The organism is Gammaproteobacteria bacterium (assembly GCA_016712635.1).
Lineage (GTDB): Bacteria > Pseudomonadota > Gammaproteobacteria > SZUA-140 > SZUA-140 > JADJWH01.
Genome location: JADJQS010000006.1, coordinates 1 through 55,615, shown reverse-complemented (window position 1 = coordinate 55,615; position 55,615 = coordinate 1). Strand labels below are relative to the sequence as shown.

Annotated in this window: 62 protein-coding genes and 1 pseudogene (1 of these 63 cut by a window edge); 21 read left to right on the top strand and 42 right to left on the bottom strand. The window is 63.3% G+C overall.

Annotated elements, in window-relative coordinates; translation table 11 throughout:
- Positions 1–451 carry the 5' portion of a cyclic beta 1-2 glucan synthetase gene (locus IPK65_07220; GenBank protein MBK8162925.1) on the bottom strand. It extends 8,399 nt beyond the left edge of the window, so the window shows 451 of its 8,850 coding nt (coding positions 1–451); its start codon is at positions 449–451; the stop codon falls past the left edge of the window.
- A gap of 1,056 nt (positions 452–1,507) precedes the next feature.
- On the opposite strand from IPK65_07220, the gene IPK65_07215 reads away from it, so the two are divergent.
- The 7 genes from IPK65_07215 (at position 1,508) to IPK65_07185 (ending at position 7,859) form a co-directional block, all read left to right on the top strand.
- Positions 1,508–3,211: a response regulator gene (locus IPK65_07215; GenBank protein MBK8162924.1), complete on the top strand. Its 1,704-nt coding sequence runs from the start codon at positions 1,508–1,510 to the stop codon at positions 3,209–3,211.
- A 2-nt stretch (positions 3,212–3,213) separates the two neighbouring features.
- Complete coding sequence (locus tag IPK65_07210) at positions 3,214–4,038, top strand: response regulator (protein MBK8162923.1); 825 nt, start codon at positions 3,214–3,216, stop codon at positions 4,036–4,038.
- A 24-nt stretch (positions 4,039–4,062) separates the two neighbouring features.
- Positions 4,063–4,803: a Crp/Fnr family transcriptional regulator gene (locus IPK65_07205; protein ID MBK8162922.1), complete on the top strand. Its 741-nt coding sequence runs from the start codon at positions 4,063–4,065 to the stop codon at positions 4,801–4,803.
- Positions 4,804–5,459: 656 nt separating this feature from the next.
- Positions 5,460–5,795, top strand: coding sequence for a PilZ domain-containing protein (locus IPK65_07200; protein ID MBK8162921.1), 336 nt, complete (start codon positions 5,460–5,462; stop codon positions 5,793–5,795).
- Positions 5,796–6,000: 205 nt separating this feature from the next.
- Positions 6,001–6,354, top strand: a complete 354-nt coding sequence (locus IPK65_07195; protein MBK8162920.1) for a PA2779 family protein — start codon at positions 6,001–6,003, stop codon at positions 6,352–6,354.
- A gap of 111 nt (positions 6,355–6,465) precedes the next feature.
- Positions 6,466–6,876, top strand: coding sequence for a PA2779 family protein (locus tag IPK65_07190; GenBank protein MBK8162919.1), 411 nt, complete (start codon positions 6,466–6,468; stop codon positions 6,874–6,876).
- Between the two features lie 23 nt (positions 6,877–6,899).
- The gene (locus IPK65_07185) at positions 6,900–7,859 is read left to right on the top strand and encodes a PA2778 family cysteine peptidase (GenBank protein MBK8162918.1); all 960 of its coding nucleotides are present in this window, start codon (positions 6,900–6,902) and stop codon (positions 7,857–7,859) included.
- A 93-nt stretch (positions 7,860–7,952) separates the two neighbouring features.
- Here the strand turns inward: IPK65_07185 and IPK65_07180 are convergent, their stop codons facing one another.
- From IPK65_07180 to IPK65_07150, 7 genes are all read right to left on the bottom strand, one after another.
- A complete protein-coding gene (locus IPK65_07180) occupies positions 7,953–8,408 on the bottom strand; it encodes a hypothetical protein (GenBank protein ID MBK8162917.1) in 456 nt (151 codons plus the stop codon).
- The gene (locus IPK65_07175) at positions 8,398–8,607 is read right to left on the bottom strand and encodes a CsbD family protein (GenBank protein ID MBK8162916.1); all 210 of its coding nucleotides are present in this window, start codon (positions 8,605–8,607) and stop codon (positions 8,398–8,400) included. The genes IPK65_07180 and IPK65_07175 overlap by 11 nt, the downstream gene beginning before the upstream one ends.
- Before the next feature lie 1,123 nt (positions 8,608–9,730).
- A complete protein-coding gene (locus IPK65_07170) occupies positions 9,731–10,042 on the bottom strand; it encodes a DUF883 domain-containing protein (GenBank protein MBK8162915.1) in 312 nt (103 codons plus the stop codon).
- A gap of 291 nt (positions 10,043–10,333) precedes the next feature.
- Positions 10,334–10,774 (bottom strand): hypothetical protein, encoded by a 441-nt coding sequence (locus IPK65_07165; protein ID MBK8162914.1) that lies wholly within the window; start codon positions 10,772–10,774, stop codon positions 10,334–10,336.
- A 727-nt stretch (positions 10,775–11,501) separates the two neighbouring features.
- A complete protein-coding gene (locus IPK65_07160) occupies positions 11,502–12,266 on the bottom strand; it encodes a BON domain-containing protein (protein ID MBK8162913.1) in 765 nt (254 codons plus the stop codon).
- 113 nt (positions 12,267–12,379) lie between these two features.
- Positions 12,380–12,559, bottom strand: a complete 180-nt coding sequence (locus IPK65_07155) for a CsbD family protein (protein ID MBK8162912.1) — start codon at positions 12,557–12,559, stop codon at positions 12,380–12,382.
- 135 nt (positions 12,560–12,694) lie between these two features.
- Positions 12,695–12,931: a DUF2934 domain-containing protein gene (locus IPK65_07150; protein ID MBK8162911.1), complete on the bottom strand. Its 237-nt coding sequence runs from the start codon at positions 12,929–12,931 to the stop codon at positions 12,695–12,697.
- A gap of 648 nt (positions 12,932–13,579) precedes the next feature.
- On the opposite strand from IPK65_07150, the gene IPK65_07145 reads away from it, so the two are divergent.
- The 3 genes from IPK65_07145 to csrA all read left to right on the top strand — a co-directional run bounded on the left by IPK65_07145 (position 13,580) and on the right by csrA (position 14,649).
- A complete protein-coding gene (locus IPK65_07145; protein ID MBK8162910.1) occupies positions 13,580–13,816 on the top strand; it encodes a hypothetical protein in 237 nt (78 codons plus the stop codon).
- A 244-nt stretch (positions 13,817–14,060) separates the two neighbouring features.
- Entirely contained in the window at positions 14,061–14,324 is a 264-nt protein-coding gene (locus IPK65_07140; GenBank protein ID MBK8162909.1) for a hypothetical protein, read from the top strand.
- Between the two features lie 148 nt (positions 14,325–14,472).
- Positions 14,473–14,649, top strand: a complete 177-nt coding sequence (gene csrA / locus IPK65_07135; GenBank protein MBK8162908.1) for a carbon storage regulator CsrA — start codon at positions 14,473–14,475, stop codon at positions 14,647–14,649.
- 440 nt (positions 14,650–15,089) lie between these two features.
- Here csrA and IPK65_07130 read toward each other — a convergent pair whose 3' ends face one another.
- Positions 15,090–15,908, bottom strand: a complete 819-nt coding sequence (locus tag IPK65_07130) for an NYN domain-containing protein (protein ID MBK8162907.1) — start codon at positions 15,906–15,908, stop codon at positions 15,090–15,092.
- 362 nt (positions 15,909–16,270) lie between these two features.
- Between IPK65_07130 and IPK65_07125 the strand changes: the two genes are divergently transcribed.
- On the top strand, positions 16,271–17,620 hold the full coding sequence (locus IPK65_07125; protein ID MBK8162906.1) for a DEAD/DEAH box helicase: 1,350 nt from the start codon (positions 16,271–16,273) through the stop codon (positions 17,618–17,620).
- 150 nt (positions 17,621–17,770) lie between these two features.
- Here the strand turns inward: IPK65_07125 and IPK65_07120 are convergent, their stop codons facing one another.
- From IPK65_07120 to IPK65_07090, 7 genes are all read right to left on the bottom strand, one after another.
- Positions 17,771–19,366, bottom strand: coding sequence for an ABC-F family ATPase (locus IPK65_07120; GenBank protein MBK8162905.1), 1,596 nt, complete (start codon positions 19,364–19,366; stop codon positions 17,771–17,773).
- A 129-nt stretch (positions 19,367–19,495) separates the two neighbouring features.
- Entirely contained in the window at positions 19,496–19,699 is a 204-nt protein-coding gene (locus IPK65_07115) for a cold-shock protein (GenBank protein ID MBK8162904.1), read from the bottom strand.
- A gap of 293 nt (positions 19,700–19,992) precedes the next feature.
- On the bottom strand, positions 19,993–21,804 hold the full coding sequence (recQ, locus tag IPK65_07110; protein MBK8162903.1) for a DNA helicase RecQ: 1,812 nt from the start codon (positions 21,802–21,804) through the stop codon (positions 19,993–19,995).
- Between the two features lie 70 nt (positions 21,805–21,874).
- Positions 21,875–22,438 carry an elongation factor P-like protein YeiP gene (yeiP, locus tag IPK65_07105; protein MBK8162902.1) on the bottom strand — a complete coding sequence of 188 codons (564 nt, stop codon included), beginning with the start codon at positions 22,436–22,438 and terminating at the stop codon, positions 21,875–21,877.
- 181 nt (positions 22,439–22,619) lie between these two features.
- On the bottom strand, positions 22,620–23,009 hold the full coding sequence (locus IPK65_07100; GenBank protein MBK8162901.1) for a DUF3775 domain-containing protein: 390 nt from the start codon (positions 23,007–23,009) through the stop codon (positions 22,620–22,622).
- 122 nt (positions 23,010–23,131) lie between these two features.
- On the bottom strand, positions 23,132–24,610 hold the full coding sequence (locus tag IPK65_07095) for a DUF853 family protein (protein ID MBK8162900.1): 1,479 nt from the start codon (positions 24,608–24,610) through the stop codon (positions 23,132–23,134).
- An 11-nt stretch (positions 24,611–24,621) separates the two neighbouring features.
- Positions 24,622–24,936: a pyrimidine/purine nucleoside phosphorylase gene (locus IPK65_07090; protein ID MBK8162899.1), complete on the bottom strand. Its 315-nt coding sequence runs from the start codon at positions 24,934–24,936 to the stop codon at positions 24,622–24,624.
- Positions 24,937–25,081: 145 nt separating this feature from the next.
- On the opposite strand from IPK65_07090, the gene IPK65_07085 reads away from it, so the two are divergent.
- The gene (locus tag IPK65_07085) at positions 25,082–25,498 is read left to right on the top strand and encodes a hypothetical protein (protein ID MBK8162898.1); all 417 of its coding nucleotides are present in this window, start codon (positions 25,082–25,084) and stop codon (positions 25,496–25,498) included.
- Here the strand turns inward: IPK65_07085 and tmpT are convergent.
- The 3 genes and pseudogenes from tmpT to IPK65_07070 form a co-directional block, all read right to left on the bottom strand.
- Entirely contained in the window at positions 25,488–26,141 is a 654-nt protein-coding gene (gene tmpT, locus IPK65_07080; protein MBK8162897.1) for a thiopurine S-methyltransferase, read from the bottom strand. The two genes, IPK65_07085 and tmpT, sit on opposite strands and share 11 nt — an antisense overlap.
- A gap of 16 nt (positions 26,142–26,157) precedes the next feature.
- Positions 26,158–26,865, bottom strand: a complete 708-nt coding sequence (locus tag IPK65_07075; GenBank protein MBK8162896.1) for a disulfide bond formation protein DsbA — start codon at positions 26,863–26,865, stop codon at positions 26,158–26,160.
- A gap of 94 nt (positions 26,866–26,959) precedes the next feature.
- Positions 26,960–27,467, bottom strand: a pseudogene (locus tag IPK65_07070) (DUF1993 domain-containing protein).
- A 183-nt stretch (positions 27,468–27,650) separates the two neighbouring features.
- On the opposite strand from IPK65_07070, the gene IPK65_07065 reads away from it, so the two are divergent.
- Positions 27,651–27,971, top strand: a complete 321-nt coding sequence (locus tag IPK65_07065) for a hypothetical protein (GenBank protein MBK8162895.1) — start codon at positions 27,651–27,653, stop codon at positions 27,969–27,971.
- A gap of 98 nt (positions 27,972–28,069) precedes the next feature.
- Here IPK65_07065 and IPK65_07060 read toward each other — a convergent pair whose 3' ends face one another.
- Together IPK65_07060 and IPK65_07055 are read right to left on the bottom strand one after the other, a co-directional pair.
- Positions 28,070–28,369, bottom strand: coding sequence for a SemiSWEET transporter (locus tag IPK65_07060; protein MBK8162894.1), 300 nt, complete (start codon positions 28,367–28,369; stop codon positions 28,070–28,072).
- Positions 28,366–28,878 (bottom strand): DUF615 domain-containing protein, encoded by a 513-nt coding sequence (locus IPK65_07055; GenBank protein ID MBK8162893.1) that lies wholly within the window; start codon positions 28,876–28,878, stop codon positions 28,366–28,368. Before IPK65_07055 ends, IPK65_07060 begins: the two co-directional genes overlap by 4 nt.
- 78 nt (positions 28,879–28,956) lie before the next feature.
- Here IPK65_07055 and IPK65_07050 point away from each other — a divergent pair, with 78 nt between their 5' ends.
- A complete protein-coding gene (locus tag IPK65_07050) occupies positions 28,957–29,385 on the top strand; it encodes a DUF3592 domain-containing protein (GenBank protein MBK8162892.1) in 429 nt (142 codons plus the stop codon).
- A 22-nt stretch (positions 29,386–29,407) separates the two neighbouring features.
- Positions 29,408–30,874: a deoxyribodipyrimidine photo-lyase gene (locus tag IPK65_07045; GenBank protein ID MBK8162891.1), complete on the top strand. Its 1,467-nt coding sequence runs from the start codon at positions 29,408–29,410 to the stop codon at positions 30,872–30,874.
- Positions 30,875–31,258: 384 nt separating this feature from the next.
- Here IPK65_07045 and IPK65_07040 read toward each other — a convergent pair whose 3' ends face one another.
- Together IPK65_07040 and IPK65_07035 are read right to left on the bottom strand one after the other, a co-directional pair.
- Entirely contained in the window at positions 31,259–32,143 is an 885-nt protein-coding gene (locus IPK65_07040; GenBank protein ID MBK8162890.1) for a fumarylacetoacetate hydrolase family protein, read from the bottom strand.
- Between the two features lie 111 nt (positions 32,144–32,254).
- The gene (locus tag IPK65_07035) at positions 32,255–32,749 is read right to left on the bottom strand and encodes a peptidylprolyl isomerase (GenBank protein MBK8162889.1); all 495 of its coding nucleotides are present in this window, start codon (positions 32,747–32,749) and stop codon (positions 32,255–32,257) included.
- 214 nt (positions 32,750–32,963) lie between these two features.
- On the opposite strand from IPK65_07035, the gene IPK65_07030 reads away from it, so the two are divergent.
- On the top strand, positions 32,964–34,166 hold the full coding sequence (locus tag IPK65_07030; GenBank protein MBK8162888.1) for a methionine adenosyltransferase: 1,203 nt from the start codon (positions 32,964–32,966) through the stop codon (positions 34,164–34,166).
- Between the two features lie 381 nt (positions 34,167–34,547).
- Here IPK65_07030 and IPK65_07025 read toward each other — a convergent pair whose 3' ends face one another.
- The 5 genes from IPK65_07025 to IPK65_07005 form a co-directional block, all read right to left on the bottom strand.
- Positions 34,548–35,861: an ABC transporter permease gene (locus tag IPK65_07025; protein MBK8162887.1), complete on the bottom strand. Its 1,314-nt coding sequence runs from the start codon at positions 35,859–35,861 to the stop codon at positions 34,548–34,550.
- A 10-nt stretch (positions 35,862–35,871) separates the two neighbouring features.
- On the bottom strand, positions 35,872–37,032 hold the full coding sequence (locus tag IPK65_07020) for an FtsX-like permease family protein (GenBank protein ID MBK8162886.1): 1,161 nt from the start codon (positions 37,030–37,032) through the stop codon (positions 35,872–35,874).
- A gap of 10 nt (positions 37,033–37,042) precedes the next feature.
- Positions 37,043–37,732 (bottom strand): ABC transporter ATP-binding protein, encoded by a 690-nt coding sequence (locus IPK65_07015; GenBank protein MBK8162885.1) that lies wholly within the window; start codon positions 37,730–37,732, stop codon positions 37,043–37,045.
- A 30-nt stretch (positions 37,733–37,762) separates the two neighbouring features.
- Positions 37,763–38,980 (bottom strand): efflux RND transporter periplasmic adaptor subunit, encoded by a 1,218-nt coding sequence (locus tag IPK65_07010; GenBank protein ID MBK8162884.1) that lies wholly within the window; start codon positions 38,978–38,980, stop codon positions 37,763–37,765.
- A 706-nt stretch (positions 38,981–39,686) separates the two neighbouring features.
- Positions 39,687–40,973, bottom strand: coding sequence for a citrate synthase (locus IPK65_07005; GenBank protein MBK8162883.1), 1,287 nt, complete (start codon positions 40,971–40,973; stop codon positions 39,687–39,689).
- Between the two features lie 185 nt (positions 40,974–41,158).
- Between IPK65_07005 and IPK65_07000 the strand changes: the two genes are divergently transcribed.
- Positions 41,159–41,707, top strand: coding sequence for a hypothetical protein (locus IPK65_07000; protein MBK8162882.1), 549 nt, complete (start codon positions 41,159–41,161; stop codon positions 41,705–41,707).
- Positions 41,708–41,812: 105 nt separating this feature from the next.
- On the opposite strand, the gene IPK65_06995 is transcribed toward IPK65_07000, so the two are convergent.
- The 8 genes from IPK65_06995 to IPK65_06960 form a co-directional block, all read right to left on the bottom strand.
- Complete coding sequence (locus tag IPK65_06995; GenBank protein MBK8162881.1) at positions 41,813–42,286, bottom strand: LEA type 2 family protein; 474 nt, start codon at positions 42,284–42,286, stop codon at positions 41,813–41,815.
- A gap of 26 nt (positions 42,287–42,312) precedes the next feature.
- Positions 42,313–42,813 (bottom strand): c-type cytochrome, encoded by a 501-nt coding sequence (locus tag IPK65_06990; GenBank protein MBK8162880.1) that lies wholly within the window; start codon positions 42,811–42,813, stop codon positions 42,313–42,315.
- A gap of 138 nt (positions 42,814–42,951) precedes the next feature.
- A complete protein-coding gene (locus tag IPK65_06985; protein ID MBK8162879.1) occupies positions 42,952–43,995 on the bottom strand; it encodes an extracellular solute-binding protein in 1,044 nt (347 codons plus the stop codon).
- Positions 43,992–44,771 carry a spermidine/putrescine ABC transporter permease PotC gene (gene potC / locus IPK65_06980; protein ID MBK8162878.1) on the bottom strand — a complete coding sequence of 260 codons (780 nt, stop codon included), beginning with the start codon at positions 44,769–44,771 and terminating at the stop codon, positions 43,992–43,994. The genes IPK65_06985 and potC overlap by 4 nt, the downstream gene beginning before the upstream one ends.
- Positions 44,755–45,621 carry a spermidine/putrescine ABC transporter permease PotB gene (gene potB / locus IPK65_06975; GenBank protein ID MBK8162877.1) on the bottom strand — a complete coding sequence of 289 codons (867 nt, stop codon included), beginning with the start codon at positions 45,619–45,621 and terminating at the stop codon, positions 44,755–44,757. Before potB ends, potC begins: the two co-directional genes overlap by 17 nt.
- Positions 45,611–46,705 carry a spermidine/putrescine ABC transporter ATP-binding protein PotA gene (gene potA / locus IPK65_06970; protein MBK8162876.1) on the bottom strand — a complete coding sequence of 365 codons (1,095 nt, stop codon included), beginning with the start codon at positions 46,703–46,705 and terminating at the stop codon, positions 45,611–45,613. Before potA ends, potB begins: the two co-directional genes overlap by 11 nt.
- Positions 46,706–47,035: 330 nt before the next feature.
- Entirely contained in the window at positions 47,036–47,359 is a 324-nt protein-coding gene (locus IPK65_06965; GenBank protein ID MBK8162875.1) for a DUF4156 domain-containing protein, read from the bottom strand.
- 613 nt (positions 47,360–47,972) lie between these two features.
- A complete protein-coding gene (locus IPK65_06960; protein ID MBK8162874.1) occupies positions 47,973–48,353 on the bottom strand; it encodes a DUF3301 domain-containing protein in 381 nt (126 codons plus the stop codon).
- A gap of 199 nt (positions 48,354–48,552) precedes the next feature.
- On the opposite strand from IPK65_06960, the gene IPK65_06955 reads away from it, so the two are divergent.
- On the top strand, positions 48,553–49,044 hold the full coding sequence (locus IPK65_06955) for a YchJ family protein (GenBank protein MBK8162873.1): 492 nt from the start codon (positions 48,553–48,555) through the stop codon (positions 49,042–49,044).
- A 90-nt stretch (positions 49,045–49,134) separates the two neighbouring features.
- Here IPK65_06955 and IPK65_06950 read toward each other — a convergent pair whose 3' ends face one another.
- The 6 genes from IPK65_06950 to IPK65_06925 all read right to left on the bottom strand — a co-directional run bounded on the left by IPK65_06950 (position 49,135) and on the right by IPK65_06925 (position 53,140).
- Entirely contained in the window at positions 49,135–49,812 is a 678-nt protein-coding gene (locus tag IPK65_06950; GenBank protein MBK8162872.1) for a hypothetical protein, read from the bottom strand.
- Between the two features lie 84 nt (positions 49,813–49,896).
- Positions 49,897–50,514, bottom strand: coding sequence for a TPM domain-containing protein (locus tag IPK65_06945; GenBank protein ID MBK8162871.1), 618 nt, complete (start codon positions 50,512–50,514; stop codon positions 49,897–49,899).
- 1 nt (position 50,515) lies between these two features.
- A complete protein-coding gene (locus IPK65_06940) occupies positions 50,516–51,376 on the bottom strand; it encodes a TPM domain-containing protein (protein ID MBK8162870.1) in 861 nt (286 codons plus the stop codon).
- Between the two features lie 13 nt (positions 51,377–51,389).
- Positions 51,390–51,989, bottom strand: a complete 600-nt coding sequence (locus IPK65_06935; GenBank protein ID MBK8162869.1) for a LemA family protein — start codon at positions 51,987–51,989, stop codon at positions 51,390–51,392.
- A gap of 103 nt (positions 51,990–52,092) precedes the next feature.
- The gene (locus IPK65_06930) at positions 52,093–52,665 is read right to left on the bottom strand and encodes a DUF4126 domain-containing protein (GenBank protein ID MBK8162868.1); all 573 of its coding nucleotides are present in this window, start codon (positions 52,663–52,665) and stop codon (positions 52,093–52,095) included.
- 70 nt (positions 52,666–52,735) lie between these two features.
- Positions 52,736–53,140 carry a hypothetical protein gene (locus tag IPK65_06925; protein ID MBK8162867.1) on the bottom strand — a complete coding sequence of 135 codons (405 nt, stop codon included), beginning with the start codon at positions 53,138–53,140 and terminating at the stop codon, positions 52,736–52,738.
- Positions 53,141–53,309: 169 nt separating this feature from the next.
- On the opposite strand from IPK65_06925, the gene IPK65_06920 reads away from it, so the two are divergent.
- The 3 genes from IPK65_06920 to IPK65_06910 all read left to right on the top strand — a co-directional run bounded on the left by IPK65_06920 (position 53,310) and on the right by IPK65_06910 (position 55,398).
- Positions 53,310–54,341, top strand: coding sequence for a fructose-bisphosphate aldolase class I (locus IPK65_06920; GenBank protein ID MBK8162866.1), 1,032 nt, complete (start codon positions 53,310–53,312; stop codon positions 54,339–54,341).
- Positions 54,342–54,446: 105 nt separating this feature from the next.
- Positions 54,447–54,872 carry a hypothetical protein gene (locus tag IPK65_06915; GenBank protein MBK8162865.1) on the top strand — a complete coding sequence of 142 codons (426 nt, stop codon included), beginning with the start codon at positions 54,447–54,449 and terminating at the stop codon, positions 54,870–54,872.
- A gap of 49 nt (positions 54,873–54,921) precedes the next feature.
- Positions 54,922–55,398 carry a hypothetical protein gene (locus IPK65_06910; GenBank protein ID MBK8162864.1) on the top strand — a complete coding sequence of 159 codons (477 nt, stop codon included), beginning with the start codon at positions 54,922–54,924 and terminating at the stop codon, positions 55,396–55,398.
- Positions 55,399–55,615 lie beyond the last annotated feature (217 nt).

The window sequence follows — 55,615 nt, the reverse complement described above, 5'->3', positions numbered from 1 at the left end:
CCTCCAATGCAAGGTCATACACGCGCGGCAATCCTCGGGAGGGTCCTTGCGCAAGACGTGGTAATTCCCGGCTGTAATCTTTCGGCAGGTGCTGTCTGGCGGTGCGGATCTGCTCTTCGATCAGATAGTAGTTGTCGAGCAGCCACTCTCCCGCGGGGGCGATCCGGAGTTTTTCCTTGACCGCAGTTGTCAGCAGGCTGCGGGTTTCGATCAAAATCGTTTCGTTGTCATCCAGCCGCCTCAGCAGTCGATCTGGCGCGTCGGATTTGCTCAGGGTGTGTTCACCCGCCAGAACCTTGCCGCGCTGCTCCATCTGATCTGCACTGAACAACTCCGCGCGCAGCGGCGTCTGATCGTCATCCTCATTGTGGCTGAAGCGGTCGCTGCGCCAGCTTACGCCGTACGCGGCGGCAGTTCGAAGAAACGCCTTGAACAGGGTCTCGCGCCTCATCGTTTGCGTATGCTGACCACTAATCTCACTTTAACCTGAAGTTCGATCAGGTCATGAAACAGTGTGTGTCCAGGTTGTCCTTCACTCTCATGTCCGATGCTTCATGGCTGATTTTGAAGTAAATCTGCACTTGTCCTGTGAGTTTGTGATAATTACATTCACTTTCGCCATACCCTCGGGAGTAACTTTCTTCCATATCTTTCTGGTTTCACCTATCTGCGTTATCCATCTTGCTTTGATCGCAAGAGCGTCGGCAGTGGCAGTCGCCCGGAGCTGATTCCTGGTACGCGGCGAGTTGATTGCACGGAATGACGTGACCGGATTGGCCAGTGGCGGCTTCATACTGTTTTCGATATTCATTGCATATCCTGTCATGCGGCAAATGTCAGCATTGCCAGACACCTGTTCCCGCTGTGGTCAATCTGCGCGGACGATATTACCTCTGCCGGACAATCACGATTCTGATAATGGATGAGCATCATGCTCATAGTACGCGCATCTGTGTGGTACTGTTTTGCAGAACTGGCCGCGGCCGTGGAAGCGGCGCCTGCACCGATCTCAATGTATACGCTGGATTTTTCGCGCCATCTGTCTGACAGCGCACAGAGGGACGATCTCAAGTGGGAGAATTGGCCCTGCCCTGCTCTTTGCTGAACTGATAAACCTCATCTGCCAGTTCCGGCGTGTGTTATTTTGCGGCAAGCGCCACCCGATCGAACCCGGAGCTAAGACCAGTTTACTCACGCAATTCAAAGCAGGAATGCACATATAAAACTGCAAAAAGCTGCCTTATGTGTCCTGGCGTACAGACGCCCGCAGGAATGGGCGGGACAATTCTCTGTTACTTCTCCGGAAGATACGCAGGGTTTTTCATTGTGTGGGGCCGGAATCATATCTTTCCGGCGGTGACAAACAGAGCATCACTGTCCGGGGACGGCGGCAGGCAGCAACGTTCCCAATGCCTATATTTATTTGACCGGCTTCCCTGCTCTTATCCTGCAGCCGGGCTTCGCGATCTGTTTCAATTTTAATGTACGCTTTACACTGAGACCGGTCATGTCCAAAAAAGGAAATAATCCCGTTGTTCTCGACGATGGCTGCGAGTCGGGCGGCATTACCGAAGCGCGGCGCCAGGAAGCGTTGATTAAAACGGGGGCCCTGCAGACTGCGATCCTCACCAGCGCCAATTTCTCGATTATCGCCACCGATGAGAAAGGCATCATTCAATTATTCAATGTCGGCGCCGAGCGCCTGTTGGGCTACACGGCCGCCGAAGTCGTAAACAAGATCACACCCAGCGACATCCATGATCCGCATGAAGTGATGGCGCGCGCACAGGCACTGAGCCGCGAACTTGCAATCTCCATTACACCGGGTTTCGAGGCCCTGGCTTTCAAGGCGTCGCGCGAAATCGATGATATCTATGAATTGACCTACATCAGAAAGGATGGCAGCCGCTTTCCGGGAATCGTGTCGATCACGGCGCTGCGCGATGATTTAGGCACTATCATAGGATACCTGTTAATCGGCACCGATAACTCGGCACGCAAGCAGTTTGAACTGGAACTGCACAAGGCCATGGCTATTGCAGATAATGCCAACCTCGCGAAATCGACTTTCCTTTCCAATATGAGCCATGAGCTACGCACTCCACTCAGTGCAATCCTCGGATTCGCCCAGCTTATGGAGTTCAGTACACCGCCGCCTACGCTCTCCCAGAAGCGAAGCATCGATCAGATTCTCAAAGCGGGATGGTACTTGCTGGAGCTGATCAACGAAATCCTCGATCTCGCGCTGATCGAATCCGGAAAACTCTCGCTGTCGCTGGAACCGATATCGCTGGTCGATGTCGTGCGCGAATGCCAGGCCATGGTCGAACCGCAGGCGCAAAAACGCAACATCAGCATGTCTTTTCCCCGGTTTACAATCCCGTACTTTGTCAAAGCCGACCGGACGCGGGTAAAGCAGGTTCTCATCAACCTCCTTTCCAACGCCATCAAATACAACAAGGTGGGCGGAACAGTCGTCGTGGACTGCGTTGCGAGCTCCCCAGGACACATTCGCATTTGCGTCAAGGACACCGGCGAAGGATTGGCCGCGGATGAAGTGGCGCAGCTTTTTCAGCCGTTCAACCGGCTGGGAAAAGAGGCCGGTATCGAGGAAGGCACAGGCATCGGCCTGATGGTGAGCAAGCGGCTGGTCGAACTGATGGATGGAGTCATAGGCGTGGAAAGCACTGTCGGGACGGGCAGTGTGTTCTGGATCGAACTGAATCTGACGTCTGAATTACACCCTGCTGCCGGCGCAGGCGAACCCGCGGTATCCGCCCATGCGAAAACTCATGCCGACGGGCGGTTGCGCACCCTCCTCTACGTCGAGGACAACCCCGCCAATCTGATGCTGGTCGAGGATCTCATTGCACGCCGGCCCGATATCCGCTTATTGAGTGCGAAGGACGGAAACCGCGGCGTCGAGCTTGCGCGCTCCTCCCGGCCGGATGTCATCCTGATGGATATCAACCTGCCTGGCATCAGCGGTATCAAGGCGATGAGAATCCTGGCAGAAGATCCTTCAACAGCGCACATCCCGGTGATTGCGCTCAGCGCCAACGCCATACCGCGCGATATTGAGAAGGGTCTGCGGGCCGGTTTTTTCCGTTATCTCACCAAACCCATCAAGGTCAATGAATTCATGGATACGCTGGATATGGCGCTGTACGTATCGAAAACGGAAGCGGACAGCGCAAATAAAGAGAAATAAACATGCTTACCATTGCTGCCGACATTCTTAAAGCCAGGATCCTGATTGTTGACGATCAGGAGGTCAATATCATCCTGCTCGAGCAGTTGCTGGGCGAGGCGGGCTACACCTGCGTTTCCTCTACGGTCAACCCGCAGAAGGTCTGCGCACTGCATCGCAAGAACCACTATGACCTGATCCTGCTCGACCTGCAAATGCCCGGCATGGATGGATTCCAGGTGATGGAAGGTCTCAAGACCGACGATGCCGACAGCTACCTCCCGGTCGTCGTGCTCACCGCCCAACCGGGTCACAAGCTGCGCGCGTTGCAGACCGGTGCAAAGGATTTCATCAGCAAACCGTTTGATCTGGTCGAAGTCAGGACCCGCATCCACAACATGCTGGAAGTACGGCTGTTGCACAAACGACTCCAGAATTACAACGTGGTTCTGGAACAGACGGTGCTGGAACGGACCGCGGAACTGCGTGAAAGCGAAGCGCGTTATCGCAGCCTGACCGAGCTGGCCTCCGACTGGTATTGGGAACAGGACGAGGCCGGGAACTTCACCAAGGTTTCCGGTCCGGTCCTGGAAATGCTCGGCATCCGGGTCGACGCCTTTGTGGGCGAGAGCAGCGATGACGGAACTAAGGGCTGGAATGAGGCGGACCGCAAGATACTGCAGGCTCGCATTGCCGCGCGGGAGCCCTTCCTGGATTTCGTTTTAAGCCGCGTCAATGCTGACGGCTCGCAACAAAGTTTTCATGTGAGTGGGGAGCCGATGTTTAACCGGTCCTGCCGCTTCATCGGTTACCGCGGAATCGGCGTCGAGCTTACCGCCAAGAAATAGAATTCAAGATTTCGATAGTTCGCCATGTTATTGCCCCACAGCCCCAATCAGAACCGTCTTCTGGCCGCTATGCCGACTGCTGAATTCGAGCGGCTGGCACCCCGTCTGGAACTGGTCCCGATGCCGCTCGGTGAGATGCTCTACGAACCCGGCGGACAGTTGCAGCACGCCTATTTCCCCATCAGCGCCGTCGTGTCGCTGCACTATGTCATGGAGTCCGGCGCATCGTCCGAAACCGCGGGGGTTGGCAATGAAGGCGTAGTCGGAATCTCCCTGTTCATGGGAGGGAATACCACACCAAGCTCGGCCGTAGTGCAGATCGCGGGCCACGCTTACCGGCTTGAGCGCCATTTCCTGCAGAAGGAATTTGATCGCGCCGGTATAATGCAGCGCTTGTTGCTGCGTTACACTCAGGCGCTGATAACACAAGTGACCCAGACTGCGGCCTGCAATCGGCACCATTCGATAGAGCAGAGGTTATGCCGCTGGTTATTATTAACCCTCGACCGAGTCCCCTCGAGTGAGGTTATCATGACGCACGAATTGGTTGCCAGCATGCTCGGCGTACGCCGGGAAGGCATTACTGAGGCCGCCGGGAATTTGCAACGCGCCGGTATAATTCGCTACCGCCGCGGCCACATTGCAGTGCTTGAGCGGTCCGGGCTGGAATCCCATACGTGCGAGTGCTACGCGGTAGTCAGAAAGGAATTGCGTCGCCTGTTGCCCGAGCTGCAGTACCGTCAAGACACTTCTACTGTCGGCTGATAATCCGCCTACGTACCGGGCGCACTGCAGCCGGCGTACCACAACGCTGGTCCGCCGGTCCGTTCCAATAGGGTAATACACCCGATAAATACCGGGATGCATTGACCGGTGCTCCGCGCAATTCGCAATCAACGTGCCTGAATAAGCGAGCGGGTCAGCACATCCTGGCTACCAGACCGCCTCACTTGCGTAACAACTTCATTACACTCGTGAAAGTTCCCTGTTTAGTGTTTGTGGGCAAGTGAGGTCCATAAAATACGCGCTATGTTTGCTGGCGCACAGATCCCGCCGGCACATCATTTTATCTTCTCTGTTTCCGGTCATTGGCAAGTTTATTTTTAACTCTGGTTTTTAATGTCTATTAATCCTGTTTCTGCGTGGATAACAGAGAAGGAAACATACTCGTGATAATCGCCGGAGTCATGCTGAATATTGTGAATTATCCGTATCAGCATATCGATTTCGCTCTCTCCCCCATTCCTCCTTCTGAGAGCACGTGCCTGAAGAATTGTTCAATTCAATTCCTCCCCGGGCATTATTTTTATTCTGAATGAAATAACACGCTCCGCTGCGTTGCTGTGGTTTTGAGATGGTTATTATCCATGGCGCGCATGAATGCATGCCAATTACTCATCACATAATGAGGGGATTATAAAATGGACCGGCGCAATTTCGTTCGTTTTATGATTGATACCGAGGTGGATCTTCAATTCATCCCGGGTTACGGTTTTATGGCGGCACGAACGTGCAATCTCAGCACCGATGGCATGTTTATCGAAACGGGCACGAATGATGTACTGAAGTACAGGATTGTTCGGACCAAGATTTGGCTGAGGTTTCAATATCTGACGAGATCAGTGATCGTAATAGGAAAGATTGTACGACGGAGTCATAACGGTTTTGCACTCCACTATAGACGATCCGAATCGATACATAATTTCCTTGTCAACACGATACCGGACCATCCCGATATCCGGCAGAACGTACAGTAAGGGTTGCGGCATGGTACCGTGTGATTCCACTACTGGCATCAGACATTCCGCCCCGCCTGATATCGACATGCCCGGTAAATCGCGATTCACAGAGCACATCGTCGTTTTTAGTCCGCACTGTGTTCGCTATCGTACAGAACTCACTGACACTATAACCTAGCTTTACACTGTCTGGTCCATGAAACCGTCCCCAGGAGCGTGATACTTGAACATCATTCGCCATTTCGCCTGCTACGCCAGTGTCGCCGCCACAGTCGTATTGCTCACGTTGAGCCTGTATCTGCCGGCCGCGGGCGCCGCCATGATCGGTACCGGGACAGTGGTGCAGGATAATCTGACACTACAGGAACGCGGCCTCATACAGGACACCCTTAACCGCGAAGAGGTTAAGACCAAACTCCTTTCACTTGGCGTCGATCCCGCGCAGGTTCAGGCACGCGTTGATGCACTGACGGTTGCTGAGATCCGGACCATCTCCCAAAAGTTCGACCAGTTACCGGCGGGTAGCGGAGTCATCGGTCTCCTGCTGGTGATTTTGCTATTGGTGCTCGTTCTATAGGACTGGAACCAGTTTGCACTGAATTGTACGGGATCCTGACTATGTGCCCTGCCAGATTGAATCCCGGAAGTTAGAATCCGTTACAGACCGCCAACCCGAGGAGTATGATCCATGAAAATATACCTCCGTTTTTCCCGGACCGTCAGCGCCACTGTCACTGTCGGAATTCTATCCCTGTGCCTCCACTTACCGTCCGCGAACGCCGCCATGATCGGCACTGAAGCGGTGGTACAGGCGACCCAGGCACAGCAAGACCGCAGCCGTATCCACGAGGCCCTGAACCGGGAAGAGGTGGGTAAAAAACTGTCCGCTCTCGGCGTCGATCCCGCGCAGGTGCAGGCACGCGTGGCTGCGCTTACCGACACCGAGGCGCAACAGTTGGCCCAGAAACTGGATACGATGCCCGCCGGCGGAAGTGTTTTAGGCGTGGTTCTGACCATTTTTCTGGTATTGCTGATCACCGACCTGCTGGGATGGACCGACGTGTTTCCGTTCACCAATAAAGGCTCTGCGATGCCGTAAATACCGCCCCTGGTTACCTGATCATGCGTAGTTACAGTAGCGCCCGGCGCTGTCCGGGCACTTTTTATCTCGTGCTGCTGATGGTTCTGGGTGGGTGCGCGACGCCGCAAACGAAACGGCTGGTCGAATCGGCGCCGGAGTTCCCACAGCCGGTGGAGCTCACCACTGTGCCGTTCTTCGCGCAGGAAGCGTATCAGTGTGGACCGGCGGCGCTCGCCACCATGCTTAACAATTCAGGACTGAACGTCACCCCCGAAGAACTTGGGCCGCAGGTGTTTCTGCCGGGGCGCCAGGGCAGCCTGCAGTTCGAATTGCTTGCGGCGGCGCGCCGTCACGGGCGCGTGCCGTATGTGTTGCGCCCTCAACTCGAGACTCTGGCGGAAGAGGTCGCCACCGGCCATCCGGTGCTGGTATTGCAAAACCTTGGGTTTACCGTGATGCCGTTCTGGCACTACGCGGTGGTCGTGGGGTACGACCTGGCGCGCTCCAACATCGTTCTGCGCTCGGGGCGGGAGCGCCGGCATGTGACCTCGCTGCAAACCTTCGAACATACCTGGCGCCGCGGCGATTACTGGGCCATCGTGGTCCTGCCGCCGGACACGCTGCCAAAGACGGCGGAGGAACTGCCGTATCTGCAGGCGGTGCTTGCGCTGGAAAATCTCAAACGCTGGGACGATGCTGCCACTGCCTACGCCACCGCCCTGCAGCGCTGGCCACAGAGTCTCGGTGCACGCATGGGACTCGGCAACAGCCGTTACGCCCTCAACGATCTGCACGGCGCCGAACAGGCGTTCCGTGCCGCCACCCAGGACCACCCCGGGGCCGCGGTCGCGTTCAACAACCTGGCGCAGGTGCTGGCCGACCGGCAGCGCTGGTACGAGGCCGAGCAAGCGGCGCAGAAGGCCGTGGAGATCGGCGGCGAGAACACCGACGTTTTTCACCAGACGCTGGCGGATATCCGGTTACAACGGATAATTCACTAGGATATCCAGGGTGTCGCCGTCCTCAGCTCGAGCGCTGCTGATCGTTACAGTGGTTTTATGTATGTAACGTCGGCTGTACGATGAGAGTACTGTTCAGGACGGCACTAGATGACGCATACTACTACGTAGTCGCGGCGTGAGAATGACCATGAGCCCGAGAACAGCAGCCCCACCGATGATCACCCATGGATTCAGACCCGGAAGAGTCTCGATCGCCTTTGAGAGTTGCCATTCTGCCACGGCAAGATTGCCGTAGGTTAAATGAGCCACCACAACCATCAAGGCCATAATTATTGTGATTCCCGCAAATATAACGTAATCATGAGTGAGCGGATCATGTATCTTCGTACTTAACGTCTCCGTTTGTCCTGCTTTGCGCTGTACATATCCAGCGCGGTTATCCGTCATTAGACCGGATTCATCATCGTTACGGTTGTAGACGCGGACCACATTGGGAGCGTTGGCCTTCTTCGGATGGGGCCCGGGCTTGAGATTACCACTGGCATCATCTTTGTATACTCCATACTTATCGCGCGCTTCATAATTCATATACATCTCCTGTCAGTGCGAGTTCGTTGACATTCTTGAGGTCATCCTTGAGAACACCATAACCTGCCTGGTTTTCTCCAACGGTTTTCTGGAGCTTTCCCTTTTGTACAAGAACATAGCTCCCGATGCTCCTGCCGGTGACTTCCCTGACTTCTCCTTCTGCTTTCTTGACATGTCCTTTGATCTGATCTCTGTTCATGGTTATCTCCGTTTAATTATTGAGGCTATGATCTGAAACGCCGTGCCTACTGTCTAACGCTCTAATGTGAGCATATGCGTGCGATTACGCGCGGTCTGTACGGAGGGGCGCATAGCCTGATGTCACCATTATCAGCAAGAGCCGGCGACGTTCCAGCAAATAATGCCGCCTGTCTGCGGAATCAATGTCAATTCCCAGCGCCACGCCGCAGAATCGTATTGATACATATTTCATTGCAGCTACCGGGAAGTGATCGTCCTTGCCTCAATTATTGCGGCCTTCCGTGTATCGTAAAGTCGGGTATAGAATTGCTTCATAGCCTGACTCACGAGCGCCTCCTCCTCCCCCTTGCTGATGGCACTGGTCGTTCTTGTGCTGTAGAAAAGACCAGGCGCTTCCTGGTCATTACTGGAAACCGGATATCTACTAGCCATATTTAACTCTCCCTGTTTGTTGAAATCCGAATCTCGGGATCACACCGATTACAAAGAGCTGCTGCCCGGCCTTGCCGATTTACAGGGTGGTCGTAATTGCAGTACTTTCTGATACCATGCAATCCGGCGGTCTGTAATTTTTGGGCGACTTGTTTCAAAGGCCCTGCGCTGAGTATCAGTTAGAGTAAGGTTCATTTCTACCTACACCGCGCGCGACCTAGCACATATAGATGTCCACCAAAACAGTACAATTACGAGCAGTAGAATCTAATTCCGGTATAAAGATGTTGCGTAGCAAACCCCTGCTTTTAAACCATTCATCTCCAATCATCGGGTGCTAAAACGCATCTGTAATGGTCTGGGCCTGCGCAGTGACTTCACCCTTGCAGGCCCCAATGATGAATAGTGGGCTCTATACCGCTTGTTACCAGAAAGCCTTGCGAATCGACGATTTAAGCTTGTGAAGGAAGCCATGGCGAGGGCGTCGTCCACGTTCGCGGGATCGGGACTCCATTCCTTTACCGTCATTACCGCCGTTATGCGGTCGCCTGGGCGACCCTGCGCTCGCAAGTGACGGTGCGACGCTCATCGTCATTATTAAAGGAACGACATAGGCCGTTTTCTTCAGGAAATCACGCCTCGAATTATCCTTTGGTGCATTCATTTTATTATCCTCTTTTAAGACTACATTAACGCCGTCCGGCTACTATGCCGAACAATAGCCCCACTCCAGAAGCAATCAATATTGATCGCCAGGGATTATCATGTACGAGCTGATCAGTCGCCCGAACAGCCGCCTTTGTGCGATTTAATACTCTACTTTCCATGTCACCGAGCTTTTGCCTCAATTGTCGCAGGTGACCCTCAGTACGGGATCGCAATGCAACGATTTCCTCGCCGGTCTGGCCTGTAATTGCGTTGAGCAACTCTTCGGCATCGCCCATAACCGCCCTGAGATCATCGGTTAACTGGTTAATTGCCTGTTTAGTATCGGTCATCATGTCGCGCCTGTTTCTATGCTCGTTGATAAGATGCGGTATAACCTGCCCGCATACCTTGCCTGGACGTTATCATTCCTTCCAGTTACCTGCCGCTGATATCAACATAACGAATTGAATGTCTTCTATCCGTACGCTATCCGACATAGTCAAAAAGGAATGCTCCTTACGTGAATCCTATTCACTTTGGGCGCTAGCTGGCATTAAATAATTATCAGTGTACTTGGCGCCGAGAAACCAATGCAGGCACATACGGCAGAGTTATCACAGGATTTCTGCTCGTTCCTGCGAGCATCATTTATCGGCTACACCTACCAGCGCTTCTGTGTTACGCATTGTGGTGTCGTATGCATGCTTGGCTGTCTTCTGGCACACTTCTTTAGCGCCACCAGTAAGAGATCTGCATTTCATCTTTGATGTGTAGTACACGGCCTCTGCCTTGTAATATTTCACAATGCGCCGCGTTGTCACATCGTATGCATCTTTTGCGACATTTTGACATTGCTCTCTCGCATCATTCTCTTGATACATACATTTAATTCGTTCTGAATAGTAGATATCGCCGGCTTTGTAGTAAAGCGCATCTTGCCGGGATTTCTCTGTGGAATGTCCATGCACAACCTGTGAACGTTCGATTACCATCTCTTGCGATATGCTTTCGGAAGAGATGATTAAAGTTAATAGCAAGGTGATTGCCAACGCCAATACAACGACTTTTAATATTTTCATTGTCATTATCTCTGGATGCTACATTGTGTGTGCGCATAACTATGCTCGAGCGAATCAGGCAATTACTACCTTAATTGAGGTTAACATTCATGTATGTTCGATAACGTACGTATTGCGGTAAGTTCTTCGCTTCTGCAGTCCTAACAGTGCCTTGCTCTGAACTATACGCAAACACTTCTTTCAGTCATCAGACAGTCGTCGCTTTATGCCAGCATCCTACCGGCGCACATAGTCCAGCGCATTGGCTGTTGACGATGTACAGCCATGCCGCAACGTACGATCTTGTGATAACCTGCACAGTCATCTCAATGATGTAGCCAGTGCGCCGAAAGGGTGTCTGAGAGGCCGCCGGTACTACCCAGGCGGGACATAATTGATAAGACATAATAGAGGCGGCAGATATCTTCTCGATGAGGCGGGTTTGAAAAGTTAATCAGCGAAATACCCGCCACGGAGTAAACGGTGCATACTGGTTCAAGACGGCCCAGTGTATGGCTACTGAAGAGAGAGGCCGCGTAGGCCAGGAGGAGACAAGATTCTCACTCGCGATGACACGGTAGCTACTGAACGCTATTTCGGTGATCTACCCGTCTAGTCAGAGGCTCCCTGATTCAATCGTATAAACTGGTCTCCAGCCATTTGACCAGATCGTCTATAACACCAAATTACAGGCCCCTGGAATTGCCGAATCCCAGCGCAGTAATTGCGCCGGGACTCTGAGCAATCTACAAGTTTATTCTACGCCGGCGATGGACATGTGGTTTTTCACATCTTTCACACCTTTTACATCACTGACAAGCTTGGTGGCCAATGAGATTTCTGCCGCATTCCTGGCATCACCGCTCAGTGTTACCACGCCGTTGTTAGTCACTGCCTTGGTATGCAAAGCGCTGGTTGAGCGGTGACTCAGCAATGTCAGCTTGACCAGTGCTGTGATGGAGGCATCATCGACCACCTCACCCACTGTTGCGTCTTTCTTTACTGACGTACCTGATACGGTCATCTCATTGTTGACGCTCTTGACCCCATCGATATCCTTGGCATACTCGGTCGTCAGGTCCTTTTCCGCCTGGCTTCCTGCGTCGCCTCGCAGTGTCACCGCGCCGTTATTGATCGACACCTCGGTGAGAGTACTGACGTTTCGGTGGAATAAAAGCGTGGTTTTCACTTTTGCGACAAGCCATGCGTCGGAATTTTCCGCGGGCTGATCACCCTTCACCGTCAGCTTGTTATCCACACGTTTGACATCGGGCTGGCCAGCGACGGTCTCTTGAGCCAGTGATTTGTGGGAGGCATCGATTACAGTGCCCGTCAAAGTCACGATACCATCCCTGGATTCAACCTTGATGTCATCGCTCTTGAGATAGGTCTTGAACACATACGAACTCCTGACAGTTGACTCGATTTTCTCATCCGTCTTGGACGCAAGCACCGGCATACTCATCACCAGCATGGCTATCGCGCCCGCCAGGAAACTTCCAGAATATTGATATTTCATTGCTTCTCTCCTGAATTTACTCATGAACCGGATACTATCTACCGGTAACGATACTGACTCTGATGCAATCGCGCTTGCGGGCTCGAGGAGATCCTGCAAACCCGCACTCACTCCTACTTCCCTGCAACCTTCTCAATCTGGCCGATCTTTTCCTGAACCTGGCCGGCGATGTTCTCGCCCTTTCCTTCGGCTTCCAATTCCGGATTATCGATCAGCTTTCCTGTCATCTCCTTGATCTTACCCTTTGCCTTGTGCAACTTGCCCTCTGCCTGATCTTTAGTGCTGGTTTTCATTGCATATCTCCTCTTCTGTTTTCTCTTCTCTGCTGTCATTCACACGCGCATATAGACAATGACGAGTAAACCGGCGGAATCCTGCTCTCTGGCCGGCATCGGACCAATCCGCCCGCCTGCGATTATTTCGCCTGATCAACGATGGGTACGATTAATTTTACTGTCTATCTCATTCTGCGCCTGCAACCAGTCATGGATTGTGTCACCACTCTCGAAATGACGGTGCTCTGCAATGTAATACGCGGCTTCCGCGATCATATGGTCGCGCTGTTCCTCTGAAATCTCCGTCGCCACATCAAGATGTCGTCCAAACTCCGAGCTTTTACCGCTACCATAGGGATGTGACTTTGATTCGTAATTTTGCGTGGTCATGTATTATTCCTTCTGGTTAAACTGATGACGATAGACTCGCACACCGCTGTACTCGGAAAGCGTTAGTGGATGTGCGGGTAAACCTCGCGCATCGCTGTTGTGGGTACCGATGAGTCAAAGATTGCGAATTGAGGGCAATAATCCCTGCCTCCTGTGGCGGGTCTTAATCCGTACTTCACTTCGTGCTTCCCTGGCTTAACCGTCGCCTGCAACAGCAAACAGGTTTATATGCCCTTGCATCGCTCTCTATGACTAATCGGTGAGAGGATATTGCGGCTTATCAATGGCGCGGTCTGTTCGATATCGAACAGACCGGTCATTCCGGATCTCCACCATTAATTCGATAATATTCCGTGCATTCACGAGAACATCGTCCAACAGGATGTCAGGCTACCGCAGGTTATCGAGTTATCTTGATATCTTCCGAGACATGTGAATACAGCGCCTGACCGGCAGTAGCCATAGCCTGCACTCGGTGTAATGGTCAGCATGGATATTTCCTCGCGCTCGCTCGGGGCGGGAGTATTCCTGATCTTCATGTGCAATGAATTCATGCCTCGTATATCTTGCTTTCCTGCATTTAGACCCAATCTTATTTGCATTACGTGATCGGAATTACTGGATTACACCGGTACAGGAGATTCTGTCATGACTGTGCATATTGCATTGAATGGTAACGATACATCTGGCGAGATTAACCGCAAGAAGGCGCATGAAATCGCCAAGAGAATAGCAAATGCCGCGCGCACCAAGGCCCTTGCGGCGTGGGACCCGAGCACCAGACGAAGCCGGGAAGTGTTTGCTGATTGCGCCTACAGCGTTGCGTACGAAGTGGCGTTTGTAAAAGCAATTGCAAAGCAAAAGATCAAGAAAATAGTTTATTGATGCGCCCGGATCCGTCCTGGGCTGCATGTCTCGGTGTCTCCTATCACAGACACATGGCAGATACCGATCGTACCAGAGGTTGCAGAAGTACCGGACCGATGGTGGCAGCACCCTGGAGACGACGGCCAATTCAGGTGAATACGCAGCACTGCCTCGCCTGCCTTGATTACATCATGTCGGCCCCGTGATCTGCTGCATAACGTGACCGGAATTGCCAAAGGATTCCATTACAGGAGATGCCGTCATGTTGATGCATAAAACATTGAAGGATGGCGAAACCTCAGATGGGGTAGATCAGAAGAAGGCGGAAACAATCGCGAGAAGGGTTGCCAGATCTGCGCGCAACAGGGCAGTTGTAGCGTGGAGTCAAGGTAAATACAGGGACCTGTTTCAGAGCGAACAGGTGTTTCTCGATTTCGCCTATGACTATACATATAAAATGGCTCTCAGAAAAACACTGGCAAGGCAAAAGGCGAGGAGCAGCGGTTACAGATTATTTTCGGTTTGATCCGACACTTCGAGTAATTGGTGAAATTATTATAACGATATACATGGCGGGAATCAGGGTGTGCCGGACGTGTTCCGGAAAGTTAATCCCTCACTTACGTCGCGCCTGGAATGCGAGACGCGGGTGAAAGCCATACAGGAGCATAAACATGCTGGTACTGACTCGCAAGATAGGTGAGGCTATCCGAATTTCGGATGACATCCAGATCACCGTTGTCTCCATCAAAGGCAACCAGGTACGCTTTGGCATAGAGGCGCCGCTGAGTATTACCGTACATCGTCAGGAAATTTATGACCGGATTCAATCGACGAAAGAAACAAGTTAATACTCAAGCCAGGCCGCAGGATCTTCAAGCAGTAATAGATTGATATATATCAGGTGATGCGGGACACGTTACACGAATTCGATTGAATAGAACCTGCCCGAATCAGTGCGATCCGGGATGTCAGAATGCATTGCCGGTACATAGCGCAGGTACAGCACTTGGCGCCGACCGCCCGGCCTCGTCCCGGTGTCGCAGGCTGGCCAGTGCCTGCGCCGGTTTGTTGAACGCGACCGCGGAATCCTGGTGATCCCGCGTTATTCGCGCGCGCCGTGCGTGATCGCCGGAATGCAGCAGGATCCGGCATGCCGTGCCCGGGCATGGCATCGCCGCACAGGAGCAGGGCCAGCCCCGTCCACCGCGGCCGGCATCGCGAACAGCGGCTTCAGGCGCGGCCGGGAAATCTGCGCATGCCGCCACGCTGCAAGTCGGGCTGGCGCCGGTCAGTCGTGCACGTAGCTCTTGATGATATAGCCGCCGGACTTCTCGTCGTGCTCCAGCTCCAGCAGCTTGAGCTCCTGCGCCTCCTCCAGCAGTTTGCCGAAGGTGCGGAAACCGTGGTAGGTCTCGTTGAAACCGGGCTTGCGCCGTTTCAGCGCCTGCTTGACCATCGAGCCCCACACCTTCTCCTCCTCGCCGCGCTCCTCGAACAGGTCGGCGACCGTCTCCAGCACCAGGTCCAGCGCCGCCTGCTTCTTGTCCTCCTGCACGCCCTCCTCGGTCTTCTTCGCCGTCTTGGGCTGCGCTTTCTTGTGCTTCGCCTTGGCCTTGGCCTGCTTCTCCGTCGCCCGCACCAGGTCGTCGTAGAAGATGAACTCGTCGCAGTTGGAGATCAGCAGGTCGGAGGTGGATTTCTTCACGCCGACACCGATCACCACCTTGTTGTTCTCGCGCAGCTTGCTCACCAGCGGCGAGAAGTCTGAGTCGCCGCTGATGATGACGAAGGTGTCCACGTGCGCCTTGGTGTAGCACAGGTCGAGCGCGTCCACCACCATGCGGATGTCGGCCGAGTTCTTGCCGGACATGCGTACGTGCGGAATCTCGATCAGCTCGAAGGCCGCCTCGTGCATCGACTTCTTGAATTCCTTGTAGCGTTCCCAGTCGCAGTACGCCTTCTTCACCACGATACTGCCCTTCAGCAGCAGCCGCTCCAGCACCTTCTGGACGTCGAAGGCGGCGTAGCGTGCATCCTGCACGCCAAGCGCCACGTTCTCGAAATCGCAGAACAATGCCATGTTCTCGGTCTTGGTCTTTCCGTTCATGCTCCTCCCGTTGCGGCCACGGCGGCCGGATGATCTCCGCACATGATACCTCGCCGCGCCCGGCGCGACACCCCGGGGGGTATGCTGCAGCCGATGGCGGCGCGCCGCGATCCGGGGCGGATTCCACTGTGCCTCATCAAGGCCACGAGGTCGATCCGGGGGCCGCCCGGCGGGCTCCGCCGGGCGGCGGCGAAAAAAAGGGACACATCCGGCGGCAGATTTACGTATAATGGCCGCCATGCCAGCGCGGGGCCCTCCGCGCCCCCGATTGAGTCCAGCCCAGCGGACCCGAGACAACCGTTCATCACACCCGATGTCCCGGACTCGAAATTAATCCGGGAACACCCAAGCAGGAGAATTCCATGTCATTTGATACCCTCGGCCTGTCGGCCGCATTGCTGCGCGCCGTCGCCGAACAGGGCTATACCGAGCCCACCCCGATCCAGCGCCAGGCCATCCCGGTGATCCTCGCCGGCCGCGACATCATGGGCGGCGCCCAGACCGGCACCGGCAAGACGGCCGGCTTCACGCTTCCGCTGCTGCAGCTGATGAGCGCGCGTCCGCACACCGAGGGCCGCCGCCACGTGCGCGCCCTCATCCTGACGCCGACGCGCGAGCTCGCGGCGCAGGTAGGCGAGAGCGTCGCCGCCTATGGCCGCCATCTGCCGCTCAAGTCCGCGATCATCTTCGGCGGTGTCGGCATCAATCCCCAGATCGCGGCCCTGCGCCGCGGCGTTGATATCCTGGTGGCGACGCCGGGACGCCTGCTCGACCACGTCTCGCAGAAAAACGTCGACCTGTCCCGGATCGAATTCCTGGTGCTCGACGAGGCGGACCGCATGCTGGACATGGGCTTCATCCATGACATCCGCCGAATCCTCGCCCTGCTGCCGAAGCGGCGGCAGAACCTGCTCTTCTCGGCCACCTTCCCGGACGAGATCAAGCAGCTCGCCGACACCCTGCTGCACCAGCCCGCACTGATCGAGGTGGCGCGCCGCAATGCCTCCGCCGAACTGATCACCCAGGTGATTCATCCGGTTGACAGGACGCGCAAGCGCGAACTGCTGTCGTACATGATCGGTTCGCAGAACTGGCGCCAGGTGCTGGTGTTCACCCGCACCAAGCATGGCGCCGACCGCCTCGCACGCCAGCTCGAGAGCGACGGCATCGGCACCGCCGCCATCCACGGCAACAAGAGCCAGGGGGCGCGCACGCGCGCCCTGGCGGACTTCAAGCAGGGGACGGTGCGCGTGCTGGTGGCGACCGATATCGCGGCACGCGGCCTCGACATCGACCAGCTGCCGCATGTGGTGAACTTCGAGCTGCCCAATGTGCCGGAGGACTATGTGCACCGCATCGGCCGTACCGGCCGCGCCGGAAACGAGGGTGCCGCCATCTCGCTGGTATGCGTGGACGAACACAAGCTGCTGCAGGACATCGAGCGCCTGATCAAGCGCACACTGCCGCGGGTGGTGGTGCCGGGATACGAGCCGGATCCGTCGATCAGGCCTGAGCCGATCGTCAACGGCCGCGGCGCCCATGGCGGCCGGCCCCAATCGGGTCGTGGTGGCACGGAACAGCGCCCCGTCCGCCCCGGGCACGGCAAACCGGCCGGCGGCCGGCACCACCACTCGCAGTCACCTCACCGCCAGGGCACGGGTCGCCCCCAGCACCAGGGCTCGCGCCGCAGCGGCAATCGCGACGGGGCGTAAGCAAGATCAAGGGGGACAGACTTGAGTCTGTCCTCTTCAGCTACTGCAGCAGACTCAAAGACATTGGGCTGCGCCAGCACTCAGTGCAAGCTGTGATTTGATACCGGGGACAGATTGTAAAATCTGTCCCCTTTTTTTGCACCTGTCCCTTCACGCCACGCCCTGGCTGCGCAGGTAGTCCTCGTAGTTGCCGTTGAAGGTCACGACGCCGCGCGGCGTGCCGAGCTCGATGATGCGCGTCGCGAGCGAAGAGACGAATTCGCGGTCGTGGCTGACGAAGATCAGCGTGCCGGGATAGTGTTCCAGCGCGGTGTTGAGGGACTCGATCGACTCCATGTCGAGGTGGTTGGTCGGTTCGTCCATGATCAGGACGTTGGGGCGCTGCAGCGTCAGCTTGCCGAACAGCATGCGCCCCTGTTCGCCGCCCGACAGCACGCGCACCGGCTTGTCGGTTTCATCGGTCGAGAACAGCAGCCGGCCGAGCGTGGCGCGGATCGCCTGATCGTCGATGCCGGGCCGCTTCCACTGGCTCATCCACTCGAACAGCGACATGTCCGCGGCGAAATCCGTCGCGTGATCCTGCGCGAAGTAGCCCGGAACGGCGTTCTCCGACCACTTGATCTGGCCGCGGTCCGGCGCCAGCTCGCCCAGCAGGCAGCGCAGCAGCGTGGTCTTGCCGCTGCCGTTAGGCCCGATCACCGCGACGCGTTCGCCCGCCTCGACCAGCATGTCGAGGCCGCTAAACAGCGGGATCCCGCCGAAGCCCTTGGCGACATCCTTCAGCTCGAGCGCCATGCGATGGATCTTCTTCTCCTGGTCGAAGCGGATGAAGGGGTTCACGCGGCTCGACGGCTTCACCTCGTCCAGCTTGATCTTCTCGATCTGGCGCGCGCGCGATGTGGCCTGCTTGGCCTTGGAGGCGTTGGCGGAGAAGCGGCTGACGAAGGTCTGCAGCTCGGCGATCTGCGCCTTCTTCTTCGCGTTGTCGCTCAGCAGGCGATCGCGCGCCTGGGTGGCCGCGATCATGTATTCGTCGTAATTGCCCGGAAAGACGCGCAGCTCGCCGTAATCGAGGTCCGCCATGTGGGTGCACACGCGGTTCAGGAAGTGGCGATCGTGCGAGATGATGATCATGGTGCTGCTGCGCTCGACCAGAACCTCCTCCAGCCAGCGGATGGTGTTGATATCGAGGTTGTTGGTCGGCTCGTCCAGCAGCAGGATCTCGGGGTCGGCGAACAGCGCCTGCGCCAGCAGCACGCGCAGCTTCCAGCCCGGCGCCACGGCGCTCATCAGACCGGCGTGCTGTTCCAGCGGGATGCCGACGCCGAGCAGCAGTTCGCCGGCGCGCGCCTCCGCGGTATAGCCGTCCAGCTCGGCGAATTCGATCTCCAGCTCAGCCGCCTTCATGCCGTCGGCCTCGCTCATCTCGACGCTCGCGTAGATGCGGTCGCGTTCCTGCTTCACCGCCCACAGGCGGGCATGTCCCATGAACACCGTATCGAGCACCGGATATTCCTCGAAGGCGAACTGGTCCTGGCGCAGCTTGCCGATGCGCTCGTTGGCGTCGACGCTGACGTTGCCGGCGGTGGGCTCAAGGTCGCGCCCGAGGATCTTCATCAGGGTCGATTTGCCGCAGCCGTTGGCGCCGATCAGGCCGTAGCGGTTGCCATGGCCGAATTTGACCGAGATGTTTTCGAACAGGGGCTTCGCCCCGAACTGCATGGTGAGGTTGGCTGTTGCGAGCAAGGTACGATTCCAGCTGGGTGATGAAGGATGAACGAAACGGATGCAGGACGCGGCAGGGAACCCGGAAAATAAGAACCCCGCCACGAGGGCGGGGTTCGGGTCTAACTCTGCGTGAGCAGCGTTGGACGCTTAGAGCGGTCGCACGTTCTCAGCAGCCGGGCCCTTCTGGCCCTGGGTGATTTCGAACTGCACCTGCTGACCCTCGGCCAGCGACTTGAAGCCGCTGCCCTGGATCGCGGAGTGATGCACGAACACATCCTTGCCACCGTCCGAAGGGGTGATGAAGCCGAAACCTTTGCTGTCGTTGAACCACTTTACTGTTCCTGTCGTCACGGAAATACCTCAATAATGAAATTTAATGTTTGCAGTTTTTCTTGTAGTGCAAGTCTGCGGAGGGTCATCCGTACAACAGGAGGGCTACCGAACTGCCACAAGAATTAAGCTGCGACCCGGCTACTATACAGAAACCCGCGCCGTAGGCAAAGCGCGGCGTTATCCCCACAAAATACATCACAAAAGCGGCCATCATGGCCATACCTGCGCTTGGTCTGCAGACCACACCCGCCCCGCCACGACATCCGCTGATTACCTTCTGATTGCACTGACAAATTTTCCCTGCTTCGTCATCAGTCGCGCAGCAGTTCAAGCAGCTGGGGACCATAGCGTTCCAGCTTCCGTGTCCCGATGCCGTCGATCGCGGAAAGCCCGTCGAGGTCGCGCGGCCGCTCGGCCGCAAGCGCGGCGAGCGTACTGTCGTGGAAGATCACGTAGGCCGGCACCGCCTGCTCGCGCGCCTGCCCGGCGCGCCAGGCCTTGAGGCGTTCCATCAGCGGGGCATCCGCCATGGAGACAGCGCCGGCGGACGCCGCGCCCTGGCGCGGAACCTTGCCCGCCTTGCGTGGCGCGGCGCGGCGCAGATCGATGCGCTGCTCTCCCTTCAGCACGGGCCGGCTCGCCTCGGTCAGGCGCAGGGCGCCGTAGGCCTCGTGGTCGGGGCGCGCATAGCCCAGCGCGACCAGCTGGCGGAACACACTGCGCCAGGCATTCTCGTCCAGCTCGCTGCCGATACCGAATACCGCCAGCCGGTCGTGCCCCCATTGCGTGATGCGCTCGGTGGTGCGCCCGCGCAGCACGTCGATGAGGTGCACCGCGCCGAAACGCTGTCCGGTGCGGTAGATGCACGACAGCGCCTTGCGCACCGCCTCGGTGGCGTCCCAGGTCTGCGGCGCCTCGAGGCAGGTATCGCAGTTGCCGCACGGCGCGCTCGCCTCGCCGAAATAGGCGAGCAGGCGCACGCGGCGGCAGCCGGCGGTCTCGCACAGGCCGAGCAGCGCCTCGAGCTTGGCCGCCGACACGCGCTTGTAGTCCTCGCTGCCCTCCGACTGGTCGATCATGCGGCGCTGCTGCACCACGTCGCCCAGACCGTAGGCCATCCAGGCGTCGGCCGGGGCGCCGTCGCGGCCGGCGCGCCCGGTCTCCTGGTAGTACCCCTCGACGCTCTTGGGCAGGTCGAGATGGGCGACGAAGCGCACGTCCGGCTTGTCGATGCCCATGCCGAAGGCGATGGTGGCGACCATCACGACGCCATCCTCGCGCTGGAAGCGCGCCTGGTGTTCCGCGCGCGCCTCGGACGACATGCCGGCGTGGTAAGGCAGCGCGCGCACACCCTGGGACGCCAGCCAGGCCGCCGTCTCGTCCACCTTGCGGCGCGACAGGCAGTAGACGATGCCGGCCTCCCCCGCGTACGCCGTACGGATGAAGCGCAGCAGCTGGGCGCGGGCTTCCTGCTTGTCGACGATGGTGTAGCGGATGTTCGGGCGGTCGAAGCTGGAGACGAACACGCGCGCCTCGCCGAGGCCGAGGCGGCGGATGATCTCGGCGCGCGTCTGCGGATCGGCGGTGGCGGTCAGCGCGATGCGCGGCACCGCGGGAAAGCGCTCGTGCAGGAGCGATAGCTGGAGATACTCGGGGCGGAAATCGTGGCCCCACTGCGACACGCAGTGCGCCTCGTCGATGGCGAACAGCGCGAGGCGGGACTGCTCCAGCGCGGCCAGCATGCGCGGCATCACCAGGCGCTCGGGCGCGCAATAGAGCAGGTCGAGCTCGCCCGCGCGCAGCGCGCGCTCGGTGGCGGCCACGGCGTCGGCGTCCAGGGTGGAGTTGATCAGCGCGGCGCGCACGCCGAGCTGGCGCAGCGCGTCCACCTGGTCCTGCATCAGCGCGATCAGCGGCGACACCACCAGCGCGGTACCCGGGCGCAGCAGCGCCGGCAGCTGGTAACACAGCGACTTGCCGCCGCCGGTCGGCATCAGCACCAGCGCGTCGCCGCCCGCTGCCACGTGTTCCACGATCTCGCGCTGGGCACCGCGGAACTCCGGGTGGCCGAACACGCTGTTCAGCAGGCGCAGGGGTGCGTCGGTTTGGGCGCCGGCTAGCACGGCATCCGGCCCGGTTTCAACATTCCAGGGTGGACGGCGCGGGTGAAGGATCGGCAAGCGGTTGATGGCATCAGGCGCGTGACATGTAGGCGCCGGTCTCGGTGTTGACCTTGATCACATCGCCCGGCCCCAGGTATTCCGGCACCTGCACCACCAGCCCGGTGGACAGCGTCGCCGGCTTGGAGCGGGCGGAGGCGGAGGCGCCCTTGATGCCGGGCGCGCACTCGGTGATGGCGAGCGTGATGGTCGGCGGCAGTTCGATGCCCAGCACCTTGTCGTCCGCCACCAGCGCTGCCAGACCCTCGATCCCCTCGCCCATGTACTGGAGCTCTTCCTCGATCGACTCGGCCGATACGGTGAATTGCTCGTAGCTCTCGCTGTCCATGAAGGTGCAGCCGTCGGCGTCGCGGAACAGGAACTGCACCGGACGGCGCGCGAACTCCACCTCCTCCACCACCTCGTCGCCCTTGAAGCCGCGCTCGAACTTCTGCCGCGTGACGATATTGCGGCCGCGCATCTTGTACAGCGTGTTGCCGCTGCGCGAGGACGCCGTCTGCACCGTGGTCTGCAGGATCAGGATGTTCTGGCCGTCCACCTGGATGACCATGCCACGCTTCACTTCGTTCGCCTTCATCGCATTCCGCTTATTCCATGGGTACGCACTGCCAGTCCGCCCCCGTTCCGGCACGCAGCTGGTTCTTTCCTGCCCGGACATAAATTGGGGACAGATTTATTTAATCTGTTCCCTGCCTGCTATTCGTCGACTCTCGTGTATGAACGGGGACAGATCTGAAATCTGTCCCACGACTGATCTATTACTCCGCGCACGAATACCCGAGCAGGGCGAGGCCTTCCTCGATGTAGTCGTCGGCGAGCGGGGTCGCGAGCAGGTATTCCGCCGTGCGCGGATTCCAGTGCTCCTCCGCCGCCGCCAGCGCGTCATCCCACTCCGTCTCCAGGAAGTCGCCGCGACCGACCCACATCAGGGCCACCAGCGCGATCTGCTGATCGGGCTCCAGGTCGTCGATCACGCCGCGGGTCTCGTCGTAGGTCAGGTCGTCGCCGTGGTCGGCCAGCACCTGCAGCGCCCAGTCGTCGCTGGAACTGTCCGTCACCTCGGGCAGCACCACCTCCTCCTTGGCCTGAAATTCGCGAATGCCGCCGATGATTCGGCAGACGGTTTCCGGGTTGATCTGTTCCAGCATGGCGGCCTCGGGCGGGGCGAGAAGATCCGGCCCATTCTATAAAGCGCCGGCGTGATACCGCAAGTTATCTAGCCATCAAACCAAGTGCATGGGGACAGACTCAAGTCTGTCCCCATACTTATTCAGCGCATCTTGCCCAGCAGCGACCCCAGCACGCCGCGCACGATCTGGCGCCCGATCGAGCTGCCGATCGCACGTGCCGCGCTCTGGGCCATGGCCTCGATCGGCGTCTGGCGCGTACGTCCCGCCCCGCGCGGCGCGCGCGCCAGCACCGGCTGGTCGCGTTGCGCGCGCTCGACCGCTTCCTGCTGGGCCTCCACGTCGGCGCGCTGCTTCAGCGCCTCGTAGGCGGAGACGCGGTCGAGCGTCTGGTCGTAACGGCCCTTGAGCGGGGAACGCGCCAGGCGCTCGGCGCGCTCCGGGTCGGAGAGCGGCCCGATGCGCGACTCCGGCGGGCAGATCAGCGCGCGCTCCACCGGGGTCGGGCGGCCCTCGGCGTCGAGCACCGACACCAGCGCCTCGCCCACCCCCAGCTCGGTGATCGCCTTGGCGGTGTCGAGGCCTTCGTTCGCGCGAAAGGTCTCCGCGGCGGCGCGGACCGCCTTCTGATCCTTGGGGGTGAATGCACGCAGGGCGTGCTGCACGCGGTTGCCGAGCTGGCCGAGCACGTCCTCGGGGATGTCGAGCGGGCTCTGGGTGACAAAATACACGCCCACGCCCTTGGAGCGGATCAGGCGCACGACCTGCTCGATCTTGTCGACCAGCGCCCTGGGTGCGCCGTCGAACAGCAGGTGCGCCTCGTCGAAGAAAAACACCAGGCGCGGCTTGTCCGCGTCGCCCACCTCCGGCAGCTGCTCGAACAGTTCGGCGATCAGCCACAGCAGGAACATCGCGTACAGGCGCGGCCGCGTCATCAGCGCGGTGGCATCCAGCACGGAGATCACGCCGCTGCCGGAGAAGTCCGTCTGCATCAGGTCGGGCAGCGCGACCTGCGGCTCGCCGAAGAACTGCTCCGCGCCCTGCTGCTCCAGCACCAGCAGTCCGCGCTGGATCGCCGCGATGCTGACGGCGTTCATGTTGCCGTAACTGGCCTGCAGCTCCTTCGCGTGCTCCGCCACCCAGGTCAGCATGGCGCGCAGGTCTTTCATGTCGAGCAGCAGCAGGCCCTGGTCGTCGGCAATCTTGAACACCGCGTGCAGCACGCTGGTCTGGGTGTCGTTCAGCTCGATCAGGCTGGCCAGCAGCAGCGGCCCCATGTCCGAGACCGTGGCGCGGATCGGATGTCCGCGCTGGCCGAACAGGTCCCAGAACAGGATCGGATAGGCGCGCTGCGTGTAGCCCTGCAGGCCGAGATCGGCGATGCGCCTGGCGATGCGCTCGTGCGGAGCACCTGCGGCCGCCAGGCCGGACAGGTCGCCCTTGACGTCCGCCATGAACACCGGCACCCCGGCGCGCGCGAAGCCCTCCGCGATCACCTGCAGGGTCACCGTCTTGCCGGTGCCGGTCGCGCCGCTGATCAGGCCGTGGCGGTTGCCCATGCGCAGCGGCAGCGCGATCATGCCGCCCGCGTGGCCCCCGATGCGTACCCCGCCGGTGTCCATGCCCGCCCCGTTCAACCGAAATGGCACACGTAGTCGAGCGGCTCCAGCGCCTCGATGTCGAAGCGGCTGTTGCCCGCCACCTTGAACGACTGGCCCGCGCCGAAGGCCTGCCAGTCCGCCGCACCGGGCAGGCGCACGCGGCAGCGGCCGCCGGTCAGCTCCATGACCTCGGGCGCGCCGGTGTTGAAGGTGAGCGGGGCACCGGGCAGGATCACGCCGACGCTCTTGCGGCTGCCGTCCCGGAACAGCACGGTGTGCGATACGCACCTGCCGTCAAAATACACATTGGCCTTCTTCACCACGCTCACATCATCGAACTGGCTCACGCTGCATGCTCTCCGTCTACGGGTCCGGGATTTGATTCAGGGCGACACGACTGGACGTATCTTACTGCCGGAACGCGGTACCGATCCACCTCCACCCGCCCGGGGGCCGTTCTTTTTCGCGGTGGGACCGGCTATGATGGGCGCCATGTCCAGTACCCAGACCGGATCCGCCCTGCGCTCCAGCCTGCTCACCGTCGGCGTCATCGCCGCCCTGCTGGTGATCGCCTTCCTGATGCTGCCCAAGGGCTTCAGCGACGACCTGTCGCGCATCGGCGAGGGCACCAACGTGGTCGTGCTGACGCACAACAAGGAGGCGGTGCAGAGCCTGGAACTGATGACCCTGCTCGACCGGGTGCGCGCCGACTACGCCGGCCGGATCGAATTCCTCGCCGTCGACATCGACACCGAGATGGGACAGATCTTCATGGAGCACGAGCAGGTCGGCGGCAGCGTCCTGGTGCTGTTCGACCCTGACGGCACGCGCCGCGGCGTGCTGGTCAGCGTGCGCGACGAGCAGACCCTGCGCGCTGCGCTGGACAATGCGTTCGGAATCAGCCGCTGACCCGGCCCTGGCCTTTCAACAGCCAGATGTTCTCCCTGGCCGCGCATTTTCCCTTCAGCCCGCCGGGAACGTCCACGCTGGCGAGCAGGGTCAGGTCGTAACTGCCCCGATAGTGCCGGCCCACTTCTTCGTTATGGACTGAGAAGGGAGGACCCGCCGCCAGGGCCTGGTCATACTCATAGCAGACCAGCAGCTGCGGCGCCCCTGCCGTGATCTCCGCCAGGTGCGCCGCGTAGCGCCCGCGCATCTCTGCGGGCAGGGCCACCAGCGCCGCCCGGTCGTAAACCGCATCGACCGGACCGAGCGCCCGGGCGGACAGGCGGAAGATATCGCCGGCGAAGATGTCGATGCCTTCCGCGCTGTAACGGCTCAACTCGCCGGCTTCCGAGATCTCAGGCTCCACCCCCAGCCCCGCAAACAATTGCCCGATGGCGACCCTGCTCAGCTCAGCCCCGGCGACACGATAGCCGCTGGCAAGCAACCAGGCGATGTCGAGCGTCTTGCCGCACAAGGGCAGGAAGACCCGGCCACCCGGCTCCAGGGAGAGCTCCCTGAAATATCTGACGAGATGAGGGTTGGCCTCGCCTGTGTGGAAGCCGATGTCATTCGTTTCCCATTTTCGATGCCAGAATCCCGCATCCATCGCAACACCTCTTCTCTCAGCACCAGCTCGCCTGGTCCTCCGGGCGCTGTAGGATCTCCTGCACGTTCGCCGCGATGACCTTGTAGCCGACATTGCCGTACAGCTTCTGCCGCCCCTCGTTCAGCACATAGGTCGGGCTGCCGCCGATGGACAGCTCCTTGCACAGATCGAGATCGCGGCACAGTTCCGCCATCGCGGTGCCGTCCTCCAGCGCCGCCCGGATCGGCTCCGGCGGCAGGCCCAGCCCGGCGGCCAGCCCGAACTGCACCTCGCGCCGCGCGATATTGCGCGCATCGCGGAAGAAGGCCAGGCGCAACTGCCAGGCCAGCTCCTCGAACATGTCACGCCCGGTCGCGCCCGGCGCGGCCCGCGCCGGGATCACACCGGCCCCGATCAGGCACTGCACCGCCTTAAGGAACAGGTGGACGTTCGCCGACGAGGCCGGCGCGTCGTCCAGCCACAGACGCGGATGCACCTCGATATGGGGAAACAGGCGCGCCGTCTCCTGCACGTGCGCGGCATAACCCGCGCGCCCGCCGCGCGCCTGCCAGCCCTTCTCGATGCGGTGCGCAACGGCGCCGAACACCGGGATGAAACGGTAATCGAGCTGGACCCGCGCGCCGAAGCTCGCCTTCAGCTCGTCCACGCGGACCTGCGAAACGTAGGCCCAGATGCACAGCAGGTCGGAGAAGTGGGTCAGCTTGATCGACTCGGTTCCGCTCATGTCCCGTCAGGGTCTGCGCCAAAGGGTTCGCGATAACGGCTAGAGTAGCGCCGCCGTCGTCCCGGTGACAATCCGTGCCGGATTGAACAGCGCCTCAGAACTTCCCGAGGAAATCCTGCTTCCCGACCTCGACGCCGTTATGGCGCAGGATGGCGTAGGCCGTGGTCGCGTGGAAATAGACGTTCGGCAGCGCGTAGTTGAGCAGGTAGGTCTGGCCGGGGAAGGTCAGCGTGCCGTGGCGCATCACCAGAGTGATGGTGCGCTCCTCAGAGCCGTCGATCTGTTCGGGCCGCACGGTGGCGAGAAAATCCACCGTCTTGCGCAGGCGCGCGGTCAGCTCCGGGAAGGTGGTCTCGGTGTCATCAAAGCGCGGCGGGTCCAGTCCGGCGAGGCGCGCGGGCGCAGCCCTTCGCGTTGTCGCTCGCGATCTGCACCTGGCGTGCGAGCGGAAACATGTCGGGATACAACCGGCTGCCGATCAGCACGGCGGGGTCGATCTTGCGCGCCTCGGCGTGCGCCGCCGCCTTCTCCAGGAGGCCGCTCAGATTGTTCAGCGTCCGCGTGAGCGGCGGGACGCAGGCCTGGTACATCGAAATTGCCATCGTCGTAACTCCCTGTGCTGTCCGGTCGGGTTGCCGGAGGACATCCTCCCGCGCCGCGAGCATAGCACGGAGCCGCGCAAGCCGCCTGTTCACGCATGCCCGTCTGTGATAAAACGGCGTATCAACCAAGGAGACTCACCCATGCAGCGATACCTCATCACCCTGTGCGCCGGCCTCGCCTTCCTGACCCTCGGGACGGCCCAGGCGGCCGGAGACCGCAAGACCGTGGAGCAGGTCCACCAGCACAAGACCGAACTGAACGGCCAGCAGGTCGCCGTCCACGGCAAGGTGGTCAAGGTCAACAACGGGATCATGAACAAGAACTTCCTGCACATCCAGGACGGCACCGGCGCGGCGGACAGCAATGACATCACCGTCACCAGCACGGACACCGCAGAGGTCGGCGACGAGGTGACGATCACCGGCACGCTGGTGGTCGACCGCGACTTCGGCGCCGGCTACGTCTACCCGGTCATCATCGAGCAGGCGACGATCAGCAAATAGGCCGCTGATCAGGGGACAGATTTAAATCTGTCCCCTGTGCACGCACATAAACCCATCACCCATTACCCTTCACGCCTGACACCTGACGCCTCACCTGTTCACAGCGGCCTCTCCCCCGCCGCCGCGAGCGTGCGGCGCTTCCTGCGCATGTGGCTCAGTTTCAACGCCAGCACCGAGAGCGTCAGCAGGAAGGTGACGCCGTTCGCCGCCATGAGCGGCAGCGAGCGCAGCGCGATCCCGTACAGCAGCCACAGCAGCAGGCCGGCGCTGTAGAGGGAAAACGTGAGCAGCGAGATGTCTTCCGCCGTGCCGGAACGCCAGATCTTCACCACCTGGGGCACGAAGGCGATGGTGGTCAGGACGCCGGCCAGGGTGCCGATCAGCTCGACGGGATTCATGATTCCCCGACCAGGCCGGCCAGGTACCGGAACAGTTGGCGGCCCGACCTGGGCGGCTTGCCATGCGCGCGCTCGTCGCGCGCGGCGTCCGCCAGCTGCTTCAGCCGCGTGCGTTCCGCCGCCGGAAAGCGCGCGAGCAATTCCGCCAGCAAGGCCTCGTCGCCCGCGACCAGCGCGTCGCGCCATTGTTCCACCTGATGGAACACACGCGCCGCCGCGTGCCGCGGCTGGTCGAGCTGGTCTGCCGCGCGCGTGATCAGCGCCGTGTCCGCCGCGCGCAACAGTCCGATCAGATAGCGCAGCTGGCGCGCCAGTGCGCCGCGCTCGAAATCCTGCGCCGCCAGGATCTCCCCGCGCAGCTCGTCATCGAGCGGCAGTTTCGCCAGGCGCGCGGGCGACAGCGCGATGAGCCGCTGCGCCAGCGCACGCAGGGCCTCGGTCTCGCGTTTCTGCCGCGCCTTGTTCGGGCGCCCCGCCGACGCGTCGGCATCTTCCTTCTCCACATTCATCCGGCACCCCGATCTGACGGCGGCGCGCCCGCGGATGACCGCGGCGCGAACTGTGGTAGAGTCGCCCCGGGGGGCGCCATGTTCAATGCATACCTGGTCATCATCGGTCTCTTCATTCTCGGCGGTCTCGCCACCGCGGCGTGGGGCCTCCGGCTGATCGCCCGCGCGCGCGCCGTGCGCCGCTGGCCCGCCGCGGACGGCGTCATCGAGACGGCGGAACCCGCCGGCATGGACGACGACCTGCTGCCGCATATTGTATTCAGTTACCGGGTCGACGGGAAAATCTATCGCCGCACGCTTGTACTGCCCGCCGGGGAGCTGCCGAGCCCGGAACTCGCCGCGGTCTGGCTGCGCGACTACCCCGCCGGCCGCCGCATCACGGTCTGCTACGACCCCCAGCGCCCGGACACCGCCCTGCTCGAACGCGGCCGCGGCGCGGGCGACTGGCTCATCTTCGCGTTCGGCACCGGCGCGGCCCTGCTGGGCGTCGCCATGCTGCTGATCTGACGCCGCCCCGGGATCCTGCCCCGTGCAGACCGTCGTCGTCTGGTTCCGCACCGACCTGCGCCTGTCCGACCACCCCGCACTGACCGCGGCCCTGCAGGAGGCGGATACGGTCATCCCGCTCTATATCCACGCCCCGGCCGAGGCGGCGCCATGGTCGCCCGGCGCGGCCTCCGACTGGTGGCTGCACCACAGCCTTGCGGCGCTCGATGCCGACCTGCACGCACGCGGCGCGCGCCTCGTCATCGCCCGTGGCGACAGCGCGACCGTCCTCGCCAGGCTGTGCTCTGAACACAATGCCCACGCGGTACATGCGACCCGCCTGTACGAACCCGCGCCGGCGGCGCGCGACCGCCGTGTGACCGAAGACCTCGCCGCGCGAGGCATTGCGCTGCTGCTGCACGCCGGGGCGACGCTGCTGCCGCCGGAACACATGCTCAAATCCGACGGCACGCCGTTCAGGGTGTTCACGCCGTTCTGGCGCCGGCTGCAGGAACGCTGCGCCCCGCAGGCACCGCTGCCCGCGCCGGCGACCATACCGATGCCGGCGGACGGCATCGCGTCGCTCCGCCTCGACGAGCTCGGGCTGCTGCCGCGCCGGGACTGGGACCGCGGATTCTACGGGCGCTGGTCCCCGGGCGAACGTCAGGCGCACCACCGGCTGGCGGAGTTCGCGCGGACCGCGCTCGCGGATTATGCGCACGGGCGCGACCTTCCCGCACTGGCCGGCACCTCGCGGCTGTCGCCGCACCTGCATTTCGGCGAGCTGAGCCCGCGCCAGGCCTGGCGGGAGCTCGCCGGCGGCGGCGCCGCGGGCGCCCTCGAGACGCGCGGGACCGAGGCCTGGCTGCGCGAACTCGGCTGGCGCGAATTCGCGCAGCACGTGCTGCACCACTTCCCGCACACCAGCGACGCGCCGATGGACGCGCGCTTCGAGCGCTTCCCGTGGCGCAGGGACGGCGGCGCGCTGCTGCGGGCCTGGCGGCGCGGACAGACCGGCATCCCGATCGTCGACGCCGGCATGCGCGAACTGTGGCATACCGGCTGGATGCACAACCGCGTGCGCATGCTGGCCGCCTCGCTGCTGACCAAGAACTGCCTGGTCGCGTGGCAGGAGGGTGCACGCTGGTTCTGGGACACCCTGGTGGACGCCGATCTCGCCAGCAACAGCCTGGGCTGGCAGTGGACCGCCGGCTGCGGCGTCGATGCCGCGCCCTGGTTCCGTATCTTCAATCCGGTGCTGCAGGGGGAGAAGTTCGACCCGCAGGGAGACTATGTGCGGCGCTGGGTACCCGAGCTCGCCGCGCTCGATACCGGGTATATCCACCGGCCCTGGACTGCACCCCCGGCCATGCTCGCCGCGTGCGGCATCACGCTCGGTGACACCTACCCGCTGCCCATCGTCGATCTCGCCGCGAGCCGCGCTGAGGCATTGGCGGTATACAAGAGCATGGGGACGGATTTCAAATCCGTCCCCATACCTACCCCATAGCATGGGGACAGAATTCAATCCTGTCCCCATGCCGGCTTCCCCAAAGCCCCCCTCCCCCCCCCCCCCCCCCCATCTGTCCCCATTCTTCCGAGGAGTGCTTTCAGCCCAAGGTTAAAGCGGGGAGAGTCAACCACCTGCAGGAAGGGACGGAATTCCGTCCCCGGGTGACATTGATCATCCATGGGGACTGAATTCCATTCTGTCCCCATGCTTACCCGAGGGTAGTGCTTTCAGCCCGACCAGGTTCAAAGCGAGGGAGAGTCAATTCCACCCGCGTGCAGGAAAGGGGACGGAATTGAATTCCGTCCCCGGGTAATGTTGATTGCGCATCGGTTACCGCTGCATCGCTTGATTAACACACCTGCCGGCACACAATCCCGTCAGTCAGTTGACAAGATTCTCCAGCGTCCCGATCGGCTCGATGGTGATGGCGACGCGGTCGCCGCCCTGCAGGAAACGCGGCGGTGAAAACCCCGCGCCGACGCCGGCCGGCGTACCGGTGGCGAGGATGTCACCCGGCACCAGCGTGACGAAACGCGACAGGGTTTCGATCAGCGCGGGGATATCGAAGATCATCTGCCCCGCCACCTCGTCCTGGCGCAGCTCCCCGTTGACCCGGGTACGGATGCGCAGCGCAGTCGGGTCGGGGACCTCATCCACCGTCACCAGCGCCGGCCCCAGCGGGCAGAAGCCGTCGAGGCTCTTGCCGAGGAACCACTGCTGGTGCAGCTTCTGCAGCCGGCGCGAGGTGACGTCGTTGACGATGGTGTAGCCGTACACGTGGCCAAGGGCCCCGGCGCGCGAAATCCCGCGCCCGCCGCGACCGATTACCACCGCCAGCTCGCCCTCGTAGTCGGCCGACTGCGTGGGATCGAGGCGGGCCGGGATGGGGTCGCCGGGCCCGATCACGCTGGTCGTGGCCTTGGTGAAAAAGATCGGCGCCTCGGGCACCGCCTCCGCCTCGCGGCCGGACGCGCCCGGGGCCTGCACCTCCTGGACATGGTCGCGGTAATTCTTTCCGACGCAGAACACGTTGCGCACGGGCAGCAGCGGCGCGCACAACCGCACGCGGTCCAGCGGCAGCCGCGCGGCGCCGGATTCGAGCGCCGTGCGCGCCGCGGCCTGGCCCATCGATCCGCGCGCAATCAGTCCCGGCATGTCTCGCGGCAGCTCCGGCACCGCCCGCGCCAGATCGACCACCTCGCCGCGCACCCGGTCCAGCACCCCGATGCGCTGTGCGCCGGATTCAATGAAGGTTACGAGATGCATGGCATGCGATCTAAGGCGTGATGGGTAATGAGTGAAGAGTGATTAACCGCTAAAACCCTGTTCTTTCCCATCACCCATCACCCCCCACTCTTCACGCCTTACCCCTCACCCTCAATGCTCGTGCCCGCCCGCCCCGTGCGCATGTCCGTGCGTGATCTCTTCCTCGCTGGCGTCGCGCACGTCGACCACATCGAGGGTAAACTCCAGCGTGCGTCCGGCGAGGGGATGATTGGCATCGACGTCAAGGGTGGTCATGCCGACCTTGAGCACGACCACCGAGCGCGGGCCGTAGGGGGTGTTGACCTGCACCATCATGCCGGGCTCGAACTTCGCCTTGCCCTTGGCGGCATTGAGCACATGGCTCTTCGAGATCCGCTGCACCGCGTCCTCGTTGCGCGCGCCGTAACCCTTTTCCGGCGGCACTGACACCTCCAGATGATCGCCTGCCTGACGGCCCGTCAGCGCCTCCTCGACCCCCGGGATCATCCCGCCGTGGCCGTGCAGATACACCAGCGGCGCGCCGTCGCGCGAATCCTCCAGCGTCTCGCGACCCGCCTCGTTCACCCGGTAATGAAACGTGACCACCTTGTTCTTTTCAATCAGCATGGGAGCTCCAGGGATAGATTCGATCAGATACGGCATCCGGGCACCGGCTGCCGGCGCCCGCCGCTACGGTACTGTGTCGCGCGGGATTGTGCAAATCCCCGCCCCGCCGCGGGGACGGATTTCAAATCCGCCCCGGGCCGGCACCCGGTTGTCTCTCCGCCGTATTCTCCGTATGTTGTACCTTATACACCCACGCAACATGATGGATATCCCGATGATCGTCGTCGAATCCCTGTCTGGCCGCACCGTCACCGAGCAGCGCGTCGAGGTGGTCGAGCGCAAGGGGATCGGCCATCCCGACACCATCTGCGACTCCATCATGGAGACGATCTCGGTCGCACTATCGCAGGCCTACCTGCGCGAGTTCGGCGCCGTGCTGCACCACAACATCGACAAGGGCCTGCTCGCCGCCGGGCAGGTCAAGAAGGACTTCGGCGGCGGGCGCGTGCTGCGTCCGATGGAGCTGACCATCGGCGACCGCGCCACCTTTGCCGCGGCCGGCAGGACGGTGCCCGTCGCCGACATCGCCGTGGAGTGCGCGCGCGGCTGGCTGAAGCACCATCTCCGCCACGTAGATCCCGTGCGCCATCTGGACATCCGCGTGATGCTCGCGCCCGGCTCGGCGGAACTTACCGACATCTTCGCGCGCCCCGGCGCCGTGCGCGCCGCCAACGACACCTCGGCCGCGATCGGCTACTGGCCGCCGAGCCCGACCGAGCGCGCGGTGCTCGACCTCGAACACCATCTGAATTCGTCCGCCTTCAAGACGCGCTTCCCCGAGACCGGCGAGGACGTCAAGGTCATGGGCCTGCGCCAGGGCGACGCGCTTGAACTGACCGTCGCCATGCCGCTGCTGGCGGCGCACATCGGCAGCGAGGCGGCGTACTTCGCGCACAAGGAGGCCGTCGGTGCGGCGATGGAGGACTTCGCCCGCGGAGTCGAAGGCTTCAGCCGTGTGACGATCCGGCACAACGCGCTCGACATGCCCGGCCGCGGCCAGGGCGGCGTCTACCTCAGCCTGCTCGGCACCTCCGCCGAGGACGCCGACTCCGGCCAGGTCGGACGCGGCAATCGCGTCAACGGGATCATTGCGCTCAACCGGCCGCTCGGCGCCGAGGCGGTGGCCGGCAAGAACCCGGTCAGCCACGTCGGCAAGATCTACAACGTGCTCGCCCATGAGCTCGCGCGCGAGATCCAGGAAAACGTCGCCGGGATCCGCGAGGCCTACGTGCTGCTGCTGAGCCGGATCGGCGCGCCGGTCGACCGGCCGCGGATGGCGGCGGCGCAACTGCTGCTGCAGGACGGCGTCGAACTCGAAGAGGTGCGCGCGCAGGTCGAGCAGCGCATCGGGCAGGCACTGGCGCGGATGGGCGCCTTCTGCACTGAGCTCAGCGCGGGGAAATATCCGGTGTGCTGACCGTCTCTCCCGTGGGGACAGATTGAAAATCTGTCCCCACGGATGGAACCGGGGACGGAATTCAATTCCGTCCCCCTTCCTGCACGCAGTAGTGCGTTCTGCCATCCCTATTTCCAACCAGACGGAAGAATTCAACTCTACCTGCGGGTAGGAATGGGGACAGATTTCAAATCTGTCCCCGTTCTCTAATGGATGGAACCGGGGACGGACTTCCACTCCGTCCCCGCACATACCCGCGGATTGTGTGTACAGCCTCACTGGACATCAAAACCGGGTGCGGATTCAATTCCACCCTCGTGCAGGAAAGGGGACGGATTTGAAATCCGTCCCCGGCTGCATCGATTGGATATGGGGACAGATTGAAAATCTGTCCCCATATCCCTAAGACTCCCGCAGCGCCGCGGTGATGGGGATGCGTGCGGCGCGCAGCGCGGGCAGCAGGCCGCCGATGAAGCCGAGCCCCAGCGCCCACTGCATGCCCTGCAGCAGCAGCGCAGGCGTCACCTGGAACTGGAACACCACCTGGCTGAAGTTGCCGCCCAGCGTCGAGACGGTGTAGCCGTGGAACAGGGCATAGGCGATCGCGGCGCCGAGCGCGCCGCCCGCCAGTGCGAGCAGCATCGACTCCAGCAGCACCGCGACCACCACCGGCACGCCGGTGAAGCCGAGCGCGCGCAGCGTGGCTATCTCCCGCGCGCGCGCGGCGATCGCCGCGTACATGGTGTTGATCGCTCCGAACACCGCGCCGATCGCCATGATGACGGCCACCCCGGTGCCCAGTACGCGGATCATCCTGGTGAGCTGCTCCGACTGCTTGTTGTAATACTCGCGCGTGGTCTCCACATCCACCTTCAGGCGCGGGTCGCCGTCGAGCGCCGCGCGCAGCCGCTCCAGCCCCTGCGCGCCGTCCAGGCGCAGCGTCACCGACTGGAAGCCGTTGCGGCGGTAGGCGGTGGCGACGGTCTCGGCGTCGCCCCACAGCTCCGAGTCGTGCGCGTCGCCGGAGGCGAACGTCCCGACGATGCGCCAGCTCTGGTTGTTGAGGCGGATCTCCGCGCCCGGTTCGATCCCGCTGAACTGGCGCAGCGCGCCCTGCCCGACCACGAGTTCGCGCAGGCCGGGTTCGAAGCGCCGGCCGGCGAGCATCCTGACCTCGGGGCGCACCCCCCAGACGCCGGGGCCGACGCCGCGCACCACCACGTTCGCGTCGGTGCCGGAGGAACGCAGCGGGATGTTCGCGATCACCACCACCTCGGGCGAGGCGAGCGGCGCGTTCCGCGCATCGCGCGCCACGCCCGGCGCCTGCGCAACCAGCGTAACGTCGGCGCGCTCCAGGCCGGAGGACACCTCGGCATCCGCTCCGGCGCGCAGCACGATTGCGGTAGCGTCGCTGCCCGATTCGCTCAGTGTGGCCTCGAAACCCGCCGCCATCGACAACAGCGCGACCAGCACCGCGACCACGCCACCGATCCCCACCACGATCACCGAGGTGCCGCCGAGGCGCTGCGGCACGGTGGACAGGCCGCTCGCGGCGACGGCCAGGGCCTGGCGGCCGGCGCGCGAGAACAGCAGCCAGGCCGGCAGCGCCGGGCTTGCCGCCAGCAGCAGGAGCGGGGCGGACATCCACAGGACGACGGCGGCAAGCGCCGCGAGCGTGATGCCGGCGCCCTGCAGGAAGCGGATGAAGGCGCGCATGCCGCCGTCCTCAGCGGCCGCTCAGGGCGTCGACGATGCTGAGGCGCATCGCGCGCAGCGCGGGCGGCAGTCCGACCACGACCCCGATCAGCAGCGCGAGCGCCGTCCCCAGCCACCAGGTCTGCGGCGCCATCGGCAGGTCGAACTGACCGCCGCTCGCGGCGCTGATCACCGGCAGGCTCAGACGCGCCGTGACCAGGCCGCCCACCCCGCCCAGCACCAGCAGCAGCATCGACTCGGCCAGCACGATGGACAGGATCAGGCGGTGGGTGAAGCCGAGGGTCTTGAGCACGGCGAGTTCGGGGATGCGGTCGCGGATCGCCTGCGCCATGGTGTTGCCGGTGAGCAGGACCAGCGCGAAGAATACCGCGCCCATGATGGCGGTGACGATGAGCCCGATGTCGCCGATCTGCTTGGCGAAGGAGAGCTGGAAGTCACGCTCGCTCTGGCTCTTGGTCTCGTCGGACGAATTCGCGAACAGGCGGTCGATCGCCAGCGCGATGCGGTCGACCTGCGCCGGGTCGTCCACCTTGACGATGTACCAGCCCACGGTGCCCTGGCCGAATTCGCGCGCCTCGTCGAAGTACGCGAAGTTGAAGAACAGCTGCTGTTCCATGCCGCGCAGCTCCGGCTGCGCGGCGCGGAAGATGCCGACCAGGTCCAGCGCCCACAGGATGCTGCCGTCCTTGTTGGGAAAGATGGTGGCCTGCAGCGGTATCTTGTCGCCGACCTTCCAGCCGAAGCGCTCCGCCAGGGCCGCGCCGACGATCGTGCCGGTGCGCGTGGCGATGAAGGCCTGCCGCTGACCGGGCTCAATGAGTATCTCCGGATGGATGTCCAGGAAGGACTGCGGGCTGACGGCAATGGTGGGAAAGAAGTTCTTGGGATCCTGGTAGACGCCGCCGAACCAGTTGGCATAGGCAATCTCGCGCACGCCGGGCACGGCCTGCATGCGCGCCAGATGCGCGAACGGCAGCGGCTGGATGATGGAGAAGCGTGAGGACACGATCAGGCGGTCGATACCGGCGAGGTTCTGCGGCGCGGTGAAGGCGACGCGCACGGCGTCGAGCAGACCGAACAGCGCGAAGGCCGCGGCCACCGACAGCAGCGTGAGCAATGTGCGCGTCCGCTTGCGCCGCAGGCCCATCCAGATGAGGTGCAGGTATTTCACACCGCCCGCCTCACGCCACCGCCTGCGCCTCGACCAGCGAGCCCTTGTCCAGGTGCAGGATGCGCCGCGCGTATTCGGCGGCCTTGGGATCATGGGTCACCATGATCATGGTCTTGCCATAGTCCCGGTTCAGGCGCTGCAGCAGGGTCAGCACCTCTTCGGCGGAATGGCGGTCGAGGTCGCCGGTGGGCTCGTCGCACACCAGCAGGGTCGGATCCGACACGATCGCGCGCGCGATTGCGACGCGCTGCTGCTGCCCGCCCGACAGCTCGCCGGGCTTGTGTCCGACGCGGTCGCCGAGACCGACCAGATCAAGCGCGATGCGCGCATTGCGCCGCCGCTCCGCGGCGGAGAGGCGCGTCAGCAGCAGGGGCAGCTCGACGTTCTTCTGCGCCGTGAGCATCGGCAGCAGGTTGTAGAACTGGAAGATGAAGCCGACATGGGCCGCGCGCCAGCGCGCCAGCTCGGTGGCGGTAAGCGTGTCGATGCGGCGGCCGGCGACCGTGATGCTGCCGGAGGTCGGCGTATCGATGCCCGCGAGCATGTTGAGCAGCGTGGTCTTGCCCGAACCCGACGGCCCCATCAGCGCGAGGAAATCCCCCTGCGGGATGTCGAGGTCGATGCGGCGCAGCACCTCGAGCCTCTGCCGCCCGCGCTCGTACACCTTGCTGACACCGCGGATCTCGATCAACGCCGGCATGATGAGGAGTCCCCGGATCGCCGCGCCGGCTCAGCCGGCGGGCTTGATCCTGACCCGCATGCCGTCCGTGAGCTGCGCGGGCGGATTGCGCACCAGGGTCAGGCCGGGCTCGATCCCCTCCTCGACCAGCAGCATGTCGCCGTAGCTCTGGCCGGTATTGATCTCGCGCCGCCGCACCTGCTCGCCGTCGAGCGCGAACACCACGCTCGCGCCGTCGCGCCGCGCGACCGCCGCGGCCGGGACCAGCACGCCGCCCGGCGCGCCGGCGGCCTCCTGCAGGAAGGATACCCGGATCCCCATGTCGGGCACGATGCGCGCGTCCTTCTCCTTGAGCGCGATGCGCACCTTCACCGTTGCCTTGCTGCGGTCCGCGGTCGGAATGATGGCGATCACCTGCGCGGGGATCCGCCAGTCGGGATAGGCGTCGAGCACCGCCGTCACGGGCTGGCCGGGCTGCACGCGGTTGATGAAGGCCTCGTTGACGTCGACCTCGATCTCGAGCGAATCCATGTCGACGATGGTGCAGATGCCGGTGCGGGTGAAACCGCCGCCGGCGGAGATGGGCGATACGATCTCGCCGGGCTGGGCCGACACCGCCACCACCACGCCCGCGAACGGTGCATGGAGGACCGTACTGTCGAGATTGACACGCGCGACCTGCAGTTCCGCACGGGCGACCTCGACCTGGCCGCGCTGTGCGCCCAGCCGGGCATCGAGCGAGGTCGCGCGCGTGCGCGCGTCCTCCAGCGCCTGCAGCGGCGTCAGGCCGCGCGCGTTGAGCTCCTGCTGGCGCTGGAGATCGCGCGCGGCCTGCGCCGCCTCGGCCTCGAGCGCGCCCAGCTGCGCCTGAACCGCGTTCAGGCGCGCCTCTGCCAGACGGAGCTGCGTCTGCTCATCAATGTCGTCAAGCCGGGCCAGGACCTGCTCATGGGCCACCGTGTCCCCTTCCTCGACGTGGACGTCCGCGAGCTTGCCGGTGATCTTGAACGACACGGTCGCTTCACGCTGCGCGGTGACATAGCCGGTGGCGTCGAGCACCGCGACACCGCCGGCGACGGCTGCGGGCGCCTGCGTCGTCACGGTTTCGACCAGCACGGGCTGCGGCCTCAGTACCAGCGCGGCGCCTCCGCCGACCGCCGCCAGCAGCAGGGCGCCGCCCGCGATCCAGTAGCGGCGCTTCACCGCGCCGCGGCCGTCGCGCTGGCCGGGATCCAGGCGCAGCTGCTCCAGGAGATTCTGTTCATTCATGGTGTATCGTTTCCCAGGTATGCCGGCGAGGTCGTGTCTGTCGTCTGCGCACCGGAATCGGCGCGCGAATCATTCCGCCGCCCGTCACGGCGCGTGACCGGCGGGATGCGGGATTCACGGCGCCATTATATATCACTTCGCCCGGCCGGCCGGGCGCAGGAGCCCGGCGCACCCGGCGCCCTTTCCGTCCCCTTGAAATGCAAAACCCCCGGCTGTGTGGACAACCGGGGGCTTCACCTCACCTCTCCTCGCAGTTTCTGCGGCGCCGGACTGCACACCGCCGCGGCCCGAACCCCGGACCGGTTCTAGCCCCTGCTGCTCACACGTAGGGCATCACAAACATCGATGCCCCCACCAGGCAGGTCGGGATCAGCGTAATCATCAACGCGACAATGCGATTGTGCATAGCAATTTCCCTTTTGTATTGGTTCCATGTTTTTGTAGTACATCCACAAGCACAAAGATCGAAGACGGAAAAATGACGCTATACGACTGTTAGAACGCGATAACAATAAACAGTTCCCGAATATAATTCAATGCTACTAGATAACTCAGGCGAACAAACCGTCATACAACCGACACGCGTTGCATTACTCGATAAAACATGGCAGGAGGATTCGTCCGCAGGATGACTCTTAAAAATTACCGGGTGGCGAGTATCGCTATCACGATCGCTGGTGGCGCAGCCAGCGCCAGGCCCGCGGGCCTAGCGCTTGTCGATCGGGACGTAATCGATCTGCGCGGAACCGGTGTAGACCTGGCGCGGGCGCATGATGCGGCTGTGCTGGTCGTCGTGCTGTTCCTTCCAGTGCGCGATCCAGCCCGGCAGGCGGCCGATGGCGAAGATCACCGTGAACATGTTGGTCGGGATGCCCATGCCGCGCAGCAGGATGCCGCTGTAGAAGTCGACGTTCGGATAGAGCTTGCGCTCGATGAAATAGGGATCCGCCAGCGCCAGGTCCTCGAGCTTGCGTGCGATGTCGAGCAGCGGATCCTTGTGGCGCAGGTTCGGCAGCACCTTCTCGCACAGCGCCTTCAGCATGCGCGCGCGCGGATCGATGTTGCGGTAGACGCGGTGGCCGAAGCCGAACAGGCGGAACGGGTTGCTCTTGTCCTTGGCGTCGCGGATGCACTGCTCGGGCGACAGGCCGCCGAGATGGATGCGCTCCAGCATGTGGATCACCTCCACGTTGGCGCCGCCGTGCAGCGGGCCCCACAGCGCCGACACCCCCGCCGCGCAGGACGCGAACAGGTTCGCGCGCGCCGAGCCGACCACGCGCACCGCCGTCGTGCTGCAGTTCTGCTCGTGGTCCGCGTGCAGGATGAAGATCAGATTGAGCGCCTCCTCGATCTCCGGCGGCGCGATGTACTGCCGGTACGGCAGCGAGAACATCATGTGGAGGAAGTTCGCGCAATAGCGCAGGTGGGGATCCGGGTAGATGAACGGCAGGCCGCGTGAACGGCGGTAGGAGAACGCAGCGATCGTGCGCACCTTGCTGATCAGGCGCGCGGCGGCCTCCACCAGCTTGTCAGCGTCCTCCAGCTCGAGGAACTGCTTGTGAAAGCAGGCCAGGTTGCTGACCATGGCCGACAGGATCGCCATCGGCGGGGCGTCCGTCGGGATGTACTGGAACTGGTTCCTGAGCCCCTCGTGCAGCAGCTCGTTCGCGGTGAGACGCTCACGGAAATGCGCGAGCTCCGCCGGCCGCGGCAGGTGACCGAAGATCAGCAGCCAGGCCGCCTCGACGAAGCTGGGTTCGCGCGCGAACTGCTCGATCGGAATGCCGCGATAGCGCAGCACGCCCTGTTCGCCGTCGATGAAGGTGATCGCGCTCCTGCACACCGCGGTGTTGGCGAGCGCCGGATCGAAGGTGGTCAGGCCGGTCTGGGCGAGCAACTGGGTGACATCGATGGAAGAACCGCCTTCCGATCCCGTCACGATGGGCAGTTCGATCTGCTTGTCCTTCACCGTCAGGATGGCTTTGTCCGTCATGAGCTTTCCTCGATTTCACGCCGTTTTTGAATTCATAATCTAGCACAAGCCCGCAGAAATCCGTCAGTCTGTACCAAAGTCCGCCCGCCTGCAGGCCTCCCGGCTCCCGGGAGGATATCCCGTTCAGCCCCCGTTCAGCCTCATCGTGCCAGCATGATGTCGTATCCACAGGCAAGGAGACGCATATGAAGACCCTCACGACCACCGTTGCACTGGCCCTCCTGACCGTGACGTTCGCGCCCGCTTCCCTCGCCGACCATCCGCGCCACAGAGATCATCGCCCGGGACATGGAGAAGGCGCCGAGTATGCCCGCGTCCTCCATGCGGAACCGATCGTCCGCCGTTTCGAGGTGCGCGAGCCGGCGCGCGAATGCCGGGAAGAGCGGGTCGGCCATGCCCACCGCAGCGGGTACCGCGGTGATGCCGCCGGGCCGATGATCGTCGGCGGCATCATCGGCGGGATGATCGGGCATGAGCTCGGCCACGGCCGCGACGCCGCCACCCTGCTCGGCACCCTGATCGGCACCTCGCTGGCGCATGATGCCGCGCACCGCCCCGGACGCGGCGGCTACGAGACCGTGTACGAGGAACGCTGCCGGATCGTGCACCGCACCCGCGTCGAGGAACGCATCGACGGCTACCGCGTGACCTACCGCCACCGCGGCGGCGTGCACACGACGCGTCTCCCCTACGACCCGGGCCCGACGGTGCGCATCAACATCGACGTGCGGTGAGGGTTAGGGGTTAGGGGTTAGGGGTTAGGGGTTAGGGGTAGGGGTATTAATCACTCTTCACTCTTCACTCTTCACGCCTCACGCCTCACGCCTCACCCGACCAGCTCAGTCCTGTAACTCCGTAAGGTCGATCTCGCCGCTGTACTCGAAGGGATACTTCACCGCGCGATGCAGCAGGCGGGCATGCCCGGCGAGGCGGTAGCTGAAGGTCTGCGCCTCCGCGCTGCTCAGGCGCCGCAGCTGCTCGATGACGCCGGTGAGGCTGCTCGTCACGCCGGCCTCGATCACCGCCTCGCCAAAGGGCGGCACGGTGGTCTGTTTGTCACTGAGGCCGCTGGCGAACTCCTCCCCGTTGAGGTACAGGCTGAAGACCATGCCGGCGATCGGCAGCTCGACGTCATTGGGATTCTGGATGCGCAGGCGCAGGCGGTAGCGCTGCTCGAACAGCCCGATCTCCTCCAGCTCTAGCCCGGCCAGGCTGACGCGCGGCGGCTCCAGGCGCTGCGACAGCGAGGCGCAGGCGCCCAGTCCAAGCGCCGCCACGACCAGCACGGCCAGCCAGGACAGCGGCCGTCCCACAGCGGCACTGAGGTTGATCCGGCGCATCAGAGCGACAGGATGAAGGCCACCAGCCGCTCGATGTTCTCGTCGGAGACCCGCGGAGAATAGGGCGGCATCGGCATGCCGCCGGTCACTTCGGTCCAGTTGCCCTGGCCGCCCTGCTTCACCTTCGCGGTCAGGCGCGCCCTGGCCTCGGGGTCGTCCCTGTATTTCGCGCTCACGTCCTGCCACGCCGGTCCGACCAGCTTCGCCTCGATCTTGTGGCAGGCCAGGCAGCCGCTCTGCTGCGCCAGCGCCAGCGCCTCGTCCCTGCCGGGCACGGCGACGGACGGCTTCACATCCGGCTTCACCGGCTCGACATCCACCGCCGGCAGTCCGGCGGCGGGTGGACCAGCGGGCGGCGGAGCCGGCTGCGGCCCGGGGTTCTGCGCCGGCTCGCTTGCGTCATCGGGCGCGGCCGCCGTCGGCGCGGGGACCTGCGCCGCGTCCTCGCCGCCCTGCCTGCCGCAGGCGGCGAGCAGCAACGCCAACAGGATCGCGGACATGATCTTCATGGGAATGACCTCTTTCAGGCCATGAGCGGGGAGGCGTGGTTTCCTCTGCTGGCTCATGTGGTTGGTGATGTGTTCAGTACGCTCGGGGACGGATGTGAAATCTGTCCCCGTTTCTTCCGGTTCTTTCAATCAGTCCCGCCCCGCCTTGAGCAGTTCCCAGTATTTCTCGTACACCTTGATGGCATCGCCAACGTCGACCTGGAACTCGGTGTTCCTGAGGTCCATGGTGGTCGGATAGACCGTGCGGTTGTTGCGCAGCGAGTCGTCCAGCAGGGCGAGGCTGGCAAGGTTCGGCGTGGCGTAGCCGATCTCCTCGCTGATCGCCTTGCCGACCTCGGGGCGGAGGATGAAGCTGATGAACTTGTAGGCGTTGTCGACGTTGCGCGCGTTCTTCGGGATCACCAGGCTGTCCATCCACAGCGCCGCGCCCTCCTCCGGATACACGTACTCGATAGCCGGATTCTCGGCCTGTGCCTGGTACGCCTCGCCGTTCCAGATCATGCCGGCGTCGGTCTCGCCCTCGAGGTAGGGCATGCGCGGCGCCTCGGAATCGTACACGCGGACGTTCGGCACCAGCGTGGTCAGTTTCTTGTAGGCCGCCTCGATCTCCTGCTGATTGGTCGAGTTGCCCGAGTAGCCGAGCACGCGCAGGCCGACATGGAACACCTCGCGCATGTCGTTGGTCAGCAGCAGGCGGTCCTTGAACTCGGGGCGCCACAGGTCCGCCCACTTTCGCACCGAGCCGGGCTTGACGGAGTCGGTGTTCAGCGCGATGCCGGTGCTGCCCCACAGGTAGGGCACGCTGTACTCGTTGCCGGGGTCGAAGAAGCGGTTGAGCAGCTTGGGGTCGAGCTTGTCGAATCCGGCCAGCTTGCCCTTGTCGATCCTGGCCAGCAGGCCTTCCTGGCGCATCTTGCTCACGTAGTAGGTCGAGGGCACCACCAGGTCGTAGCTGTTCTTCCTGTCCACCAGGCGCAGCTTGGCGTACATCGCCTCGTTGCTGTCAAAGGTGGAGTACACGACCTTGATCCCGGTCTCCTTCTCGAAGCTCTCGAGCACCGCCTCGGGCATGTATTCCGACCAGTTGTACAGGTACAGCACCTTGTCCGCCGCGGACGCGGCCGCGGACAGCAGGACCAGCACGGAGTACAGCAGCAGGTTGCGCAGTTTCATGCAGGTTTTCCTTCTCGTTTGGCGAGCAAAAAGTGCGACACCGCGAGCGCGATCAGCGACAGCACCAGCAGGATGGTGGCGAGCGCATTCACCTCGGGGCGGATGCCGAGGCGAACCATGGAGTAAATGCGCAGCGGCAGGATCTCGAAGGTCGGACCGGTGACGAAGGTGCTGACCACGACGTCGTCGATCGAGAGCGTGAAGCCGAGCAGCCAGCCCGCGAGCACCGCGGGGAAGATGATGGGCAGCAGCACCGTCCGGATCATGTGGAACTCCCCCGCCCCGAGGTCGCGCGCAGCCTCGAGGATCTGTGGATTGAAGCCGACGAGTCGAGAGTATACGGTCACCACCACAAAAGGCAAACAAAAGGTCACGTGCGCGAGCAGCAGCGAGACGAAGCCGAGCTGCAGGCCGACCAGGATGAACAGGGTCAGCAGCGAGATCGCCAGCACGATCTCGGGCGACATCATGACGACGAACAGCATGCCGTTGAAGACGGCCTTGCCGCGGAAACGGTAGCGCTGCAGTGCGATCCCGGTGAGCGTCCCGATCAGCGTGGTCAGGGTCGCGGCGCAGAGCGCGAGCAGCAGCGAATTGCCGGCGGCGCGCAGCAGCAGCTCGTTGTCGAGCAGGCGCGCGTACCAGTCGAGACTGAAGCCGCCCCAGCGGTAGGGATTCTTGGACGCATTGAAGGAGTACACCACCAGCACCGCGATCGGCACGTATAGGATCAGGTACACCAGCCACAGGTAGGCGTGCCTAAGCAGTCGCCACATGCTCACCCCTCTGCCGGATGATTTTCACGCTGCGGTAATAGGCGAACAGCAGCAGCGCCATCACGATGGTCAGCATCAGGCTCGCCGCCGCGCCGAAGGGCCAGTCGCGCGCGTCGAGGAACTGGTTCTTGATGATGTTCCCCACGAGCAGGTTCTTCGCGCCGCCGAGCACGTCGGCGGTGAAGAACATGCCCATCGCCGGCAGCAGCACCAGCAGGCAGCCGGCGATGATGCCGGGCAGCGTGAGCGGCAGCACCACGCGGCGGAATGTCTGCCAGTAGCTGGCGCCGAGGTCGGACGAGGCCTCGAGCAGGTCGCGCCTGAGCTGCTCGAACACGGCGTACAGCGGCAGGATCATGAACGGCAGCAGGATGTACACCAGCCCGGCGATCACCGCGCCCTCCGTATAGAGCATGCGCAGCGGGCTGTCGATCAGGCCGAGCGCGAGCAGGGTGTCGTTGACCAGGCCGTTGGTCGAGAGCAGCAGCTTCATGGCATAGGTGCGCACCAGCGAATTGGTCCAGAACGGGACGATCACCAGGAACAGCAGCAGCGGCTTGACGCGGGCCGGGAAGCGGCTCACGGCGAAGGCGAAAGGATAGCCCAGCAGCAGGCATACCGCAGTGGTCACCGCGGCCATCCACAGCGAGTGCAGCATCACGCCGCCGTAGAGGGGATCGAGCAGGCGCGCGTAGTTCTCCAGGGTGAAATTGAAGCGCACGAAGGTCAGCTCGTCGCGCTCGAGGAAGCTGCTGCCGAGCACCAGCAGGTTGGGCACCAGCACGAAGACGATCATCCAGCCCCAGATCACCGCCAGCACTGCGGTCTTGAACGGCGTCCTAGTCTTCATGCGGCAGCAGCGTCTCCCAGCCCGGCACCCAGCTCACCCGCACGGGTTCGCCGCGCCGGTAGTCGAAATCGGGGTCGTTCTCGTCGAAGAATTCGCTTACACGCACCTCCTGCCCGGTGTCGAGGCGCACCACGGAGTCGAGCGTCATGCCCTTGTAATTGCGCTCGATGACCTGGCCGGGGATGCCGCGGTCGGCATCGGGCGGCAGCAGGCGCAGGTCCTCCGGGCGCAGCAGCACGTGCAGCCGCGCACCGGGTTCGTAGCGCCGGCCGCGCGCGTGCAGCTCGACCGTCCGTTCCGCCATGCGCGCGCTGACACGATCGCCTTCCTGCGCGCCGTTCACCTCGGCGTCGAATACGTTGATCTCGCCGACGAAGCGCGCGACGAACAGGTTGCGCGGATTCTCGTACACCTCGCGCGGCGTGCCGGTCTGCTCGATCGCGCCCTCGCGCATCACCACCACGCGGTCGGACATCGACAGGGCCTCCTCCTGATCGTGCGTGACGAACAGAAAGGTGATGCCGAGCTCGCGCTGGATGCGCTTGAGCTCGTACTGCATCTGCTTGCGCAGCTTGAAGTCGAGCGCGCTGAGCGGTTCGTCGAGCAGCAGCAGGCGCGGCCGCTTCACCACCGCGCGCGCGATCGCCACGCGCTGCTGCTGGCCGCCGGAGAGCTGGTCCGGCCGGCGCGCGGCCAGATCCCCGAGCTGTACCACGGCGAGCGCCTCGCGCACGCGCGCCGCGATCTCTTCGCGCGGGCGCCCTTCGGCGCGCAGCCCGTAGGCCACGTTGTCGAACACGCTCATGTGGGGAAACAGCGCGTAGCTCTGGAAGACCGTGTTGACCGGGCGCTCGTTCGGCGCCAGGCCGACGATGTCGACGCCGTCGAGCAGGATCGCGCCCGTGTCGGGCTGCTCGAATCCGCCGATCAGGCGCAGGATGGTGGTCTTGCCGCAGCCCGAGGGGCCGAGCAGGGTGATGAACTCGCCGTGATGGACTTCAAGATCGACCGGCGCCAGCACCTGCCTGCCGCCAAACGATTTGGATACGCCGTTGAGTTGCAGCAGCTTCTTGTTGTTCTCCACCGGCCCGCCGTCCTCTGTCCCTGAGCCCACATTCTAGCGGGTGGGACATCCAATCCAAAGCCGTTCACCGCAGGACAGGCGCGGCGGCGGCATGCACTATCGCGGTGCGGGCCCGAACATGCAGGAGCGGATTTTCAAACCGTTCCCTTCCCGATGGGGACAGACTGGGAGCAAAGAAGGGATGGATTGATAATCCATCCCGCTTAATGGGGACGACTGGTGGCGTTGCGGGGGTATGTTCATCCGCCCCACCGATGGGGACGGACTGGTGGCGTTGCGGGGGCGGATATTCATCCGCCCCACTTTGGGGACGGACTGGAAGTCCGTCCCCTACTGCACGCAGCGGTATACCTCGAACACCTGCTTGCCGTCTTTGGGTTTGCCGATCGGGACGACGGTGTCGCCCTTCAGGTCCGCCGCGGCGGAATTGCGCGCCAGCGACTCGAGTTCTTCCTGCACGCGCTCCGGCGCGCGCTCGATGCCCGCCACCTCGGCCTTCACGCTCGCGGTGGTCGTTCCGAGCCGCTTGCAGTTCGTCACCTCTTCCGCGCTCAGTACGCGCGTCTTCTCCCCCGCCGGGCTCAGCTCGACCCAGGCGCATGCCTGCAGCACCATTCCGATGGCGACCGCCACACCGATCCCTTTGATTGTCACGTCCTGATCCTCGATTCTGTTGCCGTCACTGAGATTATGGCGACGCCGGATCCCGTCCGCCCGCCGCTGGCACACAGGATAGCGAATAATGCGCACGGGGCGTACCCGTCCCGTGATCCGACCCATTCCGGGGATCCGGGAAGGCCGGACACCCGCCGATTATTTTGCTCCGCACGTCAACCGATCCTGGCCTGGGACGTTAAACCCTGTGAAGGCGGCACAATGCCGCCCCCGGTCAACGGAAACAGGAGTAACTCTGATGAACAAGTCTCTGATCGTCATGGCAGTTTTAACCGCCTTTACGGCCGGCGCCGCGCAGGCCGCACTGGTGCAGGTCAGCCTGGGCGGCGCCTGGTTGTTCGAGCAATCCAGCGTCGACTACCTGGACGACGACGTGCAGTCGCTCACCGCCCGCCTCGACCTCACCGCCGGCGACCGTGTCCTCTTCAGCATCTTCCTCACCGACTACCTCGACGCGGACGGCTACCCCGACACCGGGTACGGCGGCAACGTGACCGTCTCGCTGGGGAACTGGCGCCGGCGCGCGCCGGTTCTCACCGGTTCGGGGACACCCTTTGTGCGGGGACAGATTGAAATCTGTCCCCATGCACATTTAATGCAGCCATTTGCGCTCGGCGCGCTCGCGGGCGCTCTCCATGCCGGCGTCCGGATCCGGCGGCGTCTCGCGGTAGGGCTCCATCACGATGCCCAGGATGCGCCCGCCGAGCAGCGTGATCTCGCCGCCGTAGCGCGCGCTGCCGTCGCTGGTGAACTCGAACTGAAACTCCCGGTAGAGCGCCAGCTGGCCGTCCTGATCGCGGCGCACGCGCAGCCGCGTCAGCGACACCGTGTCGTCGAGGAAGGTCACGCCGACCTCGCCGCAGCGCCGGTGTCCGGCCGCGCGCGCGAGTTCCTTGATGCGCATGGCGCCGTACCAGTACCAGCCGCCGCCGAGGAAGAAGACCAGGATGAGAAACTCCGCGAGCGTCAGCATGCGGCCATACTAGCACAGGGCCGCGCCGCCACCGGTGAAGGGGGGACGGGCGATTATCGTGTGCACGAATGGGGACGGATATCCGCGTATGGAGACGGATTTGACATCTGTCCCCGGGCAGGTATGGGGACGGATTTGAAATCGGTCCCCATTCTTATATGATGCACGCTCCCGTCGCAATCGGTCGTATCCGAGGAGAATCATGAACCTGTGTCCCTGCAATTCGGGTCGTGAGTACGAGGCCTGCTGCGGTCCTGTGATCAGCGGGACGAGCCCCGCGGCGACCGCCGAGGCCCTCATGCGCTCACGCTACAGCGCATTCGCGCGCAAGGAGATCGAACATCTGGAAGCGAGCCTGCACCCGGATGTCCGCACCGATCACGACCCCGAGGCCTCGCGGCGCTGGGCGGACAAGGCGGAATGGCTCAAGCTCGAGATCGTCGACACCGCGGGCGGCGGCGCGGACGATGACGAGGGCACGGTCGAGTTCATCGCCACCTACCGGCAGAAGGGCGTGACCCACAATCACCACGAGGTGGGCGAGTTCCGCCGTCACAAGGGATGCTGGTATTACACCGACGGCAAGATGGTGACGCCAGGCACGCAGCGCAACGAAGGACCCAGGGTCGGCCGCAACGATCCCTGTCCCTGCGGCAGCGGCAAGAAATACAAGAAGTGCTGCGGGGCGTAGGCGACGGATTTCAAATCCGTCGCCATTCAGCCTGGGGACAGACTTAAGCCTGTCCCCACACGTTATATCGTTATATAAATCTGTCGCGGTTTAAATCAGGTTTTTCCGCGCCAGCCAGATGATGTGGCGCGCGCCGCGCCCGCGGTGCGCGCGCACGCGCAGCTCCTCCACCGCGAAACCCGCCCGGCCCAGGCGCGCGTGAAACGCGCGGTCCGGCGCGGCCGACCACACCGCGAGCACCCCGCCGGGGCGCAGCGCGTCCTGCGCCGCGCGCAGGCCGTCGGGGCCGTAGAGCCAGTCGTTGCCCTTGTGCGTAAGCCCGGCCGGACCGTTGTCCACATCGAGCAGGATGGCGTCGTATTTCGCTGCACGCGCGCGCAGCAGTCCGGCGACGTCGCCCTCGTGCACGCTTACGCGCGCATCGTCCAGCGGACGGCCGGAGAGTTCTCCCAGCGGGCCGCGGTTCCAGCGCACCACGGCCGGCACCAGCTCGGCCGCCACCACGACGGCGTCCGGGCCGAGCATACGCAGGGATGCGGCGAGGGTGAATCCCATGCCCAGCCCGCCGATCAGCACGCGCGGCCCGGCACGGCCCGCGACCTGCGCGCAGGCCGCCTCGGCAAGCCGGTCCTCGGAACCGTGGGCGCGGCTGTTCATCAGTTCGTTACGCCCGATGCGGATCGAGAATTCGTCGTCGCGCCGGTAGAGATGCAGCATCCCGTCACCGCCCGGAACCTGCGCGCTGTCGAGCAACTCCCACGGAATCATGTTCGCCCTGTCCTTCAGTCATCGGTGACAGATGTATTCTTCACAACGTCCGGGGTCGATGAATAAATCCGTCCCCCAACGGCCTCAGAGCTCGATGAGGTGATCGGGCAGCTCGTTTTTGTCGCCCGGCCGGGCGGGGAAATGCTCGACCTGCAGATCGCCGCAGGTCTGGATCGCGCGCAGGAAACCCTCTGCCACGCGGCCCGCCTGCACCGCCCCGGTAAACTCGGCCACGGCTCGTTCCCACGTCCCGGCCGGCACGCGCCGATGGATGCCGTCATCGGCGAGGATCTCCACGCTGCGCTCCGCCACGCTGACAAAGAGCAGCACCCCGGCGCGCTCCGTCGTGCGGTGCAGGTTTTGCGCGAAAAACTGTTCCCGCGCCAGCCGCCGCACGCACGAGCGCTTCAGCGCGCGCGGGGTCAGCCGCATCTTCACCGGGGTCAGGTTAAGCACCGGCGCGAACAGCAGGAAGCCGGCCACCTGCGCCTCGTAGGCGTACTGCAGCGCGACGGAGTTGCCGGCCAGCATGAGCGCGCCCGGGATGGCGAGCGCCAGCAGCGCCGCCCACAGCAGCGGCACGTACAGGTAATCGTCGGCCGCCCGTGCGATCACCGTCACCAGTTCGCCGCGCGTCTTCGCCTCAACCGCGGCGATCGCCTGCGCGATGTCGCGCCGCTCCTTTTCGCTCAGAAATGCCACGCTACCACCCTCCCGAGGCTCCGCCGCCTCCGAAACTGCCGCCACCGCCGCGGAAACCGCCGCTCCGGCCAATGCCGCTGCGGCGGCGGCCGCCACTGATGGCGCCACCGCCGCCCCCCGGCAGGCCGCCATTCCCGCCACCGCCGATCATCAGGTGAAACACGCTGATCAGCACCGCCATCACCGCTCCGGCCAGCAGCGAGCCCAGCGCCAGCCAGCCGATCAGCAGCGCGCCGCCGCCCAGCAGCGCGGCCGATACCGGCCGCGCTGGCACCAGGCGCGCCAGCGCCTCTCCGGCAATTACCAGAAAGATGAACCAGCCCATGAAATTGTCGTAGCGTCCCTCGGCGCCGCCGCGGCGCCCGGGCAGCGGCTGGTACGTCCCCTCGATGACCTGCAGGATGGCGCGCGCCCCTTCCACCGTGCCGGCGGCCATGTCGCCCTGGCGGAAGCGCGGCAGGACGACGCGCTGGATGATGTTGCTGGCCAGCGCGTCGGTCAGCGTGCCCTCGAGGCCGTAGCCGACCTCGATGCGCACCTTGCGCTCGGCCGGCGCGATGATCAGGAGGACGCCGTTGTCGCGCCCTTCCTGGCCGATGCCCCAGTAGCGGCCGAGCTGGTAGCCGTAGTCCTCGATGGCGTGGCCCTGCAGGGATTCCAGCGTGACGACCACCACCTGGTTGCTGGTGGACTGCTCGTGCGCGGCGAGCAGCTGCTCCAGCCCGGCGCGCGCGGCCGCGGGCAGTATCGCGGCCTGGTCCACCACGCGGCCGGTGAGGGCGGGGAATGCGATGGCGGCGCCGAGCGCGGATGCGAACAGCAGCGCGGCCGCCGCCGCGGCCAGAGTCGTCCAGGCACGCATGCGCGTCAGCGGATCAGAACTTCACCTCGGGCGCCTGCTCGACGCCGGGCGCGGCGGCGAAATTCTCCATCACCTGCGAATCGGAGTACAGTATCGCCTTCCAGATACGACCCGGGAATGTCCGCAGCTCGGTATTGTAGCGCTGCACCGCCGCGATGTAGTCGCGTCGCGCCACCGCGATGCGGTTCTCCGTCCCCTCGAGCTGCGACTGCAGCGTCAGGAAATTCTCGTTCGACTTCAGGTCGGGATAACTCTCGACCACCACCAGCAGGCGCGACAGCGCCGAGGTCAGCTGGTCCTGCGAGGACTGGAAGGTCTTGAACGCCTCCGGATTGGTCAGCACGTCCGGCGGCAGCTGCATCTGCGACACCTTCGCGCGCGCCTCCACCACCTCGGTCAGCACCCGCTCCTCCTGCGCCGCGAAACCCTTCACCGTGCTGACCAGGTTGGGCACCAGGTCTGCGCGGCGCTGGTACTGGTTCAGCACATCGCTCCAGGTTGCCTTCACCTGTTCATCGTAAGCGGGGATATTGTTGATGCCGCAGCCGCCCAGCCCGAGCAACGCCGTCGCCGCCAGTGCCCAGACCGCCGCGCCACTGAACCACCGGACCATCTTTCGTCTCATCGCTTTCCTCCCAGACATGTCACCCTCAGGCATCATAATGGGGACAGCCATTCAAGGCTGTCTCCGCGCCCATCCAATCCGTACCGCACCTTCACGCCGCACGCGGCCACCGGGCGCGCAGGGCGCGCCACAAGCGGCGCAGGAACACCGCCACCGCCAGCAGGAACAGCGCGAGCAGCAGCAGAAACACCAGCGGATGGAACAGCGCCAGCCACCCGCCCGAGACTAACACGGCCTCCTCTCCCAGCGAGGCGGCCACGTTCGAGACCGGTTCGGGCGAGGCGTTGATCATGGCCCGGCCGCCGGCCTTTGCGATGTGCGTGCCGGCGGCGATCGAGGCGCCCAGCAGCAACGCGAGCGCCTGCACGGCCGCGCTGCCGTCGGCGAAGAAGGCGGCGGCAAGCGCGGCGCCGGCCGGGATACGAATCAGGGTATGCACGGCGTCGGACAGGCTGTCGAGCCAGGGCAGCTTGTCGCCGACGAATTCCGCCAGCGCGAACAGGCCGGTGACGCCCATTATCAGCGGGTGCTGCAGGAACTCGAGCGCCGGCGGCAACTGCAGCACCTCCAGCCGGTGCAGCAGGCCGAGCACGAACAGCACCAGATACAGCCGCAGTCCGGCACCCCAGGCGACAGCCGCCGCGAGGGCGGCATGGGGAATCAGTTCCGCCGTCACGCCTGGCGCATCGGCTGCCGACGTCTTCGTGCCGGTTCGACGGCCGGTCGAGGGTGCTTCATCCCGGCATCGCCTCGCGATTCATCAGCCTGAGCCAGCCGCGTACGATGCGGTAGAGCACCCACAGTCCGGCCGCCCACGCGATCGCGATCGCGAGCGGGATGCCGATGAAGGTGAGCGCGAGGACGAGGGCGAGCAGCACCCACGCCGCGGCGAACCAGAAGGTGCGGATCTGCCAGCGGAAATGTGATTCCAGGTAGGTGCCGCGCACGTCGCCGCGCTTCAGGTAGTTGATGATCACGGCGATGATCGACGGCCAGCCGGTGAGGAAGGCGGTCACGACAAAGGCCGGGCTCAGCAGCCCGCTGCCGGCGCTGAAGGCATGCAGGCCGTAGATCACATAGGTCAGGGCGACGAGTCCTTCCGTCGTTCGCGTCGTCGCCGGCAGCATCGGATCGTTCATGGGTTCCATCCTAAACCGTAAGCCCGTGCTTGACCATGGGATTTTCGCACCCGGTAGCGCCGGCCAGAAAACGGTGGCCCGCCCCCCGCCTTCTCGCCAATAATAGACGCCGGGATCTGATCCGACCGGCTCGGGGCGAACGATACATCCTTTTCATGGAGGTGGCGTCATGAACAGACAAGAGTTGGAAAAGACGGCGCAGGCGATGGTGGCGGACGGCAAGGGCCTGCTGGCAATGGACGAGAGCACCCCGACCTGCGGCAAGCGGCTGCAGGCCGTGGGCGTGGACAACACCGAGGCGAACCGCGTCTCGTACCGGGAGCTGCTGCTCGGTGCGAATGGCATCGGCGACTACATCAGCGGCGCGATTCTCTACGACGAGACCATCCGCCAGAAGGCGGGCGACGGCACGCCGTTTCCCAAACTGGCGGAACGCCAGGGCGTCATCCCCGGCATCAAGGTCGACACCGGGGCCAAGGACCTCGCCGGGCGTCCCAACGAGAAAGTCACCGAAGGCCTCGACGGCCTGCGCGAACGCCTCGCCGAGTACTACTCCCTCGGCGCGCGCTTCTGCAAGTGGCGCGCGGTCATCACCATCGGCGGCGGCATCCCGAGCCGCGCCTGCATCGAGGCCAACGCGCATGCGCTGGCGCGCTACGCGGCCCTGTGCCAGGAGGCCTCGATGGTGCCGATCGTCGAACCGGAGGTGCTGATCGACGGCGACCACACCCTCGAGCGCAGCTACGAGGTCACGCTGGAGACACAGCGCATCGTGTTCGACGAGCTCTACCGCCAGGGCGTGCTGTTCGAGGGGATGATCCTGAAGCCCAGCATGGTGATCGCCGGCAGTGCCCGCAGCAGTCCAGTCCCGGAGCAGGTCGCCGAGTGGACGCTGCGCTGCCTGCGCAGCACGGTGCCGGCCGCGGTGCCCGGCATCGCCTTCCTGTCCGGCGGCCAGGGCGACGAGCAGGCGACGCAGAACCTGAACGCGATGAATGTCCTCGGCCGCGACCTGCGCCTGCCGTGGCGCGTCACCTCCTACTACGCGCGCGCTGCAGAACCCGGCGATGGACAAATGGGCCGTGGCAAGGCCGCGAACGTCGAGGCCGCGCGCCGGCTGTTCCTGCATCGCGCCAGGTGCAACGGCGCCGCCAGCCGCGGCCAGTACAAACCGGCGATGGAGCAGGATAAGGCGGCGTGAAGTGATCTTAGTGATCATATAGGGGACAGATTTTAAATCTGTCCCCGGCCCCGGCCCCGATAGGCAACGTAACCGCGACGCGAAATCACACAGCCATTGACGACCATGAACGCCCTGCCCTGCCCGGTCTGCGGATCACACTGCGCGCCGCTCGACGTCGTCGATTTCAACAAGTCCTGCGCCGAGTCGTGGGGGACGCACCTCCCGCTCAGCGGCATTTCCCTTACCATTACTATCTTTGCGGCAGATGCGGCCATTGCTACGCCCCGGAACGGCAGCACTGCGCCCTCGGGATTTCGCGCGCGGATCTATAACGAGGAATACATCCGGGTGGATCCCACCACGTCGAGAAACGCCCCCTCCAGCAACGCCACCGGCCTGGATCAGCACACCATCGCACGCCGCCGCATCCATTCGTCACTCCTGGATTATGCGGTAGCGGCAGCGTGGGCCGGAGCGCGCTGTTGCGGCAGGCGGGCTGGCACCCGAACCCCGCGTAGCGACCCTATACCAATCCTGATAGCGCGCTGATGCAGCGGGCAGGTTCGGACCATCACCGCCGGCCATGAGATCTTCGAACATGTCGCGGACGAACCGGCTCACGGCCGATACCACGAACCTGCTGGCGGAGGATGGCGTGCTGATCGCCACACCCCGCTGTCCGATATCCATCGCGCCGCGGCAGCGCATCACCTGGTGGTATGCCCTGCCGCGCAACGGCCACATCAGCCTGTTCTCCAAACAGAGCCTGGCCGTCCTGGCCGCTGATACGGTGCCTCTTCCCCCCAAGCCTGGCGGGTTTTCCGCCGGCCTGCTCGATGTGGAAGTCGCGAACACCCGTCAACCGCTCCTTTGGGCCGGCAACTTATCCGGGCCGGCTGAGGCGGCGCCGTCCTTCGGACCCGCGGGCGGCATGACGCCCGGCCCTATTTCCGCCCGGTTTCGCCTTGGTGCCGGGTCTTGCGGGAAGGCCTGGCGGGCTTTGATTCCGGCGGCGCGGACGGTTTCAGTTGCCGTTGTCGCGCTGCTTCCTCCGCCTGCGTCCCTCGGCGCCTAGCATGGTGAGCTGAGCTGGCGCCCGTTCACACCCACCACCTTGCGCAGATGCTTCGAAGATGTCCCCCGGTGTGCCCTCGGGCAGGTCCACGGTGCTGAAGTCCTCGTTGACTTCAGATGCGCGATGTAGCGGTTGTCGAGGCCGTCCTCGTGGCGATGGCGTCGGATGAGCGCTCTGGCCTCCGCCGTGCGTGCGGCTGACCTCGATGCGGTAGCGC

Excerpts from the sequence above, each read along its gene's own strand:
- IPK65_07215 (MBK8162924.1), top strand. The coding sequence starts at position 1,508 with ATGTCCAAAAAAGGAAATAATCCCGTTGTTCTCGACGATGGCTGCGAG.
- IPK65_07210 (MBK8162923.1), top strand. The coding sequence starts at position 3,214 with ATGCTTACCATTGCTGCCGACATTCTTAAAGCCAGGATCCTGATTGTT.
- IPK65_07205 (MBK8162922.1), top strand. The coding sequence starts at position 4,063 with ATGTTATTGCCCCACAGCCCCAATCAGAACCGTCTTCTGGCCGCTATG.
- IPK65_07200 (MBK8162921.1), top strand. The coding sequence starts at position 5,460 with ATGGACCGGCGCAATTTCGTTCGTTTTATGATTGATACCGAGGTGGAT.
- IPK65_07190 (MBK8162919.1), top strand. The coding sequence starts at position 6,466 with ATGAAAATATACCTCCGTTTTTCCCGGACCGTCAGCGCCACTGTCACT.
- IPK65_07185 (MBK8162918.1), top strand. The coding sequence starts at position 6,900 with ATGCGTAGTTACAGTAGCGCCCGGCGCTGTCCGGGCACTTTTTATCTC.
- IPK65_07180 (MBK8162917.1), bottom strand. The coding sequence starts at position 8,408 with ATGAATTATGAAGCGCGCGATAAGTATGGAGTATACAAAGATGATGCC.
- IPK65_07175 (MBK8162916.1), bottom strand. The coding sequence starts at position 8,607 with ATGAACAGAGATCAGATCAAAGGACATGTCAAGAAAGCAGAAGGAGAA.
- IPK65_07170 (MBK8162915.1), bottom strand. The coding sequence starts at position 10,042 with ATGATGACCGATACTAAACAGGCAATTAACCAGTTAACCGATGATCTC.
- IPK65_07165 (MBK8162914.1), bottom strand. The coding sequence starts at position 10,774 with ATGACAATGAAAATATTAAAAGTCGTTGTATTGGCGTTGGCAATCACC.
- IPK65_07160 (MBK8162913.1), bottom strand. The coding sequence starts at position 12,266 with ATGAAATATCAATATTCTGGAAGTTTCCTGGCGGGCGCGATAGCCATG.
- IPK65_07155 (MBK8162912.1), bottom strand. The coding sequence starts at position 12,559 with ATGAAAACCAGCACTAAAGATCAGGCAGAGGGCAAGTTGCACAAGGCA.
- IPK65_07150 (MBK8162911.1), bottom strand. The coding sequence starts at position 12,931 with ATGACCACGCAAAATTACGAATCAAAGTCACATCCCTATGGTAGCGGT.
- IPK65_07145 (MBK8162910.1), top strand. The coding sequence starts at position 13,580 with ATGACTGTGCATATTGCATTGAATGGTAACGATACATCTGGCGAGATT.
- IPK65_07140 (MBK8162909.1), top strand. The coding sequence starts at position 14,061 with ATGTTGATGCATAAAACATTGAAGGATGGCGAAACCTCAGATGGGGTA.
- csrA (MBK8162908.1), top strand. The coding sequence starts at position 14,473 with ATGCTGGTACTGACTCGCAAGATAGGTGAGGCTATCCGAATTTCGGAT.
- IPK65_07130 (MBK8162907.1), bottom strand. The coding sequence starts at position 15,908 with ATGAACGGAAAGACCAAGACCGAGAACATGGCATTGTTCTGCGATTTC.
- IPK65_07125 (MBK8162906.1), top strand. The coding sequence starts at position 16,271 with ATGTCATTTGATACCCTCGGCCTGTCGGCCGCATTGCTGCGCGCCGTC.
- yeiP (MBK8162902.1), bottom strand. The coding sequence starts at position 22,438 with ATGAAGGCGAACGAAGTGAAGCGTGGCATGGTCATCCAGGTGGACGGC.
- IPK65_07100 (MBK8162901.1), bottom strand. The coding sequence starts at position 23,009 with ATGCTGGAACAGATCAACCCGGAAACCGTCTGCCGAATCATCGGCGGC.
- IPK65_07095 (MBK8162900.1), bottom strand. The coding sequence starts at position 24,610 with ATGGACACCGGCGGGGTACGCATCGGGGGCCACGCGGGCGGCATGATC.
- IPK65_07085 (MBK8162898.1), top strand. The coding sequence starts at position 25,082 with ATGTCCAGTACCCAGACCGGATCCGCCCTGCGCTCCAGCCTGCTCACC.
- tmpT (MBK8162897.1), bottom strand. The coding sequence starts at position 26,141 with ATGGATGCGGGATTCTGGCATCGAAAATGGGAAACGAATGACATCGGC.
- IPK65_07075 (MBK8162896.1), bottom strand. The coding sequence starts at position 26,865 with ATGAGCGGAACCGAGTCGATCAAGCTGACCCACTTCTCCGACCTGCTG.
- IPK65_07060 (MBK8162894.1), bottom strand. The coding sequence starts at position 28,369 with ATGAATCCCGTCGAGCTGATCGGCACCCTGGCCGGCGTCCTGACCACC.
- IPK65_07055 (MBK8162893.1), bottom strand. The coding sequence starts at position 28,878 with ATGAATGTGGAGAAGGAAGATGCCGACGCGTCGGCGGGGCGCCCGAAC.
- IPK65_07050 (MBK8162892.1), top strand. The coding sequence starts at position 28,957 with ATGTTCAATGCATACCTGGTCATCATCGGTCTCTTCATTCTCGGCGGT.
- IPK65_07040 (MBK8162890.1), bottom strand. The coding sequence starts at position 32,143 with ATGCATCTCGTAACCTTCATTGAATCCGGCGCACAGCGCATCGGGGTG.
- IPK65_07035 (MBK8162889.1), bottom strand. The coding sequence starts at position 32,749 with ATGCTGATTGAAAAGAACAAGGTGGTCACGTTTCATTACCGGGTGAAC.
- IPK65_07030 (MBK8162888.1), top strand. The coding sequence starts at position 32,964 with ATGATCGTCGTCGAATCCCTGTCTGGCCGCACCGTCACCGAGCAGCGC.
- IPK65_07025 (MBK8162887.1), bottom strand. The coding sequence starts at position 35,861 with ATGCGCGCCTTCATCCGCTTCCTGCAGGGCGCCGGCATCACGCTCGCG.
- IPK65_07015 (MBK8162885.1), bottom strand. The coding sequence starts at position 37,732 with ATGCCGGCGTTGATCGAGATCCGCGGTGTCAGCAAGGTGTACGAGCGC.
- IPK65_07010 (MBK8162884.1), bottom strand. The coding sequence starts at position 38,980 with ATGAATGAACAGAATCTCCTGGAGCAGCTGCGCCTGGATCCCGGCCAG.
- IPK65_07005 (MBK8162883.1), bottom strand. The coding sequence starts at position 40,973 with ATGACGGACAAAGCCATCCTGACGGTGAAGGACAAGCAGATCGAACTG.
- IPK65_07000 (MBK8162882.1), top strand. The coding sequence starts at position 41,159 with ATGAAGACCCTCACGACCACCGTTGCACTGGCCCTCCTGACCGTGACG.
- IPK65_06990 (MBK8162880.1), bottom strand. The coding sequence starts at position 42,813 with ATGTCCGCGATCCTGTTGGCGTTGCTGCTCGCCGCCTGCGGCAGGCAG.
- IPK65_06985 (MBK8162879.1), bottom strand. The coding sequence starts at position 43,995 with ATGAAACTGCGCAACCTGCTGCTGTACTCCGTGCTGGTCCTGCTGTCC.
- potC (MBK8162878.1), bottom strand. The coding sequence starts at position 44,771 with ATGTGGCGACTGCTTAGGCACGCCTACCTGTGGCTGGTGTACCTGATC.
- potB (MBK8162877.1), bottom strand. The coding sequence starts at position 45,621 with ATGAAGACTAGGACGCCGTTCAAGACCGCAGTGCTGGCGGTGATCTGG.
- IPK65_06960 (MBK8162874.1), bottom strand. The coding sequence starts at position 48,353 with ATGCTGACGCTCGCGGAGTTTCTCATCCTGGTCTTCTTCCTCGGCGGC.
- IPK65_06950 (MBK8162872.1), bottom strand. The coding sequence starts at position 49,812 with ATGATTCCGTGGGAGTTGCTCGACAGCGCGCAGGTTCCGGGCGGTGAC.
- IPK65_06940 (MBK8162870.1), bottom strand. The coding sequence starts at position 51,376 with ATGCGTGCCTGGACGACTCTGGCCGCGGCGGCGGCCGCGCTGCTGTTC.
- IPK65_06935 (MBK8162869.1), bottom strand. The coding sequence starts at position 51,989 with ATGGTCCGGTGGTTCAGTGGCGCGGCGGTCTGGGCACTGGCGGCGACG.
- IPK65_06925 (MBK8162867.1), bottom strand. The coding sequence starts at position 53,140 with ATGAACGATCCGATGCTGCCGGCGACGACGCGAACGACGGAAGGACTC.
- IPK65_06920 (MBK8162866.1), top strand. The coding sequence starts at position 53,310 with ATGAACAGACAAGAGTTGGAAAAGACGGCGCAGGCGATGGTGGCGGAC.
- IPK65_06915 (MBK8162865.1), top strand. The coding sequence starts at position 54,447 with ATGAACGCCCTGCCCTGCCCGGTCTGCGGATCACACTGCGCGCCGCTC.
- IPK65_06910 (MBK8162864.1), top strand. The coding sequence starts at position 54,922 with ATGTCGCGGACGAACCGGCTCACGGCCGATACCACGAACCTGCTGGCG.